Origin of the sequence: Blautia sp. Marseille-P3201T (assembly GCF_900120295.1) — a bacterium.
Classification (GTDB): Bacteria; Bacillota; Clostridia; order Lachnospirales; family Lachnospiraceae; genus Blautia.
In genome coordinates, this window is sequence record NZ_LT635467.1 from 57,672 (window position 1) to 115,342 (window position 57,671).

The 57,671-nt window shown below is 38.8% G+C and carries 53 protein-coding genes and 1 other annotated feature (1 of these 54 only partly in view); of the genes, 11 read left to right on the forward strand and 42 right to left on the reverse strand.

Translation table 11 applies throughout. The features are described 5' to 3' along the window. Window positions 1–157: 157 nt before the first annotated feature. The 8 genes from BQ7352_RS02685 to BQ7352_RS02725 all read right to left on the reverse strand — a co-directional run bounded on the left by BQ7352_RS02685 (window position 158) and on the right by BQ7352_RS02725 (window position 5,797). Window positions 158–532, reverse strand: coding sequence for a TnpV protein (locus tag BQ7352_RS02685; protein WP_072446744.1), 375 nt, complete (start codon window positions 530–532; stop codon window positions 158–160). A gap of 4 nt (window positions 533–536) precedes the next feature. Beyond that, a complete protein-coding gene (locus BQ7352_RS02690; RefSeq protein ID WP_072446746.1) occupies window positions 537–1,955 on the reverse strand; it encodes a plasmid recombination protein in 1,419 nt (472 codons plus the stop codon). 288 nt (window positions 1,956–2,243) lie between these two features. Then, complete coding sequence (locus BQ7352_RS02700) at window positions 2,244–2,468, reverse strand: DUF5348 domain-containing protein (protein WP_072446749.1); 225 nt, start codon at window positions 2,466–2,468, stop codon at window positions 2,244–2,246. Window positions 2,469–2,658: 190 nt separating this feature from the next. Next, on the reverse strand, window positions 2,659–2,898 hold the full coding sequence (locus BQ7352_RS02705) for a complexin-2 (RefSeq protein WP_072446882.1): 240 nt from the start codon (window positions 2,896–2,898) through the stop codon (window positions 2,659–2,661). A 68-nt stretch (window positions 2,899–2,966) separates the two neighbouring features. Next, window positions 2,967–4,052 (reverse strand): AAA family ATPase, encoded by a 1,086-nt coding sequence (locus BQ7352_RS02710; protein WP_072446754.1) that lies wholly within the window; start codon window positions 4,050–4,052, stop codon window positions 2,967–2,969. Between the two features lie 125 nt (window positions 4,053–4,177). Next, window positions 4,178–4,498: a plasmid mobilization protein gene (locus tag BQ7352_RS02715; RefSeq protein WP_072446756.1), complete on the reverse strand. Its 321-nt coding sequence runs from the start codon at window positions 4,496–4,498 to the stop codon at window positions 4,178–4,180. Further along, entirely contained in the window at window positions 4,488–5,600 is a 1,113-nt protein-coding gene (locus BQ7352_RS02720) for a site-specific integrase (protein WP_072446758.1), read from the reverse strand. Before BQ7352_RS02720 ends, BQ7352_RS02715 begins: the two co-directional genes overlap by 11 nt. 2 nt (window positions 5,601–5,602) lie before the next feature. Continuing rightward, window positions 5,603–5,797 carry a hypothetical protein gene (locus BQ7352_RS02725; RefSeq protein ID WP_005611072.1) on the reverse strand — a complete coding sequence of 65 codons (195 nt, stop codon included), beginning with the start codon at window positions 5,795–5,797 and terminating at the stop codon, window positions 5,603–5,605. Window positions 5,798–5,979: 182 nt separating this feature from the next. Here BQ7352_RS02725 and BQ7352_RS02730 point away from each other — a divergent pair, with 182 nt between their 5' ends. Further along, complete coding sequence (locus BQ7352_RS02730; RefSeq protein ID WP_072446761.1) at window positions 5,980–6,429, forward strand: helix-turn-helix domain-containing protein; 450 nt, start codon at window positions 5,980–5,982, stop codon at window positions 6,427–6,429. Between the two features lie 200 nt (window positions 6,430–6,629). On the opposite strand, the gene guaA is transcribed toward BQ7352_RS02730, so the two are convergent. The 5 genes from guaA to BQ7352_RS02755 all read right to left on the reverse strand — a co-directional run bounded on the left by guaA (window position 6,630) and on the right by BQ7352_RS02755 (window position 12,632). Further along, window positions 6,630–8,174, reverse strand: a complete 1,545-nt coding sequence (gene guaA / locus BQ7352_RS02735; RefSeq protein ID WP_072446763.1) for a glutamine-hydrolyzing GMP synthase — start codon at window positions 8,172–8,174, stop codon at window positions 6,630–6,632. A gap of 283 nt (window positions 8,175–8,457) precedes the next feature. Continuing rightward, on the reverse strand, window positions 8,458–10,044 hold the full coding sequence (locus BQ7352_RS02740) for an IS1096 element passenger TnpR family protein (protein WP_072446765.1): 1,587 nt from the start codon (window positions 10,042–10,044) through the stop codon (window positions 8,458–8,460). A 13-nt stretch (window positions 10,045–10,057) separates the two neighbouring features. After that, window positions 10,058–10,930 carry a cation diffusion facilitator family transporter gene (locus BQ7352_RS02745; protein WP_072446767.1) on the reverse strand — a complete coding sequence of 291 codons (873 nt, stop codon included), beginning with the start codon at window positions 10,928–10,930 and terminating at the stop codon, window positions 10,058–10,060. A gap of 140 nt (window positions 10,931–11,070) precedes the next feature. Beyond that, window positions 11,071–11,790 carry a hypothetical protein gene (locus BQ7352_RS02750; protein WP_072446770.1) on the reverse strand — a complete coding sequence of 240 codons (720 nt, stop codon included), beginning with the start codon at window positions 11,788–11,790 and terminating at the stop codon, window positions 11,071–11,073. A gap of 149 nt (window positions 11,791–11,939) precedes the next feature. Continuing rightward, the gene (locus BQ7352_RS02755) at window positions 11,940–12,632 is read right to left on the reverse strand and encodes a 5'-methylthioadenosine/adenosylhomocysteine nucleosidase (RefSeq protein WP_072446884.1); all 693 of its coding nucleotides are present in this window, start codon (window positions 12,630–12,632) and stop codon (window positions 11,940–11,942) included. A gap of 155 nt (window positions 12,633–12,787) precedes the next feature. Here BQ7352_RS02755 and BQ7352_RS02760 point away from each other — a divergent pair, with 155 nt between their 5' ends. After that, complete coding sequence (locus tag BQ7352_RS02760; RefSeq protein WP_004223878.1) at window positions 12,788–13,030, forward strand: TIGR03905 family TSCPD domain-containing protein; 243 nt, start codon at window positions 12,788–12,790, stop codon at window positions 13,028–13,030. A 65-nt stretch (window positions 13,031–13,095) separates the two neighbouring features. On the opposite strand, the gene BQ7352_RS02765 is transcribed toward BQ7352_RS02760, so the two are convergent. Next, window positions 13,096–13,827 (reverse strand): hypothetical protein, encoded by a 732-nt coding sequence (locus BQ7352_RS02765; protein ID WP_072446772.1) that lies wholly within the window; start codon window positions 13,825–13,827, stop codon window positions 13,096–13,098. Between the two features lies 1 nt (window position 13,828). Continuing rightward, entirely contained in the window at window positions 13,829–15,058 is a 1,230-nt protein-coding gene (locus BQ7352_RS02770) for an endonuclease Q family protein (RefSeq protein WP_072446774.1), read from the reverse strand. A 94-nt stretch (window positions 15,059–15,152) separates the two neighbouring features. Between BQ7352_RS02770 and BQ7352_RS02775 the strand changes: the two genes are divergently transcribed. Beyond that, window positions 15,153–16,514, forward strand: a complete 1,362-nt coding sequence (locus BQ7352_RS02775) for an MATE family efflux transporter (RefSeq protein WP_072446776.1) — start codon at window positions 15,153–15,155, stop codon at window positions 16,512–16,514. A 76-nt stretch (window positions 16,515–16,590) separates the two neighbouring features. On the opposite strand, the gene BQ7352_RS02780 is transcribed toward BQ7352_RS02775, so the two are convergent. The 6 genes from BQ7352_RS02780 to dapF form a co-directional block, all read right to left on the reverse strand. Continuing rightward, window positions 16,591–17,700, reverse strand: coding sequence for a peptidylprolyl isomerase (locus tag BQ7352_RS02780; protein ID WP_072446778.1), 1,110 nt, complete (start codon window positions 17,698–17,700; stop codon window positions 16,591–16,593). A 78-nt stretch (window positions 17,701–17,778) separates the two neighbouring features. Next, entirely contained in the window at window positions 17,779–21,327 is a 3,549-nt protein-coding gene (gene mfd / locus BQ7352_RS02785) for a transcription-repair coupling factor (protein ID WP_072446780.1), read from the reverse strand. A gap of 4 nt (window positions 21,328–21,331) precedes the next feature. Next, window positions 21,332–21,919, reverse strand: coding sequence for an aminoacyl-tRNA hydrolase (gene pth, locus BQ7352_RS02790; RefSeq protein WP_072446781.1), 588 nt, complete (start codon window positions 21,917–21,919; stop codon window positions 21,332–21,334). A gap of 10 nt (window positions 21,920–21,929) precedes the next feature. After that, window positions 21,930–22,880, reverse strand: a complete 951-nt coding sequence (locus BQ7352_RS02795; RefSeq protein WP_072446783.1) for a TIGR03943 family putative permease subunit — start codon at window positions 22,878–22,880, stop codon at window positions 21,930–21,932. 30 nt (window positions 22,881–22,910) lie between these two features. Further along, complete coding sequence (locus tag BQ7352_RS02800) at window positions 22,911–24,005, reverse strand: GTP-binding protein (protein WP_072446785.1); 1,095 nt, start codon at window positions 24,003–24,005, stop codon at window positions 22,911–22,913. A gap of 133 nt (window positions 24,006–24,138) precedes the next feature. Next, window positions 24,139–24,981 (reverse strand): diaminopimelate epimerase, encoded by an 843-nt coding sequence (gene dapF / locus BQ7352_RS02805; RefSeq protein WP_072446787.1) that lies wholly within the window; start codon window positions 24,979–24,981, stop codon window positions 24,139–24,141. 139 nt (window positions 24,982–25,120) lie between these two features. On the opposite strand from dapF, the gene BQ7352_RS02810 reads away from it, so the two are divergent. Together BQ7352_RS02810 and BQ7352_RS02815 are read left to right on the forward strand one after the other, a co-directional pair. Beyond that, window positions 25,121–25,993 carry an AraC family transcriptional regulator gene (locus BQ7352_RS02810; RefSeq protein ID WP_072446789.1) on the forward strand — a complete coding sequence of 291 codons (873 nt, stop codon included), beginning with the start codon at window positions 25,121–25,123 and terminating at the stop codon, window positions 25,991–25,993. A gap of 37 nt (window positions 25,994–26,030) precedes the next feature. Then, window positions 26,031–27,071 carry a threonine aldolase family protein gene (locus BQ7352_RS02815; RefSeq protein WP_072446791.1) on the forward strand — a complete coding sequence of 347 codons (1,041 nt, stop codon included), beginning with the start codon at window positions 26,031–26,033 and terminating at the stop codon, window positions 27,069–27,071. 97 nt (window positions 27,072–27,168) lie between these two features. Here BQ7352_RS02815 and BQ7352_RS02820 read toward each other — a convergent pair whose 3' ends face one another. The 5 genes from BQ7352_RS02820 to malQ all read right to left on the reverse strand — a co-directional run bounded on the left by BQ7352_RS02820 (window position 27,169) and on the right by malQ (window position 33,186). Next, a complete protein-coding gene (locus BQ7352_RS02820) occupies window positions 27,169–27,705 on the reverse strand; it encodes a chromate transporter (protein WP_072446793.1) in 537 nt (178 codons plus the stop codon). Then, window positions 27,702–28,253: a chromate transporter gene (locus BQ7352_RS02825; RefSeq protein WP_072446795.1), complete on the reverse strand. Its 552-nt coding sequence runs from the start codon at window positions 28,251–28,253 to the stop codon at window positions 27,702–27,704. Before BQ7352_RS02825 ends, BQ7352_RS02820 begins: the two co-directional genes overlap by 4 nt. A 110-nt stretch (window positions 28,254–28,363) precedes the next feature. After that, entirely contained in the window at window positions 28,364–30,628 is a 2,265-nt protein-coding gene (locus BQ7352_RS02830) for a glycogen/starch/alpha-glucan phosphorylase (RefSeq protein ID WP_072446797.1), read from the reverse strand. Between the two features lie 22 nt (window positions 30,629–30,650). Then, window positions 30,651–31,694: a LacI family DNA-binding transcriptional regulator gene (locus BQ7352_RS02835; protein WP_009247545.1), complete on the reverse strand. Its 1,044-nt coding sequence runs from the start codon at window positions 31,692–31,694 to the stop codon at window positions 30,651–30,653. 13 nt (window positions 31,695–31,707) lie between these two features. After that, window positions 31,708–33,186, reverse strand: coding sequence for a 4-alpha-glucanotransferase (gene malQ, locus BQ7352_RS02840; protein ID WP_072446799.1), 1,479 nt, complete (start codon window positions 33,184–33,186; stop codon window positions 31,708–31,710). A gap of 216 nt (window positions 33,187–33,402) precedes the next feature. Between malQ and BQ7352_RS02845 the strand changes: the two genes are divergently transcribed. The 3 genes from BQ7352_RS02845 to BQ7352_RS02855 are packed head-to-tail and all read left to right on the forward strand — an operon-like array spanning window position 33,403 to window position 34,869. Then, window positions 33,403–34,044: a hypothetical protein gene (locus BQ7352_RS02845; protein ID WP_242948505.1), complete on the forward strand. Its 642-nt coding sequence runs from the start codon at window positions 33,403–33,405 to the stop codon at window positions 34,042–34,044. Window positions 34,045–34,097: 53 nt separating this feature from the next. Beyond that, the gene (locus BQ7352_RS02850; RefSeq protein ID WP_072446803.1) at window positions 34,098–34,535 is read left to right on the forward strand and encodes a hypothetical protein; all 438 of its coding nucleotides are present in this window, start codon (window positions 34,098–34,100) and stop codon (window positions 34,533–34,535) included. Window positions 34,536–34,560: 25 nt separating this feature from the next. Beyond that, a complete protein-coding gene (locus BQ7352_RS02855) occupies window positions 34,561–34,869 on the forward strand; it encodes a hypothetical protein (RefSeq protein ID WP_072446805.1) in 309 nt (102 codons plus the stop codon). Between the two features lie 303 nt (window positions 34,870–35,172). Here the strand turns inward: BQ7352_RS02855 and BQ7352_RS02860 are convergent, their stop codons facing one another. The 6 genes from BQ7352_RS02860 to BQ7352_RS02885 all read right to left on the reverse strand — a co-directional run bounded on the left by BQ7352_RS02860 (window position 35,173) and on the right by BQ7352_RS02885 (window position 42,421). Next, window positions 35,173–35,601: an ABC transporter ATP-binding protein gene (locus BQ7352_RS02860; RefSeq protein ID WP_072446807.1), complete on the reverse strand. Its 429-nt coding sequence runs from the start codon at window positions 35,599–35,601 to the stop codon at window positions 35,173–35,175. After that, window positions 35,591–36,031 (reverse strand): DUF4869 domain-containing protein, encoded by a 441-nt coding sequence (locus BQ7352_RS02865; RefSeq protein WP_072446809.1) that lies wholly within the window; start codon window positions 36,029–36,031, stop codon window positions 35,591–35,593. Before BQ7352_RS02865 ends, BQ7352_RS02860 begins: the two co-directional genes overlap by 11 nt. Continuing rightward, window positions 36,028–36,741: a hypothetical protein gene (locus tag BQ7352_RS02870; RefSeq protein WP_072446811.1), complete on the reverse strand. Its 714-nt coding sequence runs from the start codon at window positions 36,739–36,741 to the stop codon at window positions 36,028–36,030. The genes BQ7352_RS02865 and BQ7352_RS02870 overlap by 4 nt, the downstream gene beginning before the upstream one ends. Before the next feature lie 147 nt (window positions 36,742–36,888). After that, window positions 36,889–37,593: a zinc metallopeptidase gene (locus BQ7352_RS02875; protein WP_072446813.1), complete on the reverse strand. Its 705-nt coding sequence runs from the start codon at window positions 37,591–37,593 to the stop codon at window positions 36,889–36,891. A 90-nt stretch (window positions 37,594–37,683) separates the two neighbouring features. Next, window positions 37,684–40,332, reverse strand: coding sequence for a YhgE/Pip domain-containing protein (locus BQ7352_RS02880; protein ID WP_072446815.1), 2,649 nt, complete (start codon window positions 40,330–40,332; stop codon window positions 37,684–37,686). Between the two features lie 13 nt (window positions 40,333–40,345). Continuing rightward, window positions 40,346–42,421, reverse strand: coding sequence for an efflux RND transporter permease subunit (locus BQ7352_RS02885; protein WP_072446817.1), 2,076 nt, complete (start codon window positions 42,419–42,421; stop codon window positions 40,346–40,348). A gap of 221 nt (window positions 42,422–42,642) precedes the next feature. On the opposite strand from BQ7352_RS02885, the gene BQ7352_RS02890 reads away from it, so the two are divergent. After that, a complete protein-coding gene (locus BQ7352_RS02890; protein ID WP_072446820.1) occupies window positions 42,643–43,245 on the forward strand; it encodes a TetR/AcrR family transcriptional regulator in 603 nt (200 codons plus the stop codon). On the opposite strand, the gene brnQ is transcribed toward BQ7352_RS02890, so the two are convergent. The 8 genes from brnQ to BQ7352_RS02930 form a co-directional block, all read right to left on the reverse strand. After that, complete coding sequence (gene brnQ, locus BQ7352_RS02895) at window positions 43,242–44,546, reverse strand: branched-chain amino acid transport system II carrier protein (protein WP_072446822.1); 1,305 nt, start codon at window positions 44,544–44,546, stop codon at window positions 43,242–43,244. The two genes, BQ7352_RS02890 and brnQ, sit on opposite strands and share 4 nt — an antisense overlap. Before the next feature lie 176 nt (window positions 44,547–44,722). Beyond that, window positions 44,723–44,955: a binding site (T-box leader), on the reverse strand. Between the two features lie 244 nt (window positions 44,956–45,199). Next, complete coding sequence (locus BQ7352_RS02900; RefSeq protein WP_072446824.1) at window positions 45,200–46,054, reverse strand: Rpn family recombination-promoting nuclease/putative transposase; 855 nt, start codon at window positions 46,052–46,054, stop codon at window positions 45,200–45,202. A 77-nt stretch (window positions 46,055–46,131) separates the two neighbouring features. Further along, window positions 46,132–46,800: an ABC transporter ATP-binding protein gene (locus tag BQ7352_RS02905; protein WP_004223955.1), complete on the reverse strand. Its 669-nt coding sequence runs from the start codon at window positions 46,798–46,800 to the stop codon at window positions 46,132–46,134. Window positions 46,801–46,819: 19 nt separating this feature from the next. Continuing rightward, window positions 46,820–49,369: an ABC transporter permease gene (locus BQ7352_RS02910; protein ID WP_072446826.1), complete on the reverse strand. Its 2,550-nt coding sequence runs from the start codon at window positions 49,367–49,369 to the stop codon at window positions 46,820–46,822. Window positions 49,370–49,422: 53 nt separating this feature from the next. Next, a complete protein-coding gene (locus tag BQ7352_RS02915; protein ID WP_072446828.1) occupies window positions 49,423–50,379 on the reverse strand; it encodes a sensor histidine kinase in 957 nt (318 codons plus the stop codon). After that, window positions 50,373–51,074 (reverse strand): response regulator transcription factor, encoded by a 702-nt coding sequence (locus tag BQ7352_RS02920; RefSeq protein WP_072446830.1) that lies wholly within the window; start codon window positions 51,072–51,074, stop codon window positions 50,373–50,375. The genes BQ7352_RS02915 and BQ7352_RS02920 overlap by 7 nt, the downstream gene beginning before the upstream one ends. A 39-nt stretch (window positions 51,075–51,113) precedes the next feature. Beyond that, window positions 51,114–53,744, reverse strand: a complete 2,631-nt coding sequence (locus BQ7352_RS02925; protein ID WP_242948506.1) for an FtsX-like permease family protein — start codon at window positions 53,742–53,744, stop codon at window positions 51,114–51,116. A gap of 249 nt (window positions 53,745–53,993) precedes the next feature. Then, entirely contained in the window at window positions 53,994–54,857 is an 864-nt protein-coding gene (locus BQ7352_RS02930; RefSeq protein WP_072446833.1) for an Rpn family recombination-promoting nuclease/putative transposase, read from the reverse strand. Between the two features lie 163 nt (window positions 54,858–55,020). Between BQ7352_RS02930 and BQ7352_RS02935 the strand changes: the two genes are divergently transcribed. Then, window positions 55,021–56,172, forward strand: a complete 1,152-nt coding sequence (locus BQ7352_RS02935; protein WP_072446888.1) for an IS91 family transposase — start codon at window positions 55,021–55,023, stop codon at window positions 56,170–56,172. 50 nt (window positions 56,173–56,222) lie between these two features. After that, window positions 56,223–56,399 (forward strand): hypothetical protein, encoded by a 177-nt coding sequence (locus tag BQ7352_RS14590; protein ID WP_200791354.1) that lies wholly within the window; start codon window positions 56,223–56,225, stop codon window positions 56,397–56,399. Between the two features lie 165 nt (window positions 56,400–56,564). Here the strand turns inward: BQ7352_RS14590 and BQ7352_RS02940 are convergent, their stop codons facing one another. Continuing rightward, a complete protein-coding gene (locus tag BQ7352_RS02940) occupies window positions 56,565–57,110 on the reverse strand; it encodes an FmdE family protein (RefSeq protein ID WP_072446835.1) in 546 nt (181 codons plus the stop codon). An 11-nt stretch (window positions 57,111–57,121) separates the two neighbouring features. Continuing rightward, window positions 57,122–57,671, reverse strand: the 3' portion of a protein-coding gene (locus BQ7352_RS02945) for a class I SAM-dependent methyltransferase (protein ID WP_072446838.1). 266 nt of this gene lie beyond the right edge of the window; the window shows 550 of its 816 coding nt (coding positions 267–816); the start codon falls outside the window, past its right edge; the stop codon is at window positions 57,122–57,124.

A 57,671-nucleotide genomic window follows, 5' to 3' on the forward strand; every position in this document is an offset into this window, starting at 1 on the left:
GTCAAGAATAATCATTTTTTCATTATCTGTCTATCAAAGATATTTTACTTAACGGAAAACACAATGTCAAAAGAGTTTTACACTACAAAACTCATGCCTTTTCAGCAATTTTTATTTTCATATTTGTAAAGGGCAGCCTTTCGACTGCCCTTTTTACTTACATATACACCAGTTCTTGCAACACAATTTCTTCCGCACATACCTTTATACTATTCATCAATCCAACCCATTTCATCTGATTCTGCATTTTCAATTGTTCTGTCACACCCTGTTTTTCTACCATCTGCTTCATTAGGCTTTCTACCTGTTCCCTAGCTTCCTGATCAACTCGATTTAAATATGCTATCAATTCCCCCGTCAGCAATAAATACTGGTATCGTGCCGGTCTATGTTCTTTCAGAAATTGTTTCCGCAGCATTCCATATTTACCATAGGTCGGTTCTTCCTCATTCACTGCCAGATCCGGCAGATAATAATCTCCATGCAGTGTGTAGCTTAATCCATTGCTTTCATCATAAATGTGCTTTTTCATCGTCTTATCTCTCCATTCCTCTATTTTTTGATTTATTTTTCTTACGCTGTTGATTCTCCATTTCACTTTTACGGGCACCCCAAGCCAATCTTTCGTGAATACTTCCTTTGGGCATTTGCTCCACTTGCCGTTTTTCTTCTAATGCTTTCTGCTCCTGTATATCTTGCTGTACCGCATCCTCTACAACATTTTTTCCAAGGACACGCACTACCCGGTCATATCTGTCGGAAACGCCCTGCAATTGTTGCTTTTCCTCAGATAACTGCTTTGTTTCTTCACGCATTGTATCTAATTTTCTCTGCATTCGGTTATATGCCTGTTTTGTTTCCTGATATTTGTGTTTCCATTTTTCTACTTCTTTGGTAAGTTCTTTGACCTGGGCTGCCATTGCAGCAATTTTATTTTTCATCTGGGTAAACAGTGGTTTTATCTTTTTATCCCGGTAAGTTGTTGCACGTTCTAATGTCCCAGCTTCCGGTAGAATTGCTTTCACTGTCCCATATTCCTTTATTTCCTTACTGACATTATCCATAACAGGCTGCAACCGTTCTCTGCGTTCTTCCAGGCTGTGCAGATCTTTCTCAGCTTTTTCCGCACGCTTCTCAGCCTCCTCTTTATCTTTAACTGCCTGCTCCTCATCATCTTTTAAAAGCTGGATATCAGCTCTTACTTCCGCAATCTGTGCAATCAGTCCTTCATTCTCAGCAGTGAGATATTCTTTTTCCTGCTCCAGTGTCTGTACTTCCTTTTTACGCTCTTTCTTCTTAAAATTATAAACATCAAGATGCTCCTCATGTGTCCCTTTCTGCTCCCATTCAATTCCATGCTGTCGTGCAACCTCTGCAAGCACTTCTTTTTCATGGTTGATCCACTGATTCAACTCTGTATCGTGTTTGTTCCCGCCTTGAAATCCCAGGCTTTTTAATGCCTGCTTCAGTGAAACCCGGGTATCCATTCCTTTCCCTTTCCAGCCAGTTACATAAGGAACAAAATCAATATGCAGATGCGGTGTAGCTTCATCCTGGTGCAGATAACAGCAAAATACATGAAGTGTTGGATTTCGTTGCTGAAAATTCTTTACATACTCATCCAGTACTTTTACCGCCAGATCTCCTTCTGTCGTTCCCACAGCCATATCTTCTCGATTTCCAATCTGGAAAATCACTTCATGGAACAGCTTTTCCTGCTTTCCCTGACGAATTTTTTCATAGTAATTTGTAATCTGCCGATCCTTTCTTTTTCCCACATTGTACCGTTCCACAGAATCATCAAACAACTCTTTATATACTTCCTTCAGATTTTCATTCTGGTAACAGATATTCAGGTGTACTCTGTCTGGGTCTACATTTTCAGCTACAAAATCCCGTCTGTTATGAGCCAGCGATCCAGCTCCAATCATGCCGCTGATCGTTCTTCTCATCATTATGCTCCTCACCTCTCCTTCTAAAAAGCGTGCTAGATATGGCACATAATTTGTATTTCCGCCAACTATGGCGATTATAAGAAATCTTCGCCGGATACGGCGGTTTTGTTACTTTTGTCAAAAGTAACGCAAAAGCACTTTCGACAGCCGTACCGCCTATCAAAAGTACCCTTGCGCCCTGCCGGGGGCAAGACGTCCAGAGGACGTCTGTTCTGCACCGACCGGAGCGGAGACCATTATTTCTCCCGCTAGTCGGATTGCTTCTGCGTTACTCACTTAACTAATCTATTACTGTATTCTCGCCCGTATATATTCCAGATCTCCGCAGTACGGTGTTCCTACCAGATACCATTCCCTTGCCGGATTCATCTCCATTCTGGTCTGCACCCACTGATCATCAATTAGTACTTCCAAGCATTCCCCACAATGAAATCCTGTATCAATCCATAAATCTGATGACAATAAACCATATCTATCGTTACTGCTGTTATATCCTAATCTTCCTTCTCTCATTGCTGTATGCTCCTTTCTATTGTCCTACTGTAAGGACGCCCTGATTCAGGGCTCCCTTTCGCAGCCTATAATTTACCGATAAATAATCGGGTAATCTATAACCTCTCGTCTGTATCTTACCGGCTTTCTCCTTGTCTGATATTTACAGGTGCGTGACACGCTCCTGTTATAAAGTGATCAGCAAGAATCTCTACCAACGAAAGTTTTCCGGTATTCCCTTCCTTTCCAGGTATTCCTGCCTGGACTTTTCTCTCTCTTCCTCTGTTGGGGCTGTTTTGTACTTGCTGTATAACTCCCGATCTACCATTGCATTCAATTTCTTTTCTAACCCTTTCCTTATGATTTCTTCGCCCTCATAATTCTCCATCAGGAAATATTGCAACAGTTGAAAGAATAACTCATATGGTATCTGCACATTTCTATTTTTCATCTGATCTCCTTTCAAGGTGGCAAGATGCCCTATTATTAAGATATGGTCATCTTGCCATCTTCCTTTTTCTACTCTGACAACATCCAATACCACTGATTTCCACGTTTTACGGAATCTATTCCCAGTTCCATTTTGGCATTTCTCAGTGTTTTCTTTTTAATTCCCAGTTTTTCTGCTTCTTCCTCAATTTTCTTTTGTGCCATACCTCCATCAGCCAGTATCTCAAGCAGAAATTCTTTTGCTTTCCGGGTTTTCTGTCCTTTTCCCTCTCCATTGAGCAATTCATCTGCACTAATATCATATTCACCAATCCATTCAAATCCGTTGTTTTTATCCAGACGGAACGCAATAGCTTTACCTTCCGGTGCCAGGGAACTCTTTGTATGGCACACAACTCTTACTTCCGGTTCGTCCTTAATTCGTCCGACAATCAAAACGCTTCTTGCAGCTGCCTGAAAATCAATAGAACCAAGTCCCCGGTAAGAAGATTTTCCGTTACTGTTCTTGTTCATGTGTCCAATCAGAATAATCGCACAATGATATTTTTCTGCCAAGACTGCTATACGTTTCATCAAAGGACGGATTTCATTAGCCCTGTGCATATCCACCTCTGATCCAAGGAAGCCCTGAATCGGGTCAAGCACAACCATTCTGGCTTTTGTCTGCACAATTGCTTCTTCCAACCGGACATCTGCCATCGTCAGCGGTTGCTCACTGTCATCGATAACCATGACCTTTGTGCAGTCTGCACCTGCAGCAAGTAATCTTGGTTTTATCGTATCTCCAAGACCATCTTCTGCAGTCTGGTAGATTACATTTACTGGTGCCTCCAAATGCTGTGTTGACGCATTGTTTTCAATATTTTCTGCATCTACCATATCGCTTTCACTATCAATATCTATCCTTTTATCTTTTGTTGAATCAGCTGGAAGAATAGTCTCTCCTCTGGTCAGTTTTGCAATAATTTGAAGCACCATTGTCGTTTTTCCTTCTCCCGGATCTCCCTGTATAATTGTTACTTTTCCATAGGGAATAAATGGATAAAGCAGCCATTCAATCTGCTCCACTTCCACCGTATCCATATTGATGAGTTTCAGTTCCGGTTCCAGCCTTTTCTGTACTGTTTTATTTGTTTCTGTTCTTTTGTTTTCCATCAAATCCTCCTTATTTTCCCGTTGAAAGAAAGAGTGGTTTTTGATAGAATACTCATAGAAGTTTTTTGGAAGAGTATTCTACCAAATCCCTGCCTTTAGGTGTTTGCCGACACTTAAAGGCTCTTTTATTCCGCTTTCATTCCAGCCATTGTTATTGTGATAAGCCGAATCACTTCCAATAAATCCTCCGGCACATCTTCTCCCTTTTTCAGACGTTTCAGCTCACCCAGTACCTTTTCAAGTTCCTTCTTCAAAGCTTTATACACCCTGGGATTTCCTATAACCACAACTTCTTTTTCCTGCAATCTTCGGATAATATATTCTTGTTTGGTTAATCCCGATAGCCGTACTGCCGTCTCTAGAAGTTCATCTTCTTCCGGTGACATCCGAAATGCTACAACTTTATTTCTCCAACGTCCCTGATGATCCAGACATTTAGCCGACATTTGCAAGTCCTCCTTCTACTTCATTTAATTCTTCATCCATATTTTCCGCATCCAGCTGCTCTGCCATGTCCTGCTGTACCGACGGAAACAGATGTGCATACCGGTAAGTAATCTTTTCTGCTGAATGTCCAACCCTTTTTCCGATTGCTAGTGCGGTATACCCCATATTGATCAACAGGGATACATGACTATGCCTGAGATCATGAACTCTGATTTTCTTTACCCCACTCGCTTTACAGCCTCTTTCCATCTCATGATTCAGATAATATTTTGTTACCGGAAAAATGCGGTCGTCAGGCTTTAAACTGTAATATAATTTCAGGCAGTCCTGCATTTCATCACACAGAAACTGTGGCATTATGACTGTCCGTACACTGTTCTTTGTCTTTGGCGTACTGATTACATCTTCTCCTTTCAAACGCTGATAGGACTTATTGATCCGAAGCGTTTTCTTTTTGAAATTAAAATCTGCTGGTGTTAAAGCAAGCAGCTCGCCCGAACGAATTCCACACCAGTAAAGCAGTTGAAAAGCATAGTAGGAAAGAGGTTTGTCCATCATTTCTTCTGCAAATCGCTTATACTCCTCTTTTGTCCAGAACAACATTTCCTTGCCTTCTTCTTCTCCCAGTGCCCCAGCTTTTCTTGCCGGATTAGTGCTAAGATCGTAATATTTCACTGCATGATTAAAAATAGTGCTTAATTGTCCATGTATCGTTTTCAGATACATTGGCGAAAGCGGTTTTCCTGTTTTCGTTTTCAGTTTTCTCATCTGGTTATGCCAGTCCATCACATCTTTAGCTGTAATTTCCGATACTTTACGTTTTCCAAGATACGGAAGAATCTTTTTCTGAATAATATTTTCTTTTGTAAGCCAGGTACTCTGCTTCAAAGAAGGTCTGACATCTTCTTCATACATAGTGCAAAAGCTTTCCATTGTCATATCCACGCTTGCTTTCTTCTGTAATTTGAATTGTAATTCCCAGTCCGCAGCTTCTTTTCTTGTAGAAAATCCTCGTTTGCATTTCTGTTTTCTTGCACCTGTCCAGTCCTGATAACGAATCATTACATACCAGGTGCCATTGTCATTCTTGTAAATTGCCATTCCTAATTCCTCCCATCATTCGATCTTGTTCCATAGAACTGCTCATAAAAATACTTCCGGTCAACTTTTCCTGCGATTGTTTGACATCCCATTGCCTGCAATTCCCTGTTTAGCCTTTTCATCAGCTTGTATGCATAGGACTCCGATACTTCCAGGACTTCCATGACCTCTTTCACATTCATAAACATTTTACTCATAGAAAATTTCTCCTTTCTTTTTACTATACTATTTTGTATAGGTTGAATTATACTATACTATTCTGTATGGGTCAAGTACTTTCAATACATTTACCCATACTTTTTTGTATGGATTTTCTTGTCTCTACCATTTGGATATGCTATACTCAACCTATCAAGAAAAAGACAGGAGATATAAACATATGGCAATAGGCGAAAGAATCCACCATTTCAGACTTCTGCGTGGTTTCACGCAGAAATATTTGGGTCAACAGCTGGGATTCAGTGATTCACAGGCTGATGTCCGCATTGCACAGTATGAAAAAGGGGCACGCAGTCCAAAAGAAAAATATCTGAACGCATTGGCTGATATTTTTGAAGTATCCCCTCATGCTCTTGCTGTCCCGGATATTGACAGTTACGTTGGACTGATGCATACCTTATTTACCTTAGAAGACCTTTACGGGCTTCACATTGATGAGATTGACGGAGAACTTTGTCTCCGGCTGGACAAGGCCAAGGGAACCACCTACCTTTCCATGTTCGATATGTTCCATGCGTGGCAGGAACAGGCAGAAAAACTCAAATCCGGCGAGATCACTCAGGAAGAATATGATCAGTGGCGTTACAACTATCCAAAAAACGCAAAATAAAAGCCGACGAAAAAAGGCCTTACCAAATTGATTTCACTCAATTCAGTAAGACCTTTTTTGTCGGTTTCACACATATTACTCGATAACCACAGGATACCTGATAAATAATGCCAAAATATCCAGTGTTATCATTTTGTTATCAAATAGAACTTTATCTGCCCGGAAACGCCCTGTTTATAAGGCTTTCCAGAAATTTTTAATTATTCAAACTCTATGGTCGCAGGTGGTTTCCCCGTACAATCGTACATCACTCTATTTACGTGTTTTACTTCATTTACAATTCTGCTTGTGGTCTTCCCAATAACTTCCCACGGAATTTCTGCGCTCTCTGCAGTCATGAAATCCGTAGTCGTTACCGCTCTTAATGCTACTGCGTAGTCATAAGTTCTCTCATCACCCATAACTCCCACAGAACGCATATTTGTAAGCCCTGCAAAATATTGTCCGATTTCCTTATCCAGTCCGGCTTTTTTAATTTCCTCACGCCAAATCGCATCTGCTTCCTGAACCATTTTTACCTTCTCAGCAGTTACTTCGCCAATGATACGAATACCAAGACCTGGTCCCGGGAATGGCTGTCTGAATACAAGATATTCCGGAATACCAAGCTCTAAACCTGCTTTACGCACTTCATCTTTAAATAAATCACGTAACGGTTCGATAATTTCCTTAAAATCAACGTAGTCCGGCAGTCCTCCTACGTTATGATGTGATTTAATAACCGTAGACTCACCGCCAACGCCGCTTTCTACCACGTCAGGATAAATCGTTCCCTGTACTAAGAAATCAACAGCTCCAATTTTCTTTGCCTCTTCTTCAAAGACACGGATAAACTCTTCACCAATAATTTTACGTTTCTGTTCCGGTTCTTCCACACCCTTTAATTTTGCGTAGAAACGTTCCTGTGCATTTACACGGATAAAGTTCAAATCGTACTGACCATTTGGTCCGAATACAGCTTCCACCTCATCTCCTTCATCTTTACGAAGAAGACCATGGTCTACAAATACGCAGGTAAGCTGATTTCCCACTGCTTTTGAAAGCATAACTGCTGCAACAGATGAGTCCACACCACCGGAAAGGGCGCAGAGAACTTTTCCATTTCCTACCTTCTTACGAATTGCCTGAATAGACTCCTCTACGAAAGAGTCCATCTTCCAGTCACCGGAGCACTGGCACACATTGTAAACAAAGTTAGAGAGCATCTGTTTACCTTCCTGTGTGTGTAATACTTCCGGATGGAACTGTGTCGCATATAAGTTCTTTTCTTTATTTTCAACAGCCGCTACCGGACAATCTGCCGTATGAGCGCTGATTTCAAATCCAGGAGCAATCTGGGAAATATAATCGTTATGACTCATCCAGCAAATAGTTTTCTCTGACACATTTTCAAATAGCTTGGAGTTCTGATTAACAGTCACTTCAATTTTACCATATTCTCTGACAGGCGCTTTTTCAACCTTTCCGCCCAGAAGGTGCATCATAAGCTGAGAGCCATAGCAAATTCCTAAAACAGGAATACCAAGCTCAAATATTTCCTTTGTATAAGTAGGAGAATCTTGCAGATAAACGCTGTTTGGTCCACCTGTAAAAATAATACCCTTCGGCTGCATTGCTTTAATTTTCTCAATATCTGTTTTATAAGAATAAATTTCACAGTAAACATTACATTCGCGCACACGTCTTGCAATTAACTGATTGTACTGTCCACCGAAATCAAGAACGATGACTACTTCGTTTTTCACGCTTTTTCCTCCTAACACTCTATCTCTGAAATATTTTATCAAGAATGCTTTCTATTATAAAATAGACTTTGATGATTTACAAGAAAAATTTCTCTAATATTTTTTATTTCGTAACAGTTCAGCCATGCACAAATCCACAAAAATGGATTGGCAAGCTTGCTTGCAACAAGACAATTTTGTTGGATTTGTATATGGCGCTCTGCCATAAGCGAGAATTTGCGCTGCATTGCAGCGTATAGGTGGTGAAACCACCAATTCGAGCTGATATGGCTGAACTGTTACTTTATTTCATAGGGCGCAATTTCCCGGGGAATAAAATAATCTTATCATCGGATGTCTGTGCAGATGTCTCAGTCTTTTTTGCATTCCCTCGTTTTGTAACGGTATTGGTTTCTTTCCATGCGTTCTCTATTTTATGGAACAGTCTGCTTCTCATACTATCATTCTTCATCATTTCCTCATATTCCCAAAAGGCGTTCTCTAACATATCTAAGATTTCTTCCATTGTTCCGCCTATTCGGATAATAAACTGAATAGTGCGGCACAAAAGCTCTGCGTCTTCTTTTCCCTCTTTTCCTTCTTTCATAAAGAAAGTTTTTAACTGCTCCATGTTCTTTCCAAAGGGCAAATATCCATTCTTGCCTAAACATTCTATTTCTTCCTTCGACGGAACATAAAAATCCGTTCCCTGCTGTTCCTTAAGAAGTTTGTTGTATTCATTCTTTTCTTTATACAGGGATAATACAAGCTGGCTGCCCTGTATTACAAAACATCTTTTGTTCTTTGGAACATCTTTTAGAAAAGCCATGGTGGAAAATTCATCCTTTTCCAGTCCTGTGTCTCTTTTATATAATTCCACTGCCTTTTCCACAGGACAAATCCCATAAAGCTCTGCTGCCACATTAAAATACATCAGAAGTGTCTCTACATCCTGACGTTCCTTCTTCCAGTCTTCTGTGCAGTTTTCCTGGTAAGCTTCTTTTACTTCTTTTGGCAGGCAAAACACACTATCGCCCCAGTCTGCATAGACTCCGACATAGCCGCCCTCCAACAAATATCCATATCTCATATCTTCAAAAGAGACTTTTCGTGTTGTGTTTTCACTTTCCAAAAATTGTATCTCATCTTCACTTAAAAATCTGAAATACCTGCGCATAACCTCTTTACTCAACAGCTCTCTTATTAAAAATTCCACCAATTCTGCTTTCTTATATTTTGAATAACCGGATAAGTGATGTACTTTTGCAATTTCAGCTAAATCTGATTTCGAATATTCCGTTAAAACTTCTTTCAAAGTTACATCGGAAGCCCCACATTCCAATCCTTTTAGTGCTTCATTAATCCCATCTAAATCATACTTTTGTGTAAGTTCATCTCCTACCCAATCCTTTATCTCACTGTATCGGTAATGCTTCGGATTACTTAGAATATCTTGCATCTCATAGTATCCATATATTCCTCCACAGTCCTCGTAAGGTGTCTCTCCCTTATATTTTAAAACTTTAGCATAAGAATATTCATAATCATCTATGATTTCTTCCACAGTAACCTTATGTTCCCAATCATCTCCGAAGTCATATACATAGGTAAAATTATTTTGTCTTTCTAAAAAGGTATCTATGACGGTTTCTTTCTCATCCAGACTCTCCTCGTCCATATTTTCAAAAAAATCCAGTTCATCGGACTTCATCTCAACAGAAATACCCAAACGTGAAAACTCAAAACAGTGCATGTGGCAGCCGATCCATCCCATGGTTATATTCAATATTTCTGCCAGTTCTTCAAAAGTAATACCGGAAGGCACCACAACTCTTCTCCAAATAGGCGGGTGTGAATTTTTAATTTGTATTTTTAACTGATATGCTTTCATTTGCATCCTCCTTTTACAATGGATTTACATGTACCATACAGTGTTTCACCAGCGGAAACTTCTCTTCCACCTTATCATGAACAACCTGCGCTATTTCATGCCCTTCTCGCAGGCTTATATCTCCATCTGCAGCAATCTCGATGTCCACATACATCTTTGCCCCAAATAATCTGGTCCGCAGTACATCCACTTTTAAAACTCCCGGCTGTTCTTTAATTAACTGACGCATTTTTTCTTCTGTTTCTTCATCACAAGATTTGTCTACCATTTTGTCAATGGCATCTTTAAAAATATCGTAAGCGGCTTTCACAATAAACACGCAGATAATTACACTGGCAATCGGGTCTAACACCGGAAATCCCAGACGTGCTCCCCCGATACCAATAAGCGCACCCACAGAAGACAGCGCATCAGAGCGATGGTGCCATGCATCTGCCATCAAAGCGCCGGAATTTATCTTCTTCGCAGCGTTTCTGGTATACCAGAACATGGACTCTTTCACCACAATAGACGCAACAGCCGCAATAAGCGCAATTATTCCCGGAATTTCATCTTTACCTGCTGTTCCCTCAATAATTTTATTAATACCATTAATGCCAATACCGATACCTGTGGCGAACAGCACAACCGCCAATAAAATAGCTGCCACACATTCCAGCCTGTCATGACCATACTGATGGTCGTCATCTGACTGCTTACTGGCAATATTAATTCCTAAAATTACAATAATTGTACTAAATACATCAGAAGCAGAATGAACCGCATCAGAAATCATTGCTCCGGAGTGTCCTACAATACCTGCTATCAGCTTGAAAATAGAAAGGATAACATTCCACACAATCGTGACTGCAGATACTCGCATTGCTGTCTTTTTTTCCTGTTCCATATTCTCATTCCCTCCAAATTTTTTATTCTTTCTATCTTAGCACTTTTTTCATCCTATGTCATGTATTTTTCATAAGCTTTAGAAAAACCTTCTCTGGCGAGTTCTCACCAAAGAAGGTTTTCTGCTGCTTTCTTATTTTCTTATTTCTTCTGACTTCCTGTCAAAAATTCTTTCACTACATCTTTCACAATAGCTTTTTCTTCCTTATCTAACAGATGTGCATAACGGCTGTCTGTGGCAGCTGTTTCTAAAATCCCCTGCTCAATCTGTTTTAAAACCTCATCTTTTTTCGGATTTCCAGCCGGCTTTGATGCTTTCTTTGGCGGATCTGCCTGTACAGGTTCTTTGCAGCGATTTTCCACATAATCCAGCAGATTTGTTTCAATCTCTTCCTCATGATATCCTGTTCCTGTCAATATTTTCAGCCCCAAAAGTACAATTCCCAATCCAATAGTCGTAAATACTGTTAAACTCATAGCCGGAAATTCTATATTGAACGGAAAAAGTCTTACAACTTTCTCACTGCCCTCTCCCAATAAAAAAAACTGGGCTCCGGCAAATAAAAATGAGAGGCATAAAGTAATCCAGGAAATGCCCTTTATCTGGTGCATACTCCATGGTCCTATCTTTCGTCCTCTCATGCGTTTCATTACATAAACTGCAGGGTTATGTATCTGTATATTATCTTTTAACAGCTTTTGATGTTCTGCGATAAAATTGGCTGTCCATTTCTCTTTTGCTTGTGCCGGGTTTTTAGACTCCTTTAAAACCCTTTTGTTACTCGTGTAAATTGCCAGCATACTTACAATACTGAAAAGCCCCATAAGGCATGTCCCATAATAAAAAATCAGGTACTCCATAGCTCCTCCTCATTTTCGGCGCATAGACATTTCATATCCTGCGTCTCTTTTTTTCTATGAACTCTATTATATAGCACCCAACCCCTTTTGGAAACAAAATTCGCTCGACAAATACACGCCTGAAATGACAGTTTATGCAGATGTCTTCTCTACAATCTTTCCATCATACTGCTTACAAGATTTACCGTATGGCGGATTGCCTGTCTTTCAAATGTAGGATAATCTACATGTGCACTGTCATCTGCCTTGTCGGAAATGGCGCGGATTACCAAATACGGAATTTTGTTTAAATATGCAGTCTGGCCAATAGCTGCTCCTTCCATTTCTGTACAGTACGCCTGTGTATTTTCAATAATTTTTTCCTTTGTTTCTCTGTCTGCCACAAACTGATCACCGCTGGCAACACGTCCTTCAAATACCTGAATATCAGGATTAACTTCTTCACACACTTCCTTTGCCAGTTTCCTCAATGCCTCATCTGCCGAAAATGCCAATGTTTCCATACGTGGTATCTGTCCCAGCGGATATCCAAATTCTCTGGCATCTACATCATGCTGCATAGTGTCCGTAGACAGCACAATATCACCAATATTAATCTCTGCCTTTAAAGAACCTGCTATCCCTGTATTAATCACAGCCTCAACCTGAAATTCATCTGCTAAAATCTGTGTGCAGATACCTGCATTTACTTTGCCAATGCCGGAGCGAACTACAACAGCTGTCTGTCCCTTCAGATTACCCTTTACAAATTTCATTCCTGCTTTTTCCACAATTACTGTATCTGTCATTTTTTCTTTTAACAGCTCTACTTCTTCTTCCATAGCGCCGATAATTCCAATCATATTCATAATGCTTTCACCTTTCCTGTAAAATAATGTTCTTTGCCTTTCACTTTAACATAATCTTTCCTTCGTTGCCAGTTGTTTCTTTGTCTTTACGTTTTTTTTCAGTCATGCTATAATTCACACTGAAGAAACAAACAAAGGAGGACTTTAAAATGGCTGTATATAAAACAAAAGGCGTATGTTCACGCTCTATTGAATTTGAAATTGAAGGTGATGTTGTAAAATCCGTGAAATTCAACGGTGGCTGCAACGGAAACACACAGGGAATTGCAAGCCTTGTGCAGGGAATGAAGGTGGATGATGTTATCCAGAGATTAAAAGGAACAGACTGCAACGGCAGAGGAACTTCCTGCCCTGACCAGTTGGCAAAAGCTTTAGAAGAAGCCAGAGCTTAATCATTTTCCTTAATAAAATTAAACATAAAAAATGGAGCGGTCGCTTTAAGCAACGCTCCATTTTTTTAATTTCCCCACGGTACTTCTTCTGCCGTAATTTCTCCCGTATATTTATTCACAAGATATCGCAATCCAAAATCCGTGATGTCACCCTCCGCTGTTTCATATATCTTATAAAAATTAAACATATAAGACTCCCCGTCGTCCGAAATTCTATCATAAACCACCTCTATGGTATACGGAACATTTTCTTGTTCTTCATAAGCACACGTACCGGTTTCCAAAACAGCATAGAAATTCCCTTTCGCATTATATTGAGGGCTGCTGGAGGAATAGGAGAGAGAAAGCACCTCATCATAGAGATATTGATACGCATCCTCGACTGTTTCATAAACTCCCCTTTGCTCCTGCGTCTCGCTTTCTTCCGTTTCCTCCGCTTTTTCTTCCCGTTCCTCGACAGGCTGATATGCCGGAGTTTCCCACATTAACACAGTCCTGACAAAATAATTTCCAAAAATTCCTACGGATACTACGGTAAATATTCCCAGCAAAATACATCCGCCTGTAATGCTCCTGTCAGGATACCGCATTTTATATCGCTTCAGATTTCCTATGCCAATGCACCAAATATAAACAGCGCCTATCAGTAATAACAGCATTTTACCCTTTTCAAAAAAGTCATAATAAAAATATCCGTATTCCTTTAAAATAATTCTGGCTGCTGTGTAAGATAATACACATATTACATACAAAACAAGAAAAATTTTAGACCATTTTCGTTTTTTCAAGCTCTTCACCTCAAGGTTCTATAACCTTTATCTTTCCGTATTCTCCGTCAAAGCCGGGAATACACTGTACCTCACCTTTTCGAATATAAGAAATTCCTTCTGCAATCTTTTCGCCAAGCTGTAACTGAATATCTTCTAAAGGGATTTCTCTTAAAATCTCAAATTCTGTACCAAGATTTAACAGAGCCTGCTGATATTTTTCAAAAACTTTTTTAGAAGCAGTGGAATATCCCATATCTTCTGCAATAATTTCCATCAATGGAACCAGCTTTTCAAAAGGCTTTGCTCCCTCTTTTACATATCCCTCTTCTTTATCAGCCAGTTCTTCTATTCTGTGCAGTACGCCTACGGTCAGCTTTTTCCCACATACAGGGCATATTCCTCCCTGTTCCTTTGTTTGTCCGGGTGTAAGGCAGACCTGACACTTTCTATGACCATCAAGATGATATTTTCCTTCTTCGGGATAAAACTCTATAGTTCCGAAAAGTCCCTCTCCCGTCTGAATTGCTCTTTCCAAACCATTATAAGACATCTCTATTTCCATTAAGTTCGCTTCCCGTCCCAGCTTTGAAGGAGAATGTGCATCAGAATTGGAAATAAGCTGCATATGCTCAATAGCAGGAACTCTCCAGTTCATTGCAGGATCAGAAGATAAGCCCGTCTCTACAGCATGAACGTAAGGTGTTAATTCCTCAAAACATTCTTTTGGAGATGAAAATGCAGAAAACTCTCCCATCATAGAAAAATGAGGTGTCCAGATATGTGCCGGTACATAAATTCCTTTTTCCGTGGTCTCAAGAAGCATTTCCAACAAGTCTTTGCACGGCAAACCTAAAATGGGACGTCCGTCAGAATGAAGATTTCCGATTTTTTCTAATTTTTCCGATAGTTTCTGTGCTTTCTCTAAACTAGGAAGTATAAGCAGACTGTGAACTCGTCTCGTCTTTCCATTCTTTTTATAAATAGAACTGATTTCGCCTGTAACTGCAAATCTGGGTGTTATGGTGTCCGGCACAAATCCGTCTGAAATTCGGTATTCTTTCTTCAAACGATAAAGACCGTCATCGGCAGGTTCTAATTTTTCTCTCATTTCCTCCTGCCAAACAGGGTGGGTAAAATCTCCTGTACCTAAAATCTGTATTCCCTTTTTCCGTGCCCACATTTCCAAATGCTCCAAATCGCAGTCCTTACTGGTTGCTCTGGAAAATTTAGAATGTATATGCAAATCTGATATGAACATATTTTTCTCCTCAATACTTGCTTTTCTCTTACACTAACTTTATACTTAATTATATGATTATTTATTATAGTATCAAAACGGAGGCATTACAACTATGGACAATCGTTCTTCAGCAACTCTTATGACAAGCGGTCCTATCTGGAAGAAAATCATTGCATTTGCCGTCCCCCTGTTTTTCGGTAATTTATTTCAACAGCTTTACAATACTGCCGACTCCTTAATCGTAGGAAATTATCTGGGAAGCAGCGCTCTGGCAGCCGTAAGCTCATCCGGAAATCTGATTTTCCTTATGGTGGGATTTTTCAATGGTATTGCCATTGGGGCAGGTGTTGTCGTTGCAAAATATTTCGGTGCAAAAAAATTTGATTTAGTTCAGAGAGCTATTCACACTATTGTGGCTCTCGGTATTGTGTCAGGAATTTTACTGACTATTGTGGGTGTGGCCGCAGCGCCTCAGATTTTGGTGATGATGGGAACTCCAGCTGAAGTTCTGCCAAACTCCGTCACCTATTTCCGCATTTATTTCTGCGGTTCTCTGGCTTTTGTTATGTATAATTTCCTTGTGGGTATTCTTCAGTCTGTGGGAGACAGCAAGCATCCTCTCATTTATTTAATTATATCTTCTATTATTAACATTGTGCTGGATTTAATTCTCGTAGCAGGATTTGGTATGGGTGTAGGCGCTGCTGCCTTTGCCACCGTAGTTTCTCAGTTTATCAGCGCTCTTTTGTGTCTGAGACAACTTTTAAAAAGTCCCGAAGAATACAAAATACATCCGTCCCGTATTCGCATGGACTGGCTGATGCTTCGCCAGATTATTTCCAATGGTCTGCCCGCAGGACTGCAAAACTCTATTATTTCACTGGCAAATGTAGTGGTTCAGTCCAATATTAACAAATTCGGACAAATGGCAATGGCAGGCTGCGGTTCGTATTCCAAAGTAGAAGGCTTTGCTTTCCTTCCTATTACCTGCTTTGCTATGGCGCTGACTACCTTTATCAGCCAAAATTTGGGTGCAAAGGAATACAAAAGGGCAAAAAAAGGAGCTGTATTCGGTGTTATCTGCTCCCTTTCCATAGCTGAACTGATTGGAGTTATTATTTACTTCTTTGCTCCTCAGTTTCTGGCTGCTTTTAATGACACTCCTCAGGTTATCGCCTACGGAACAGACCAGGCTCGTATTGACGCACTCTTTTACTTCCTCCTTGCCTTCTCACACTGTATGGCAGGAATTTTGCGAGGCGCAGGAAAGTCTACCGTTCCTATGTTTGTCATGCTGATATGCTGGTGTATTATCCGTGTAAGTTATATTACTGCGGCTGTACACTTTATCCCTGATATTCACGTTATCTTCTGGGCTTATCCGCTGACATGGACGCTGAGTTCTATTACTTTCCTTATCTACTTCTTAAAGTCGGATTGGATACATGGGTTGGAGAAACAAAGGATAAATTAAAAAGGAGTTGCACTCCAAGTATATATTCCGAATGTATTAACATTCCGGATAATTACTTAGAGTGACAACTCCTTTTTTATTCCTGTGTACCTTCTGTATTTTCAGTTCCTTCTTCCGGTGTTTCTTCTGTCTCCGGCTGTTTCAATGTATAAACATCATTATCAGACAAAGTCACCTTTTTCCATTCTTTCTCATTTACCGTAATTTCTGTTTTTTCTTTCCATTCGTCTAAAAGCTTCTGATATGCTTCCTGTTTTCTTTCGTTTACAATTCGTTCTTTCTCGGTATCTGTTGCTTCTCTGTCCAGAACCTGATCCATTCTGACTACATAATAAGCATTTTCGCCTTCTACAACGCTTTCGTAAACCTGTCCGTCCTGCAATGTTTTTGCAGCTTCCAGAAGTTTTTCATCTAATAAAGTGTCTTCTGCACCAAAAGTCGTGTCTAAAGCGCTTAAATTCTCATCCACTTCTTTTGCAAGAGTATCTACATCTGCCATAGCAGGGTCATCAGAAGCCAAAAGCTTATCTAAAATACTCTGTGCTTGTGCTTTTTTCTCATTTTTCTCCTCATCAGTAAGAGGTGTTGTTGTTCCGTCTTCATTTGTCTTGTCTGCTGTGCTTACCTTACAATAAGTAATAGCGCTCTGAGCAGCTTCTGTATCTTCTACATTTGTATCTACATCAGCTGTCATCGGGTCATACATCTTATTCTGATAAGTAAACAATGTCAAAAGCTGTTCAATATCGGACTGCTGTACAGAAAGCTTTTCAATCGTTTCTTTTGTGTTCGCTTCCATGAATTTTTTTGCAGCTTCCTCAATACCTTTCTTTTCTTCATCAGAAACAGAAACCTCGTAATCTGCCGCATGTTCTTTTAGCAGCATCATTGCCTTTAACTGTTCAAGCACACTGTCTTTTGTCTGCTCGCCGTAAGTTTTTCCATCTTCTGTTTTCTGTTCCCACATACCGGTTGTGCCGCCGCCCATCATGGACATGTAAGACATCATCTGTACCTGGTTCATACGAAGCACCAGATTTCCTGTTCCCACTGTTACTGTGTCTTCTTTTCCTGTTAAAAGTGGTTTTGTCCCATCTATTTTTTTACTGCCACAGCCTGCCAGCGCAGATAATCCCAACACACCTGCTGTCGTCAGACATAACAGCTTTTTCATTGTTCTGTTCATAAGTTCCTCCTGTAAATCCCTTTTGTAGGTATAAATACCTTGTTCTATTATAGACGTTTTTCCCTGTCTGAGCAAGAATTATTTCAATATAAGGTCTTGAAAATCCATTAAAATATCATGAAGAATGTTCAATACATCTAAAACTTCTTTTGGTCTTCTTCCCTTTAAAGAAACCATAAAATACGGCACTTCATCTAACTTCATCTTTAAATTATTCTTATACTTATCCAAAATCTGCGGAAATCCTGCCCCGTCAATTTTTGCTCTTTCAAACATGGTAATCTTCACATCCGTGCCATTTTGTTTGATTTCCTTGATATATGCCTTATGAGCCAGCGCTTTTAAGTTAGCAATAGCCAGAAGGTTCTGAACAGCTTTTGGAGGTTCGCCAAATCGGTCCATAAGCTCTTCCAGCATATCTTCATATTCTTCCTCTGACTCGATACCTGCAATTCTCTTATAAATATCCAATTTCTGATATTCATTTGGAATATATTTCGGCGGAATAAAGGCATTTACTTCCAAATCAATGGCTGTTTCAAAGTCTTCCTGCTGCTTCAGTCCTTTTTCCTCCCGCACAGCCTCATCCAGCATCTTACAGTACAAATCATAACCCACTGCCTGCATGTGCCCGTGCTGTTCTGCGCCTAACAGGTTTCCTGCCCCACGAATTTCCAAATCTCGCATGGCAATTTTAAATCCGCTTCCTAAATCCGTAAATTCACGAATAGCATGAAGTCGTTTTTCTGCCACTTCTTTTAACATTTTATTCTTCTTATACATCAAAAAGGCATAAGCTGTCCTGTTGGAACGTCCAACCCTTCCCCTTAACTGGTAAAGCTGGGAAAGTCCCATCTGGTCTGCATCATGAATAATCATGGTATTGGCATTGGAAATATCAAGACCTGTCTCAATAATAGTGGTAGAAACCAACACGTCAATCTCTCCGTTAATAAAGCTGTACATAATTTTTTCCAACTGATGCTCCTGCATCTGTCCATGAGCAAAAGCCACATTGGCTTCCGGTACTAATTTCGCCACACGATTGGTAATCTCGTCAATATCATTAACACGGTTATAAACGTAGTAAACCTGTCCGCCCCTTGCCAGCTCCCTGCTGATTGCCTCACGCACCATTTCTTCATTATATTCCATAACGTAAGTCTGAATAGGCACTCTGTCCATAGGCGCTTCTTCCAGCACGCTCATATCACGAATACCAATAAGACTCATGTGCAGTGTTCTTGGAATAGGCGTAGCAGTTAAAGTAAGAACATCAATATTTTCTTTCAGCTTCTTGATTTTTTCCTTGTGAGTAACGCCAAAACGCTGTTCCTCATCAATAATCAGAAGTCCCAAATCCTTAAACTTCACATCATCAGAAAGAACTCTGTGTGTTCCGATAAGAATATCTACCAGACCTTTCTGCGTATCTGCAATGGTCTTTTTCTGCTGTGCCGGTGTACGGAAACGGCATAACAAATCTACTCTGACAGGAAAATCCTTCATTCGCTGTACAAAAGTATTATAATGCTGCTGCGCCAAAATTGTAGTTGGCACAAGATAAACCACCTGTTTTCCTTCCTGCGCCGCTTTAAATGCAATACGAATGGCAATTTCTGTCTTTCCGTAACCTACGTCACCGCAAATCAGACGGTCCATGATTTTCTTGCTTTCCATATCCTGCTTGGCAGCCTGAATTGCCATAAGCTGGTCATCAGTTTCCTCAAAAGGAAACATTTCTTCAAATTCTCTTTGCCAAACCGTATCCGGCTCATACTGAAAGCCCTGTGTTGCCTGCCTTGCAGCATACAGACGGACTAAATCCTTGGCGATATTTTTTACCGCTCCACGAACCTTTGTCTTTGTCTTCTTCCACTCCTGTCCTCCCAGCTTATTCAGCTTCGGCGCTCTGGCATCTGCTCCTGCATATTTCTGAAGCATATCAAGCTGGTTCGGAAGAATATAGAGGGTGCTTCCCCCTGCATACTCGATTTTAATATAATCTTTGGCAACTTTATCTACGGTAATCTTCTCAATTCCCTTGTAAACTCCCAGTCCGTGATTTTCATGGACAACGTAATCTCCGATACTAAGCTCGTTAAAGCTCTGTATTCGCTTGCCGCTGTATTCGGATTTTTTTCGTTTTTTCTTCTTTTCCTGACCGAAAATATCCGATTCTGTAATCAGTACGAATTTAATCAGAGGATATTCAAATCCCTTCTTAGCGTGACCAAAAGCCGTCATAATCTCTCCCGGTTCAATGACTCTGTCCATATCCTCTGTATAAAAGCTGTTCAGCTCCTCATTTCGCAAGTCCTCTGCAAGACGTGCTGCACGGGTGCGAGAGCCTGATAGCAGCAGCACACGATATCCTTCTTTTTTAAAGCGTTTTAAATCCTTCACCAGAAGTTCAAAGCTGTTGTTATATGGACTGACAGATTTAGCCGTAATATAATACTGCTCCGTAATATCCCAGTCGCCCTTATGCTGCTCAATGGTACAAAGAGAAACACAATTTTTTCTGTTTATCTTCTGCTGTGTCTGTCTGGCGCTAATTAATAAATCTGTCTGTCCTGCCAGCAGATAACCTTTTTCCAGCCTGTGTTCCATGCTCTCCCGAAACTCTGTTTCCACAGCCTGTGCCTGCTCCAGCAAACGATTTGTTTCATCCAGCAGTATCAACGTATTTTCCGCATCAAAATAATCCGTAAAGGTTACCACATCTTTATAAAAATACCGCAAAAAATGCTCTGCTGCGGAAAAATCATGAAATTCTGTGAGATTTTCCAGTGCTTCTGTAACTGATTGCTTTAATCTGCCTGCTTCCTCTGTCAAAAAAGCGTCCCGAAACTTCTGTACTGCTGTATCTCTGTCCTTTTGGATTTTTTTAATTCCCTTTTTTAAAACCTCGTCACTTAACAGCATTTCTGCCGCCGGATAAATAGTAATTTCCTCTAAATTTTCAATAGAACGCTGACTTTCTGCATCAAAGCTTCGGATAGAGTCAATCTCATCACCCCAAAGCTCAATACGCACAGGATTGTCCTCTGTCAGTGGGAAAATATCAATAATTCCCCCGCGAAAAGAAAACTGTCCCGGCGCTTCTGCCTGTGCATTTTTCTCATATCCCATACCCAAAAGCTGCTTTTTCAGCTTATCCATGTCAAGAGGACTGTCATTTTGGAAATGCAGTACATATTTCTCTATGGTTTCAAGGGGAAGGAGATAATCCATACAGCCTCCCATGCTGGTAATAACCGTAATTCCCTTTTTCTCCAAAAGAGCTGCCAAAACTTTCATTCTCTCTTTTGTCAGAAGATTTCCATGTACATCTGCCTCAAAGAAAATTAAGTCCTTGGCAGGATAAAGCATAACTTCACGATTATACAGACGATAATCTTCATAGAGTTCTTTTGCCTTTAAATCATTTTCCGCAATAATCAGACAGTTAGCCTTTTCCTGTCCTGTCTTTTTTTTCATCGCTTCAAAAAGCCCATACATCATATGGGCTTTCTGAGATTCCACACAGCCTGAGAGCTGCAAAATACCTTTGTTTTTTGGAAGCTTTTGTGTAATTTCTTCAAATTCCTTCAGATTTTCCAGGGGCTGCATGAATACCTGCATGATTTTACTCCTCTTTTTTCTTTTTTCCAGAACCATTATAATGGTTCATTGCTGCATCAATTCCCTTTTCAATAATCATTTCTACCGCATCTGCCGCATCCTGAATAGCTGCATCTACCACTTCTCTCTCCTTGGAAGAAAATCGTCCCAGAACATAGTCAGCTAAATCCCATCCCTTTGGTTTTGCTCCTACGCCTACTTTAATGCGGTAAAAATTCTGTGTGCCCAGTTGAGCAATAATATTCTTAATCCCATTATGCCCTCCGGCGCTTCCCTTTTTTCGAATACGAATTTGTCCCGGCTCTAAATCAATGTCGTCATAAATAACAATCATCTCTGTTTCCGGATCCATTTTATAATAATTGATAAATTCTCTTACAGACTCTCCACTTAAATTCATATAAGTCAAAGGCTTTTCCACAATTACCTTTTCTCCGCCAATCATTCCTTTTCCGTATAAGGCTTTATGGGCAATTCCACCTTGAGGAATTCCATGACGGTCTATCAGTTCATCCACAACATCAAATCCCATGTTATGTCTTGTCTTGTCGTACTGTTTACCCGGATTTCCAAGTCCCGCTATTAATAACATATCCCTCTCCTTAGTTAAAATATACCAATTCCTGCTTTAAAGGTTCTACAGGTTCTAAAGAAATGGCTGTGAGCACCGGTCCCTCTTTATGGTAAGAAGAAACATACTCATAATCTACCTCTGCCACTACCTTTACCCACTTACCGGTACGCAGACTCTTTGCCTCAGGACTTTTACAGATATACCCGATAAAGCTGGTATCATCTGCACAGCAGGTCATTGCCATTCTTCCCGGCACAAAGACATTTTTCGGAAATTCTCTGGATTTTAATACCATTCCCGTAAAGGAAACTTTCTTTCCTTTGTAAGTTTCCGGATGATCCATAGCATCAATAAACCAGATACCATAATCCTCATCCATAATTTCAATCACATCCGCATTTACATCAAAAGGCATTTCCTCTGCAAAAATATCTTCGATTTCTCCTTCTTCATCCTCAAAGATAATCTCTGCACCCTGATTTACTACTTTCACACTTCTTCTGAAGGATGCCAGAGGCATATCCATGGAACAGCGGTTGAACAATACCATATCTGCATTTCTTACCATTTCCACAAACAGAGATTTCATATTGTTCATATACACTTGAAAGGTGCTGGCATCTACGGTAACAATGTGCTGCACAATGCCCCAGTCTTTTGGAAGCTGCATCTCTTCAAATTTGCTGACCTGCCACATTCCGTTATATTCTATAATCACTCGTTCCGGACTGTAAAAAGCATCATAAGCCACCAGTCTTTCCGGTGTTAATTCATCTAAGCTGTTTAATACCTCCACGGAAGTTCTGCTCTTTTTCAGCATCTTTTCATCAAATTCCACTTCGCCTTCTTCGCAGAGAATTAAAAGGGTATTGCCCTCTATCTGAAAATAATCCTGAGCAATGGTAAAATCTAAAAATGTAGATTTTCCGCTTTCTAAAAATCCTGCCATAAAATAAATTGGCACTCTGATTTCGTCCATTTCTGTTTTCTCCCTTTTATTCGTAAAGTCTTAAATACCAAATAATTCTGACAGCTTGTCTTCCTGAATTTTAGAGCCAATAACACAAATACGTCCTGTATAATCTGCAGAACCCTCTCTGATATCCGCTTCTCCCGGCACCATATCAAAGTAAATCCACTGTCCGTCTTTTCCTTCTACCATACCTTTTGCTCTCAAAATCATACCGTAGCTTTCATCATTGGAAAGTGTATCTAAAATATTCTTGATTTCATCCTGTGTATATGTTTTTACAGTTTCCTTACCCCAGCTTGTAAACACTTCATCTGCATGGTGATGATGGTGATGCTCATGGTCATGGTGGTGGTCATGTCCGCAGCTGCACTCTTCATGGTCGTGATGATGATGTTCGTGCTCATGGTGGTCGTGATGGTCATGTCCGCAGCCACATTCTTCATGGTCGTGATGATGATGTTCATGCTCATGATGATGTCCGCCGCATACCGGACAAGTTTCTTCTTCCATAAGTTCTTTTTCCAAAGAGCGGTTATTTTCCATAATATCCAAAATTTTCTCTCCTGCCAGTTTCTCTACCGGAGTTGTAATCACTGCTGCTTTTTTATTTAAAGAGCGAATGATTTCCACTGCTGCCACAATCTTTTCTTCTGTAGCCTTTTCTGTATCTGTACGGCTTAAAATAATCGTTCCTGCATACTCAATCTGATTACTGAAAAATTCACCAAAATTTTTCATATACATTTTGCATTTTGTAACATCTACAATAGTTGTAAAGCTGTTTAATTTTATGTCAACTGCATCCTCTACTTTCTGAACAGCTTTGATTACATCAGAAAGTTTTCCTACTCCTGACGGCTCAATAATAATTCTGTCAGGATGATATTTTTCAATGACTTCTTTTAATGCTTCGCCGAAATCCCCTACTAAGGAACAACAAATACAGCCGGAATTCATTTCACGGATTTCAATTCCGGCTTCTTTTAAAAATCCTCCGTCAATACCGATTTCACCGAATTCATTTTCAATAAGAACCACCTGTTCGCCTTTATATGCCTCTGTAAGAAGTTTTTTGATTAAAGTTGTTTTTCCTGCACCAAGAAATCCTGAAAAAATATCAATTTTTGTCATTACACACATCTCCTCTTTCAATAAACTCATATTTACATTTCAAAAGGGGACGAAAGTCCTTCTTCCGCCCCTGTCCCTGCTGGTAAGTATAACACATTTCTCATAAAAAGAGCAAATGTTTTAAACCATATTCCTATATCTGTCTGAAAAAATCTTCAAATAACTCAATTCTGCAAATTCCCTTTACGCTTCCAATCATTTTTACATTGAAATTTTCATCAATCTGAGTCCACAGCTTTCCTCCGGGAGTATGAACCATAACGTCAGAGTCAATAAGTCCCAATCTGTATGCTGCCCCTGCCGCTGCACAGCTGCAAGTTCCTGATGACAGAGTATAGCCTACCCCTCGTTCATAAATTTCAATCTGAATATTATTTTTATCCAGTACTTTTACAATTTGCGTATTGATACGCTCTGGAAAGTAATCTGCCACTTCTGAATATTTTCCGATTGCACAGACCTTTGCCCTTGAAATCTCATCTGTAATAATCACACAGTGAGGATTTCCCACAGACACACAAGTACACGCATATTCTTCCCCGCCAAAATTAAAATACTCGTGAAGTGCCTCTCTTTTTGGTCCGGTAAGTCCTATTTTTTCACTGTCAAAGGAGAGCTGCCCCATTGTCATCTGAATTCTGGTTCCTTCTCTGTTAAGAAAACGCAGTTCCACCTCTCCCCCTTTTGTGTAGAGTGAAAAACTTTCGCTCTGTACCTCTTTTATCGTCTTTAAATAATGAGCGAAAATACGAATAGCATTTCCACCCTGCTCTGCCTCTGAACCGTCTGCATTGTAAACCTTCACGTACATTTTCCCGTCTTTTTTATAAGGGCCCTCTACAATTCCATCTGCTCCAATACCATAATTACGATTACAAAGCTTGACAATCTTCTCCTTGTCCAACTTCTCCTGATTTTTATTGCAGTCATAAATAAGATAATCGTTTCCCAAACTGTGATATTTATAAAATTCCATGTTCTATTCCTTCTTCCGAAAAAAAGTTCTTCTCTAAATATAGTATGCTTGATATTATTAGTGTACCAAACACTTTTGTGTTATAATATCCTTATAGTGTTAAAAACATTGCAAATAATGCTATTTATAAAGGAGAACTATGGATACTTATCAAAAAACAGGCTATTTAACCGAAAATTTCCGCTATTTCCATCTATGCACAAATTCCCAACAAGAATTTCATTATCATTATCATGAATTTTATAAAATTCTGTTTTTTCTCAAAGGAGATGTAACTTATCACATCGAAGGGCGTACTTTTCAGCTTGTTCCCGGAGATATTGTTCTCATTCCTGCCGAGGAAATTCACCGACCGCAATTAAATACTGATACCTGCTATGAAAGAGAAATTCTCTACCTTTCTTTTGATTTTTTGAATTCTTTTCAAAAACCGGAAGAAGATCTCTCTCTTTGTTTTTCCAATGCACGAAAGCGTCAATCTTACGTTATCCGCATTCCGTCTTTTTACCAGAAACATATGGTAGATCTTTTTCTACGGCTGGAAGAAGAAATTTCTGAGAATACTCTGTATGCAGGAAAACTCTATCAGGAAAATCTTGTTACTGAACTCTTGATTTTATTAAATCGAGCCGTCTTAAACCAACAAAGTATTTACCCTGACAATACCTGTCAAAATGAAAAAATACTTCTGATTTTAGACTATATCAACAACCATCTTTCCGATGACTTAACCATCGACAATTTATCTGAACGTTTTTTTATCAGCCGATATCACCTTATGCACTTATTTAAAACTTCCACCGGTTATACCGTAGGAAACTATATTACCATTAAACGGCTCTTTTTTGCCAAAGCGCTGATACAATCCGGAACGCCTGTAACAGAAGCCTGCTATTTAAGCGGTTTTCAGAATTATTCTACTTTTTCCAGAGCCTACAAAAAACATTTCCATACCAATGCGAAAAATCGTGAATTTTCAAATGGGCATAGCGGCAATTCTGTGGTAGAATAGAAGCACATAATGTTTACACAGAAAGAGAGGATTTCACATGTACAGTTTTCAGAATGATTACAGCGAAGGTATGCAGCCTGCTATTCTTCGTGCTTTAGAAACTATAAACTATCATCAAAATCATTCCTACGGGCAGGATATCCACTCCGATGCTGCCAGAGATTATATTCAGGAAGCATTAGAGGACTTTAGTGTTGATATTCATTTCATCGCAGGAGGAACTCTGACAAACCTGACTTTTATTTCTCATATTTTAAAACCTTTTGAGGCAGTAATCAGTGCAGAAACCGGTCATATCAACACCCACGAAACAGGCGCTATTGAAGCTACCGGACATAAGGTATGCCCAATCCTTACCAAAGATGGAAAACTGACTCCTGATTTAATCCGCCCTGTTCTTGATATGCACGAAAATGAACATTGGGTAGATCCTCGTCTTGTTTACGTTTCCAATCCTACGGAAGTGGGAACCGTTTATACAAAAGAAGAATTAGAAGCTTTATACGCATTCTGCAAGCGTCACGACCTGTACTTCTATATAGACGGCGCCCGTCTTGCCGCCGCACTGGCAGCAAAAGAGGAAACGCACCTTACTTTCCCTGATTTGCCAAAGCTGTGTGATGCTTTTTATATCGGCGGAACAAAAGTCGGCGCTATGTTTGGGGAAGCTTTAGTTCTTGTAAATGAAAACTTCAAAGAACGTTTCCGTTTCAACATGAAACAAAAAGGCGCTATTCTGGCAAAAGGCTGGTTTTTGGGTGTTCAATTTGAAGAATTATTTAAAAATAACCTTTATATTGAAGCCGGCGCTCACAGCATTGCCATGATGAAACCCATAAAAGAAGCCTTTGAAAAAGCCGGTATTCCGCTTTTATGCGAAGCGCCTACAAATCAGATTTTCCCTATTTTCCCCAATGCACTTGCAGAGGAAATCAACAAGAAATATCTGACTACCTTCCAGTGTAAGCCGGATGAAGACCATACTTGTCTTCGCTTTTGTACTTCATGGGCTACCAATGAAAATGCAGTAAAAGATTTTGTAGAAGATTTTGAAGAAATGTGTGGACGACTCTTATAAAAACATAAAAAAGAGAATGTGAAACTTACAAGTAAAGCTGCTATATTAAGTAATATTAAAATTTTCTGCTTAATATAACAGCTTTTTCTATTATCCTTTACAACTGAAAAATAATTCCTGCGACTGCCGCAGCAGCAATATATACCACGGGATGCTTTTTCCATTTACGAATAGCAAAATATAGCGCAACCGCTAAAATCCCACGCTCCACACATACCATTGTACTGCCACCAGTGAAAGTTTCAGTAGCCACTCCTACACCGGCTGCAATAATCAAACCTGTGGACGCCGGTCTTAAACCGTAAAATATCTTCTGTACCAGTTTAGAGTCTTTAAATTTCTCTAACACCCTGCTGATAATCAAAATTACAATAATGGACGGCAATACCAATCCCAATGTTGCAATCACTGCACCTAAAACGCCTTTTACAGAAAATCCTACATAGGTGGACATATTCACGCCCATAGCGCCCGGCGTAGACTCAGAAATTGCAATCATATTTCCGATATCTGCCGCAGTAAACCAACCGGTCTTTTCAGAAATTGCATATAAAAACGGGATAGTAGCCATACCTCCACCTACTGCAAAGAGTCCGGTTTTGGCAAATTCATAAAATAATCTCAAATAAATCATTTCTTTTCCCCCTGCATCTTCTGAATATTCTTAATAGAAATTCCGGCGGCTGCTGCCAGCACTACCAAGATAACCGGAGATAAAGAAGTGAACACGCTTAATAATGTAATCACAATACAAATTGCAACACACCACTTATCAATTACAGATTTCTTACCTAATTTGATAACCGCATCTAAAATCAATGCACATACGCAGGCACGAATTCCATTAAAAGCATGCGCTACATAAGAAATATGTGCAAAGTTCTGAAGAAATGCCGCAATAATTGTAATAATTACAAGAGACGGAAATACAAAACCAAAAGTTGCAGCAAAACCTCCGGGAACTCCTTTTCTCTTATATCCGATAAAAGTAGAAGTATTCACTGCAATAATACCGGGTGTACATTGCCCTATTGCGTAGTAGTCCATAACTTCTGCCTCGGTTGCCCACTGCCTCTTTTCAACAATTTCCCTTTGAATAATCGGGAGCATGGCATAACCGCCTCCAAAAGTCACAGCACCCATTTTTGCAAAAATCCAAAAAAGCTCTGCCAGTTCCTTCAAATTTCTTTCCTCCTAGCTTCAAAATTTAACACATATAAAATTAACACAATTTTTTTGCCTTGTATAGCCTAAGAATAAAAATGAATATTCCGGCAAAGCTTTTCAATCTTTTATTTCAATTTCCAAATATCTTTATTATACTGTTCAATCGTTCTGTCAGATGAGAAAAATCCTGCTTTTGCAATATTTACAAGTACCTTTTTATTCCATTCCTCCTGATTTTCATAATCCTGATATACCTTTTCTTTGGTTTCAATATATTCTTTAGTATCGAGAAGTGTCATAAACCAGTCTTTGCCTACCAGTTCTTTATGAAGTCGTTTCAGATTTTTTTCATCACCGATAGCAAGCATTTCTTTGCCCACAATAAAATCTACCAACTTATGAATAAGTTCATCCTCTTCATAAATATCTTTTGAGCAATATCCCTTTTCTTCATATAAATCAATAACCTGCTGTGGTTTCTTCCCGAAAATATAAATGTTTTCATCACCTACCAAGTCTCGGATTTCTACATTTGCGCCATCCTCTGTACCTAAGGTTAATGCACCATTAAGCATAAACTTCATATTCCCTGTGCCGGAAGCCTCCTTCGATGCCAGAGAAATCTGTTCTGAAATATCTGCTGCCGGAATAATCTTTGCAGCTTTAGAAACATTATAGTTTTCAATCATCAAAACTCTAAAGTACGGACGTACTTCCTCATCGTTTTCAATCAACTCCTGCAAACACAAAATTAAATGAATAATATCTTTTGCAATAACATAAGCCGGTGCTGCTTTTGCACCAAAAATCATGGTAATCGGTGTCTTTGGTTTATTTCCTGCTTTAATATCCAAATACTTATAAATGGCATATAAAGCATTCATCTGCTGACGTTTATACTCATGAAGTCTCTTGACCTGAACGTCCATAATAGAATTTTCATTGATTTCAATGTCCTGTGTTTCCTGAAGGAATTTCTTAAATTCCAACTTCTTTTCTCGTTTAATCTCTGCCAGCTTATGGAAAACTGCCTGATTATCTGTAAAATCCATAAGCTTTTCCAGTTGACTTGCATCCTGTTTAAACCCACTTCCGATTAATTCTTCAATATATGCACTTAACTGCCTATTGCAGTGCAGAAGCCAACGGCGAAATGTAATTCCGTTTGTTTTATTATTGAATTTCTCAGGATAAATATCATAAAAATTTTTCAATTCCTGATTTTTCAAAATATCCGTATGCAGCGCAGCAACACCGTTTACAGAAAAACCATAGTGAATATCCATGTGAGCCATGTGCACCCTGTCTTCATCATCAATAATATATACAGATTTGTCTTTATACTTTCTGCGAACTCGCTTATCCAGTTCCTTTATAATCGGAATAAGCTGAGGAACTACTTCCTCTAAATATTCTATCGGCCATTTTTCAAGAGCTTCTGCTAAAATCGTATGGTTCGTATATGCACAGGTTTTCGTAACTGTTTCCACTGCTTCATCCATAGAAAATCCTTTTTTTAGAAGCAAGCGAATAATCTCAGGAATAACCATAGACGGATGTGTATCATTAATCTGAATTACGACATGCTCCCACAGCTTATGCAAATCATAGCCTTTGTCTTCACATTCTTTTAAAATAAACTGTGCGCCACTGCTTACCATAAAATACTGCTGATAAATACGCAGTTTACGTCCTGCTTCGTCAGAGTCATCCGGATAAAGGAAAAGCGTAATATTCTTTTTGATTTCTTCTTTATCAAAATCAATACTGTCTTCTCCTACTATGGTTTCATCTACGGTCTCTGCGTCAAATAAGTGTAAACGACTGCATCCTGACTGGTATCCCGGTACATCAATATCGTACAACACTGCGTTCAAAGAAAAATCTTTAAAATCAACTTTAAAACATTCCGGCTGCTTTGTAAGCCAGCTTTCTTTGGTAATCCATGGATTTTTAAGTTCTTTTTGTTTTAATTTTTCAAATTTCTGTTGAAATAATCCAAAATGATAGTTTAATCCAATTCCATCTCCCGGAAGTCCCAATGTGGCAATAGAGTCCAAGAAACAAGCAGCTAATCTTCCCAAGCCTCCGTTTCCTAAAGAAGGTTCACATTCCAACTCTTCTATTTCGCAAAGCTCATGTCCATGTTTTCTTAAAACCTGCTCTGCTTCTTCATATAATCCTAAGTTTATTAAATTATTAGATAAGAGCTTTCCTATTAAAAATTCTGCGGAAATATAATACAGCTTTTTTTCTCCTTCGTTTCTCGGAAGTTTTCCATTTGCTTCCTTCGTTAGCAGAAGTAATGCTTCAAAAATTTCTTCCTTGCTGCAATTATCCAGATTTTTGTTAAATTTCTCTTTTAATAATATTTGCAATTTTTCTTCCACGTCATTTCTCCTCTATTTCTGCTTATTTTACACTCTCATGGCAAGAGCTGAAAGCTGTTGACTCTCTTTCTAAAAGTTCTCCCTCAAAAACCAACTGTCTGGGAACTTCCTTTCCTTTTATCATATCAAACAGCAGCTCTGCCGTTGCTTTCGCAATTTTCTCCACAGGCTGACGTATGGTTGTAATACTCGGAATATAAAATTCTCCTGCCTCCATACCGTCAAACCCTGCCACGGAACATTCATCAGGAACAGAAATTCCGGCTTCTTTTAAAGCTCTGCATGCGCCAATCGCCAAAGTATCCGAGGTAGCATATAAAGCTGTAAAATCGGTCTTTTTTAAAAGTTCCTTTGTCAGCTTATATCCTGTCTGAAAAGAATATCGGTCTTTTTTCGCATCCATATAACCAATCAATTCTTCCTGAACAGGTATTTTTTTATCCTTTAATGCCTGTGCATATCCCATAAGACGAAGCTTTCCAATACTCTCGTCCTCTTTAGGTGCTGTCAAAATCGCAATCCTTTCATGCCCTAATTGAAGGAGATATTCTGTCATTTTATAGCTCTCTTTAAAATCATCTACGGATACGGCAGCATACTGCTCACAATTTTCTCCTGCTGTTCGAATGGTACTGAGCACATAAGGTACTTCAAGCTGCTCCATCTTTTCTTTTGGGTGCGAAAAACTTCCCCCCAGAAAAATTAATCCCTGAAGCTTTTTTTCCTTAATAATATGCAGCGCAATGTCCAGCTCATCCTCCTGCTCCTCTACATGCTGTAAAATACAGCTATAATTCTTCTTTTGGCACTCTCTTTCCAAACCGCTTACAATATCACTGAAAAAAGTATTCCCAATTCCCTTTACCAGTACAGCAATGGCTTTTGACTGTATTCTTTTTAAATTTCTGGCGCTGTTGTTCGGTACGTAATTAAATTCTTCAATAGTTTTCATAATCAACTCTTTTGTCTTAGGATTGATATCCGGATGATTGTTCATTGCTCTTGATACTGTACTTACGCCAACACCGCATTTTTTTGCAATATCCTTAATCGTCATGTTTCCCATCTTTATGCCCTTCTCAGGAAATCCTTCCATAAAGTTTTGTCATATCATACATTTTTTCTAATATATCTTCCTGTAACTGTCCCCGTTTTAATCTCCATTTCCAATTATATCCCAAAGTAGAAGGCTTATTAATTCTGGCCTCTGTTCCAAGCCCCAAATAATCCTGAACAGGAATAACCGCTAAATCCGCTACCGATGCCATTGCAAGACGAATAAAATCCCAAGGAAGTTCTTCGGCAACAGACTTTTCATTATTCATATATCTTTGAGCAAAAGCTCTGTCCTCTGGCGCCATTTCTTCCAGCCATCCCAAAATGGTATCGTTATCATGTGTTCCTGTATAAACAACACAATTTTTATTATAATTATGTGGAAGATAATCACTTTCTTCCCTTGAGTCAAAAGCAAACTGAAGTACTTTCATTCCCGGATAGCCGGTATCCTGCAATAGCTTTAGTACACTGTCAGTTAAGTACCCTAAATCTTCTGCAATAATGTTTACATCACCAAGTGCCTGCTTTACTGCACGGAATAAGTCAATCCCCGGTCCCTTCTGCCATGTACCGAACTCGGCAGTCTCATTTCCGTAAGGAATTGCATAATATTCATCAAAACCTCTGAAATGGTCTACACGTACCACGTCATAAAGTTTAAAGCAATATTTTAAACGCTGTATCCACCACGCAAACCCCGTAGAAGCATGATATTCCCAATTATACAAAGGATTTCCCCACAGTTGTCCCGTTGCTGAAAAAGCATCCGGCGGACAGCCGGCAACTGCTGTGGGTTCTGAATTTTCATCAAATTGGAAAAGCTCAGGATTTGCCCACGCATCTGCACTGTCAAAAGCAACATAAATGGGAATATCTCCAATAATAGAAATCCCTCTCTCATTAGCAAATGCTTTCAGCTTCTGCCACTGCTTTGCAAACTCATACTGCTGAAAACGAATAAACTGCACTTCATCTGCCAATTCCTGCTTTTTCTGTTCTAACGCCTTTGCATCTCTGCATTTTAAACGCTCTTCCCACTTATTCCAGCTAATACCGTCAAGGCTGTTTTTAATTGCCATATAAAGGCTGTAATCTTCAAGCCAAAATTCATTTTCCTTTACAAAATCATAAAAATCCTCATCTGCCTCAAAACGTGCAAAAGCTTTTCTTAAAATAGAAAAACGCTGGTAGTAAATTTTTTCATAATCAATATAAGAAGGATTGTCTCCAAAATCACACGCATCACATTCCTCTTTTGTCAAAAGACCATCCTCTATCAATGTTTCTAAATCTATATAATAAGGATTTCCTGCATAAGTAGAAAAAGATTGATATGGTGAGTCCCCATATCCCGTAGGACCTAACGGCAAAATCTGCCAATATTTTTGTCCTCCTGCCTTTAACTGTTCCACAAATTCATAAGCTTCCTTTGAAAAACTGCCAATTCCATAAGCTGAAGGCAGTGATGAAATCGGAAGCAGCACTCCGCTCGCTCTCATTTTTCTTTCTCCTTATATTCCTGTTCTTTCTCATGCGTTTCCGGTAACGATATCGGTAACGTTTCCAATACTTTGTAAAAATACAATAGCATATTTTTCCCTAAAATGCAAGAAGAAACAAATTTTATTATGATAATATGATAAACTGTGATATAATAAAAAAAAGAAAACTTTTAAATAATGTTGAAAAGCCTTATAGAGCAAGGAGGTATCGCAATGAAAAAAGCAACAAAAATTTTAATAGCTGCAACTCTTTCCCTAGCTGCCCTTTCTTCTATTATCTATACAGAAAAAAACGCAAAACTTAATACCACAGACGTTATAGACATTCGTAGCACTGAAACCTCAAATGTAATCTTCAGTGAGCCAATGAGTTTCTCAGAAATGGTAACACATTACGCTGAAGCAACCGAGATATCCTACGATGAAGCTCTCAAATTATTTCCTGAAGAAAGCGCTGACAGCGGTGCATCTTCCACATGCCATCGAATATTAAATATCCCCCTTGATGTGACTGCTACTTATAAGCCTCAGCTGGAATTATACTGTGAAACAAGTGAGTCGGGACATTATTGGGGATTATCCAATATATACCTTGTAAATATGGAAAAAAATCACGATAGTTCTTCAAAACAGTTTTCAGGCGATGTGGATATGTGGTTTAGAAATGGATATGAGCTTGAATATATCGTGAATGGAGATTTTTACAACAATGGTACAATGACCATGTCTGATAATACGGATTTAGATTTTACAGAAGACAATTATGTGCATATTTCATTTACGACATCTTCTTCTATTATGCCGGTTCACTACCAATATTGCTATGACCACCAAACACTGACTTTTCAAAATTAGTAGATTAAAATCTATTTTTTGAAAAAGCTGCATCGTAAAAAGGAATATCTGATATGAAAAAGTTTACAGCATTTATACTTATTGAAATGTTTATTTTTATTCTAGGTGGATGTAAATCCGCTACATCACAATCTATAAACACAAAAACCTCTTCAGATATAGATGCTGCAAGTATTTATTCTTTTCCTGAGCCGACAATACAAGTTCAAGTCACACATTTTCTTAATGACACTGAAACTGAATTTATAATAGGCTCTGATATTTATGACCCCAAAGATACTTCTGTATCGCCCATTTTAAATTGGTTTTATGAGTTAGAGTTAAAAGCTTGTGAAAAGCCGGACAACATAACCGAAAATGAATACTACGATTTCGTGGTAGATGGAAAGTTCGGCAGCTTTCGATATGAGGTTCAAGATGAACAAGCATTTATTATTGTTCGTAAGCAATGGTATGAAGTGAAAAACCCATCAACACCTCCAGTTGAATAGGAGGCATTGTCAGTAAGGAGGAAGTATGACGAAAAGATTTTCTGTACCCGCTTTATTCAACCATAAAATTTCTGTCTATTTTGTTCGCATAACAGCATGGATAACTTTTTTTGTAACCGCTTATATACTTTTATCAACTTCAAACTTATGGTATGACTGCCCTGCTCTAAGTTTAACCTGTGTCCTTTCCACGTGTTTTGTAGATTTTAAAATAGACTATACCAATATGTCCCCTTTGAAAAATTCTATCCTTTTTATGCTCAAATGGACGGTTCTTATTTTAGGTGCTTTCCTAATATATAAAACAGCCTCTCACTTTCCATTTAAGCTGTAACTCTACGGAAAGATGGTCTTTTTTATTTCTGGAAATGTATAGTTTTTTACATTTCCAGAAATTTTAAAATTTCTCGCTTTAACAGTTCTGAACACGGCACTGCCGAGAGGAGGAAAAGAAACATAAAAATAAAATCTATTATTGAAAGTGTTCCTATGGGCAGTGAAAACTGAGATATAATGGTAGAATATGCAAACCAATAAGCCTTATAATACAGAAATAAATTCTTTCACTTTAACTCCCCTCTCTCAATTCCATATACATATTATACATAAAATCGCTGTTTACAAAATGACCCTTTTCTTACATATATGGCTTTATCCTAAACACTGTCTGCTCTCCGATTTTTTTACTCTCCAGCTCAAATAAATTCTCTTTCGTCGCAAATAAATTTTTAGGATTTCTTCCTATAATTAAATACTGATTTTTATCATCTAAAGAAATATACTTTCTTATATCGTCATCTAATAAAATGTCTGCATTATCAATAACAATCAGTTTCCCTTTGGTACGGACAATTATCTCTTTTATATTTTTCTGATAATCATAATTATCCATACACAAAATTTTAGAATTGAGCGCCATGCACTCTCTGATAAATGAGAAGGTTGCTGTCTTTCCTATTCCGGAGTCCCCCATTAAAATCGTTATGTTGTTTGTAAATGTAAAGTCTACTACAAACGAGGTGTGCACTGTTGAAAAATGCTTCATCACAATCGGTTTACTTTTCATTTTCCCACCACTCCTTTAACTCCTCATAATCTTCAATCACTTTACATTCGCTTGTCTGAACCTTTACATGTTCCATATTAAAAGGAATTATTGCATAATCACTATACACATATCCTTGCTCAAAACTATACAATATTTCTAAGGCATTATTTCCACATTCTTTTAAGCAAAACACCTTGTCCGGAAAATACAACACATTCAATACTGTTTTACACCCTGTGGAAAGTTGATCTGTATTCAATGTAATATCTTCAAATCGTGAGCGAATTTTATATTTACTAAGAAGCTCCGAGCAATCTATCATTTTAATATACTTTGCTGCCCTCTCATCTAATTTAGCTGCCGTGTTTTGATTAAAAAATATGTCATTCAGTTCTATATATTCTTTATCCTGAGGTATATCCTTCTTGTTCTTAAAAATCGTTATCATGCCACTACCTCCAATCCAACTTTAGGAAACTGTGTTTTCAATGAACTTCCTGCATAAATCCGTTTCATTTTCTCAAGCACAGATAGTTTGCTATTGTCTAGTCCACAGATGTCATCTTCCTGTCGCTTCTCCCATTCGCAACAAGACCTTATCCAACATTCTCCAAGAACCCCTTTTGACACTTCAAACCCGGTATTTCTCGTCAAATCAAACAGAAGCCTTGCTGTTAATTGCTCAATATTATGTTCTTCAATATTTTTATCATATTTCACGATTTCTTGAATTTCCTTATAATCAAGATTATCATTCTGTAAAGCTTGCACAAGTTTATGTCTTGCCTCAATCATTCCAGCTCTTTTTTCCAAAAATTCATCTTCCGAAGCATAAATCCACTCAATTAGTTCTTTAAATTCTAAAAGAATATACTCAAAACAAATTATATCCAACAGAAAAACATTTTTCTTCTCATCTGCATATTTTTTTAAATATTTCTGTTCCATCACAATCTGCAAATTATCAAAAGAATTATCAAAAACAATAATGTACTTATTCTCTGCATCCTGTAATGCTTTAACTGCCTTCACTAATTCACTATTGTTCTTTTTGCTTTCAACGATTACATGCGGACAAAGTTGTTCCATAAAACTTGTCCAAAATGTATAACTTGCTTTTCCTTTTCTGTCTTCTATCCATAAATACGTTTTAGCCATGACTATCTCACCTGCTTTCTGCACTCTATTTTAACTGATTTCCACCTATAACACAAGGAAATGAGCAAAAAGAAAAAGCCGCATTTCTGCGACCTTTCTTAATCATTCTATGCAAGTTATTTAAAAAATCCTGCTATAAAATCCCCATCAATCTCTCTCATTTCTTCTGTTTACAATAGTCAACAGTCTTAAAAGCTGCGTCAGTGACACAGCAAGGGCTGCCACATAAGTAAGCGCCGCCGCGGTCAGTACCTTTCTGGAACCTGCAATTTCCGCATCTGTTAAAATATTACAACTTTCAATAGCACGAAGCGCCCGTCTGCTGGCATCAAATTCTGTAGGCAATGTCAAAAGCTGAAACAGTGTTGACAATCCAAAACATGCCACTCCTAAATAAGCAAGATTTCCCATTGCTGAACCCGTTCCCGCAAATAAGAGTCCTATTAAAATCAGGGGCATGGCAAGTTTAGAGCCCAGGTTGGTAATGGGTATAATGGCATTTCTAAGCTTAATAGGTACATACCCCTGTGCATGTTGAATAGCATGACCTGCCTCATGTGCTGCTACTCCGATTGCAGCTGTAGATGTCTGTGAATACACCCCATCAGACAGCCGGATAACACTGCTCCTTGGATCATAATGGTCTGTGAGATTTCCTGCTACTCTTTCAATCCTTACATTATACAAGCCATGTGCATCCAATACGGCTCTGGCTGCATCTCTCCCTGTCATATTCCGCATGGAATACTGTGAGGAATACCTTCTGAAAGTACTGTTCACTTTGGAACTTGCCCACATGGCAAAAAGCACTGCGGGTAAAACATACATAATATATGTGTAATCAATATACATTTTTCCATCTCCTATAAAGTCAATACTAACAGTATATTCCTCACACCTATTCTTATACAAGAAACAAAGAATAAATTAATTCTAAAGTTTTTATTCTTTTTCAATTCCTGCTGTTTCAATAATGAATTTTACTTTTCCATTCATATCCTGACTTGCGCCGTCAAATGCTGTATAGGATTTATCTGCATCTTCCACTGCTTTCAAACGGTCTAAAACAGTTTGCAAATCTCCGTTTAAGGCATCACTTAATTTCTGAATACCTTCTTTATCAAATTCTGCCATTCCATCTGCTAATTTTACTGAGCCGTCCTGAATCTGTGTTACACCGGATTTTAGTTCTTTTCCTCCTGATGCAAGCTTAGAAGTTCCGTCTTTTAAGGAAGAAGCTCCTGATGCAAGCTGTGAAATACCATTACTTAATACACCTGCTCCCTGACTTAAAGTATTACCGCCTTTTAAAAGTTCCTGACTGCCTGATGCAAGCTGTGCTGCTCCTGCATTTAACTGTTCATTATTCTGATTTAATTCCTGTGAACCGCTCTGAAGCTGTGCTGTTCCCTCTGACAGACTGGCTGCTCCGTTCGTAAGCTGTTCGATACCTGCACTTAACTGTGTTGCTCCCTCTGACAGTGCTTCCAGTCCTCCCTGCATTTTCTGAGAACCTGTTGCAACTTGAGAAGCCCCTGTATTTAAAGCACTATTTTGTTTACATAATTCTCCACTTCCTGCTTTTAATGCAGCAACTGCTTCTTTCAAAGTAGATGCCATTGTGGAAAATCCGCCTAAAGGTTTTACAGCTTCTCCAAAGGTTGTGACACCTTTTGTCAATTCCTCTGCTCCTGCTGCCGCCGTCTGAGCCCCTGTCTTTAACTGTCCAATCTGCTCCTGCACTGCTCCCAAATCCGTACCTGCAATCTCCTGCTGTACTGCTGCCATCTGTGCCTGAATCTTCTTCAACTGTCCCACTGCTTCCGTGTTTCCTGTATTTGCAGGAACTTCAATATTTGCAGAAGTCTGAACACCTACGGAAATATTACCCAGATTTGCCAGAACTGCCTGTTGCTGCTCCTCTGTCAGCCCTGCAGCTGAAAGAGCTGCTGCTACATTAGAACGCTGCTGTGCGTTTGCCTGTGCATTAACTGCCGCATTTTCTTTGGCAATGGCTGCTTTTGCCTGTTCTGTAGCTGCTGCTGAACCGGTATCGCTTAAACTGCCAATATAATTTTCAATAATTCCTGCGGCACTGCCTGCGCCCTGAGATACGCCGCCGGCTGCCTGTGCCAGAGCGCCTACACTGGCTTCCATATTTCCTGCGGCCGCCTCAGCCTGTTTCGCACCTTCCTGTAACTGTCCTGCTCCGGTAATTAAAGCTTTTGAACCTTCTGTAATTCCTTTTATAGCTTCCGGAAGCTGTTCTGTCTGTCCCAGTGCTCCCTGTAACTGGTTATTCAACTGTTCCAGACCTTTATCCAATTTATCCACACCTGCTGTATATGCACTAACACCATCTTTTAATGCCTGTGCACCATCTTTCAAATCTTTACTTCCTGTACTTAAATTTCCAATTCCCTGAACCAGTGCTTCTTTCTTCTCATTCAGAGTATCAATGCCACCTTTTAAAGTAGATGCTCCTTCTGCTGTTTTAGCAATACCTTCTCCTAATTTCGCAGAGCCTGCTGTATAAGAACCTACACCTGTCTGTAACTGAGATGCGCCATTTTCCAGAGCTTCCATACCCTGTGTCAGACGAGAAATTCCGCTTAATAACTCACCTTTACTGCTGTTCATCTTATCAATACCGTTTTTTAACTGTCCGGCACCGTTATCAGCGCTATTTAATCCATTTACAAAAGTATCTGCAGAAGAATTCAATTTTGAAATACCGTCTTGTAATTCTTTGCTTCCTTTCACTAATGCTGTAGAAGACTCTGTAAGCTTATTCATATTTTCTTTTAATTCATCTGCACTGTCTATCTCTCCCAGATTTAATTCATCTAAAAGTCCGGTAGTAGCTACCGTTGCGGTCATAGACAATTCAAAATCTTTCACATCTGCTGTAATTTCTACAAAATCAGGAATTTCTAAGTCCTTTAATTCCTCTGTTTCAGAAAGCTGCAAACTGTCAGAAAGTCCCGGGAAACCAACTCCCACTACAATATTGTTATTTCCATCAGACAACACCTTACCATTTTCAATTTCAATATTAGAAAATACATCCGTAGGTAAAATCATAGCTGTCATCATCATAAAAGGTGTATAAATATTTTCTTCCTTGCCGTTTACCTCTGCTGTCTGTTGTTGTTTATTTTCATAATTAATACGAATTTTTACTTTTCCGCTTTTTCCTGCAAGTTCAGATGGCTGAATTTCTTTTCCATCTAAATAATAAGTAATATTTACACCTACCGGAAGTTCCTTGGTTGTTTCTCCCTGATAGTAAATATCTTTTCCATCAGCATCCCATGTAAGACTGCTGTCACTGCCCTGTTTAAATTCTTCGTCACCTTTTACGTTTTGAATATTACTCAGTTCACTTTTATCATTAAGTTGAGTCTCTCCATCTGTATTTTTTAACCAGTTACTTACAATCACATTTTCAGATTTTCCGTTTTCATCTGCATTTACATATACAGTCTGCTCTTTTTCCGGCACTGCTGCCAGCACAGAAGTTGTGGGGAGCATCACAGACATCATTACTGCCATTCCTGTCAGCATAGCTTGCACATTTTTTTTCTTCATATCAAAAAACCTCCTATTTCTGTTTTCTCAATCTAAAGTTTTTACTTGTTTTACATATAATTCCATCGAAAATCCAGTACATTGCCGGCAGGAATAAAAGAACGGATACCATACTGATTAATGCACCTCTTGCCATAAGCAGACACAGAGAGCTGATCATATCAATCTGGGAATAAAGTCCAACTCCAAAAGTAGCTGCGAAGAAACTGAATGCAGATACCATAACCGGTCTGATACTGCTTCCCAGTGCAATACTAATGGATGTTTTTTTATCATGTCCGAAACATCGTTCCTGCTCATATCTGCTGGTCATCAAAATAGCATAATCAACCGTTGCTCCTAACTGAATTGTCCCAATTACAATCGATGCTATAAAAGGCAACTCTGTTCCTGTCAGGTACGGAATACCCATGTTAATAAAAATTGCACCTTCAATTACCAAAACCAAAATAATCGGCAATGAAATAGACTTAAATACAAACAAAATAATCAAAAATACTGCCAAAATTGAAACTGCACTTACAACCTTAAAGTCATGGTCTGTAATCTCAATTAAATCCTTAGTACATGGTGCTTCACCTACCAGCATTCCTGCCGGGTCATACTTTTTCAGAATTTTATTTAATTCATCAATCTGCTTATTTACTTCATCTGATGCTGTCTGATACTGATTTGTAATTAACATCAATTCGTAATTATCACTTTTCAAAATTTCTTTTATATCATCAGGGATCATACTTTCAGGGAAAGATGGACCGATAATAGTTTCCAGTCCCAGTACTTCTTTTACACCTTTTACCTTTTCCATTTCTTCAATCATTTTATAGGTGTCTTTTTCTGAAATTTTATTATCCAGCAAAACCATGTGAGCTGCACCCATGTCATAGTCTTTCTGAAGCTTTTCGTTTGCCTGAATGGACTCTAATTCTCTTGGTAAGCTGGCATCCAGATTGTAATACACCTTAGTATTTGCCTGAAAATATGCAAATGGAATAAATAATGCTACGCATAAAAATGCAAACGCTTTATGATGTTTTACTAAAAATTCCGGTATCTTCGGAAAATCAGGTATCAACTGACGGTGTTTTGTCTTTTCCAGTGCTTTATCAAAAATCATAATCATGGACGGCAATACTGTTACACAACAAATCACACCGAAAATAACACCTTTTGCCATAACAACCCCTAAATCCATACCCAATGTAAAACTCATGAAACACAGGGCTATAAATCCTGCGATAGTAGTAATCGAACTTCCGACTACGGATTTGATAGTTGCCGCAATGGCTTGTGCCATGGCCTCCTTATGGTTATTGCCAAATCGTTCTCTTTGTTCCTGATAACTGTGCCATAGAAAAATGGAATAGTCCATAGTAACACCCAGCTGCAGCACTGCACTTAATGCCTTAGTAATATAGGAAATCTCACCTTGAAATACGTTGGTTCCCATGTTATACGCAATGGCAATTCCAATACTTGCCAGGAATAAAAACGGGATTAAATAAGACTCCATGGTAAGCGCCAGGACAATACAGGACAATACAACAGCAATCAATACATAAACTGCAACCTCTGACTCAGCTAAATTTTTCGTATCCGTAACAATCGCTGACATACCACTGACAAAACACTGTTTTCCTGCCAGTTTTCGAATATCTCCAATGGCATCCATGGTTTCGTCCGCAGATGTTGTCGTATCAAAAATGATAAACATCATGGTAGAGTCATCTGCAAACAAGACCTTTTTAATCTTCTCTGGAAGCATTTCTACAGGAATACTGATATCTGACAAACTGTCATACCAGACAACTTTTGAAACATGGTCTACTTTTTCGATTTTCTTCTTTAACGCGGCTACATCTTTGTTTTCCATGCCTTCGCATACAAACATGGAATATGCACCTGTGCCAAATTCATCTACCAGAATGTTCTGTCCCTTCATGGTTTCAATATCATCCGGTAAATAGTAAAGCACATCATAGTTGACTCTCGTATTCAGATAACCGATTGCTGATGGAATTAACAGCAGAAGGCTTAAAATAAAAATCGGAATACGAAACTTTACAATTTTTCTTCCCAACTTTAGCATGATCGTTCCTCCCTTTGTGACTATTGGTCATTTATTGTTATACTCCAAAAATGACTAATAGTCAATATCTCTTTCACATAATTTATGACTAAAAGTCATTTTATTTTTTATGCAAAATGTGGAATTTTTATTACAACTGTTTTTTCATTTGACTTTTATGGTATTTCATTTCTATAATTGAGCAAGAACTTTAAGCTTTTTGGAAAAAGAGGGTTGGAGAAATGAGTAAAATTGATAATAACAAGCAACAAAAAAGGGACTCCCTTTTAGAGTCCGCTTTCTCTTTATTTATTAACAATGGTTTTAACAAAACTTCTATCTCTGATATTGTAAATCAGGCAGGCGTGGCAAAAGGCACTTTTTATCTTTATTTCAAGGATAAATATGACATTCGCAATCATTTAATCAGTCACAAGGCAAGTCAGGTGTTTCAGATTGCTTATAATGAGCTGTTGAAACACGAAAGTATCACAGATTTTGAAGAACAGGTACTTTTTATTATTGACAATATTTTAGACCAGCTGGCGGCAAATCATAATCTTGTAAAATTATTGTCCAAGCATTTAAGCTGGGGATTTTTTAAGAATTCTCTGTTTTTTGCCCCGGGTAAGGATATACCTCCTATTTATACCATCTATGAAAATTTACTGGAAAAATCTACTCATACCTATCGTACACCGGAAGTTATGATGTATATGATTTTAGAACTGGTAAGCGGCATCAGCTATAATCCTATTATTTTTAATCAGCCTGTTTCATTAGAGGAAATCAAAAATCCCCTCTATGAGTCCATAAAGGGGATCTTCAAACAATTTAGAATTTAACGTTTCTTAACTATGTACAAAACACTGGTGAGTGCTACTGCTGCGATTGCGACAGCAACCCAGCCAAGTCCCATGGAATACAGCGGCAGAGCATGACACCAGTCACTTAAAAATCCCAACGGAACTTTCAGGTCATCTAATACATAAATTACACTGATGCATCCTACTGCTGTAATTGTGCCTGGATAGATGTACGGATTATTCTTCATCCATCTCTCACAAATTCCCAAAACAATTAACATAATAGAAATCGGATAAATGGCATTTAAAATTGGAATAGATATTCCTAAAATCGTATTTAATCCCTGATTGCATACAAGGAAGGAAAAACCGGAAATCAAAAATACCCATTGTGTATAGGAAATCTTCTTTGTAAGTGTAGAAAAATACTGGGAAATAGAAGTAATCAATCCTACACAGGTTGTCAAACATGCCAGAGTAAAAATCGCTGCCAGAAGCACTGCTCCCGGACCTCCAAATAACTGTTCTACAATGCAGCGCAGTGTCCAGGCACCATTTTCCTGAATAGGAAATACACCAGAACTTCCCATTCCCATGTAAGAAAGCATTAAATACACAAGTGATAAAATAGTTCCTGCAAAAATACCTGCACGAACAGTATAACTCATAACGCTCTTTTTGCTCTCAATTCCAAGGCTTGTAATTGTGGTGGCAACTACTAACCCAAAGTTTAATGCGGCAATGGTATCCATCGTCTGATAACCTTCCAAAAAACCTTTTGCCAGAGGATTACCGGCATAAGCTTCCTGTGCTGCTGCTATATTTACTTCCCCGCGGAATACATAATTTATAAACACAAAAACTAAAAGCAATAATAAGGTTGGTGTTAAAAATTTTCCAATTCGCTCTACCAATTTATTCGGTTTCATGGCAAGCCACCCTGCCAGAATAAAAAACACAAAGGAGAAACCAACCATACATATCGTAACGGAAGCTTCTTTTGGAAGATAAGGGGCCACCGCCATCTCAAAAGGTACAGAAGCTGCACGTGGAATTCCAAGTCCCGGTCCTATGGACAGATAAATCAAAATAGTAAAAATCATGGAAAATCTGGCTCCTACTTTCTGAGAAAGCTTATCCAAACCATCAAAGCGTGCAACAACAATAACGCCCAATACAGGCAGCGCTACTGCAGTAATCAAAAATCCCAGAACAGCAAGAGGCATCTTCTCTCCTGCATTCTGTCCCAAAAAAGGTGGAAAAATCAGATTTCCTGCACCAAAAAACAGAGAAAACAACATAAAACTTACCAGTAACATCTTTTTCTTTCCTAGCTTCATTACAAATCCTCCTTAGTATTTAAAAACTGAAACATTTTTTATTTTATAGGACGCAATTTCCGCGCGCGAGCGGTTCACAAAGTGATAATTTCATTTCCGCGAGCTGCGCATCCTTGCGGAGCATTTTTTTATTTCATAGGACGCAATTTCCTATGAAATAAAAAAAGCTGCCCTCTCAAAAGGACAACTCTCGTCGTGGTACCACCTTAATTCCCTGCAAATATGCAGGCTCATGCACACATCAATTTAATGCGTATCACCTATAACGTGGCTCTACTCCGGCGTACCTACTTATTTCAGTTTACTTCTCCGGGATGATTTCACCTTTTGGCTTTCTTGACAGCTTCCACCAGCCGCTGCCTCTCTGTAAATTCCACCAAGGGCTACTTATTCCCATCAACGAATTTTACTCTTTTTCTTAAAATCTATAATAAGCACTTCTTTTACGTTCGTCAAGTATTTTGACAAAATATTTCTCCTGCTTTTTAAAGATGAAAAATAGAATTCCTCTGCTTTTTTGAAATTTTGCCTGAAATGGCGTTGAAATGTTTCTATCTGGGGTTGTCACATTAAGCAGAAATACGGAATACTTCTACACTCTCGATATCGCTTAATGCAACAACCTCATTTTTCAATTAGATATGATTTAGATATTACATTTTAGAAATGAATTCATCCAATGATTGTACTTTCAATGCTGTCTCCATCCAACTTCTAATGACTTCTATATCCTGCTGTTGATGTAAAGTTTTCAGGAGATTGTCTGGCAGTTCTCCAAATCTGTTTAATGCCATCTGGAGCATTTCTCGTGCTCCTTCTAATTCTCCGGCTTTTCTCCCTTCTCTGCGTTCATCTTGCATCAATAATTCCAAAAGCATAAATCTCTCCTCCATTTCTCTGCTCCCCTTGATATGGGTGACTGATTTCTGCACTTGTCTTACATAATCATCCTGAAAGTCCGTCTGACTTTCTTTTAAGTCTGCATGCACAAATTTCAGAAAAGAAACTAATTCCTCCGGCACATCTTCTGCGTTTTCTCCACAGGTGTTTAGAAACATAATACAACGTCCGTCTTTTAAAGACGCTTTTTGTGTTTCCTCACAGCTTTTTCGAAAAGTATACCGATATTTTCCTTCCCCAAAAGGGTCAAAATCACAGAGAAAAATCACGTAGCTGTCGGGAAGCTCTGCATATTCACACCCCTTTGCCAAAAGCTCCATATCCATCTGGCTTTGGTAATAACGGCTTCTGCGTCCCAAAGCAGGCTGCTTTAGTACCTGCATCTCTATATTATAACGGGTATTCTTTTCATCCTTTGCATAAACGTCTAATCGCACACCTTTATACTCCGGATGATAGACAATATTTTTCTCTGTGCTGATTTCCACATGGTCTACTTTAATAGAAAGCGCACGCTCCAAGAAACCTTTGCAGTTTTCCTCCTCTGACATCACTGCCGCAAACATAAAGTTATTTTTGATTGTAAGATTTTTTAATAATGTATTCATACTTTTCCTCCACTTTGCAGAGGAATTCTATAACATCCATTATAACAGATGGCGAAGAAATTTATCAATAGCTCAAATTATAAAATTATTTTTCCATCCTCAATATGCACGATTACATCTGCCTGTCTTGCAATTTCCAAATCATGTGTCACTACAATTAAAGTCTGTCCAAACTGCTCCGAACACTGCTGCAATAAATCCAGCGTATCTTCCCCTGTCTTTTTATCCAAATTTCCCGTAGGTTCATCTGCAAAAATAATCTGCGGTCTCGCCAACAGACAGCGGGCAATGGCTGCTCTTTGTTGTTCTCCACCGGAAAGCTCACATGGATATTTCTTCAATTTATCCTCAAGTCTTAAAAGTCCTGTCACTTCCTCCAAAAATTGCTTATCTACTTTTCTCTGGTCTAACTTCAAAGGCATACAGATATTATTTAATACATTAAATTCGTCCAATAAGTTAAACTGCTGAAACACAAAGCCCATATACCTTCTGCGAAATACCGCCATTTTCTCATCTGAATACTGATAAAGATTTTCTCCGTTTATAAATACTTCACCCTTTGTGGGACGGTCAAGTCCGCTTAATGTGTGCAAAAGTGTAGATTTTCCTGAACCGCTTTTTCCTATAATGGCATAGAACATTCCCTTCTCCACCTCCAGACTTACACCTCGAAGTGCAGGTACATCACCGGAAGATGTCTTATATGTTTTATAAATATTTTTTGCAGATAAAATAGTTCCCATAAAAAATTCCCCCTTTTCCTTATTGTTTTAACTTTTCCATCAATGTTGTTTTTGTCAAAATTCGATTGCACCAATAGAACAGGATTAAGAAAAAAATCAAAATCGCAACTATGAATAAAATAAATACTTCAAGACTGACTCCGCACATTTCTAAATAATAATAGGTGCTCTGTATTCCCTCTTTCAACGTATAATTATCTCCAAAATTTTCTATGACATATCTCACTTTCAGCCATTCTCTGATTACAAAATAGACGCCGTAAAAGAAAAATGCTAAGAATAGAGAAGAAACACCTGTAAGCGCTCCCTTTTTCAAAATTTCAATGTACATTTGTTTGTTTGACATACCGATTGCCTGCAAAATTCCATACTTTCTACATTCGTATCTGGCTGCAAGTGTAATCAAATTCCATAAAAGTAAGAACAGCGTAAGTCCAATACATCCTCCGCAGACACAGATAAGAAGCAAATTCTGCAAATGTGAAAGAACCTGTGCAGACACTTCTTCTCGATTATTATCCAAGGTTGTACCATAAGCTTTTGCAGTCTGAGCAACCAGATAATCTGTTGAAAGATATTTTGCATTTACAGATGTATAAATCTCTGCACTACTGTCGCCGTATATATCGCCTCCTGTATAATGACTGCTGACCTCCGCATTTTTACTTTCATCAAGCACCTTCTGCATGAAATTATCTGACACTAAAATATTATAATGAGCCCCGTAGCTTCCGATATATCCTTTCCCTGCCCCTTCCCGAAGTTTCCGCTTCATAGGCTGTACGGCAAGCTTCAAAGAATGTTCTGACGCAAGACTTGGATTTTGAAAATCCTCTGAATTTCTGTCATAGAACCTCAGATTTATGGTATCTTCTTTGTCTAAACCGGTATCTTCATACACCGTACCGTCAAAAGTAATTTTTCCGTCATCTTCTGTAACAAAAGTAACCAATGCTGTTTTTCCTTCTTCAAAAGCTTTCTCATCAAATCCGGAAATGGCTGTATCAAAATAGTCCTTCCAATACTCTTTTCGAATACCAATTACACGAACACCAATTCCCTTAGGAAAACACATATACTCCGTTGTACCGTCTGCATTCTGCTGTTCCATAAAAATAGGCTGATTTTTGTTCTTATTTTCTTTACAAGCTGATGCTAAAGGCACTTTTTCCATATTGTCAAAGCTCAACTCTCCTACCATTTCCCCATAGGGCAAAACTTTGGTTATTCCCGGCAGTTCTTCCAACACTTTTACTTCTTCTTCACTGATTGTTTTTTCTGCCGCATCTATCCTGTAAGAGTTCTCCTTTTCTGCCCATCTCTTTTCAAAAAACTCCGGTATACTCTCCATCATTACAAATAACATTACTGTGGAAAACATTCCTGCCAGCAAAGTAAGAGAAGCTTTTTTTATACTTCTGTAACGCTTTCCCATCTTTCCGGACATGGTAATTTTTCCTGTTAACGGCTGCTTCATAGCTAGATAAAGCACCAGCAAACGACAGAAAAAGATAGATCCAAGCCATAAAAGTGTTACAACCAAAAATCCGAAAATCGGAATAGAAATTCGGAAATCCGTAAAACTTACATTGATAAATACCTTAAAAATCCCCCACAAGCCTGCGCTTCCAATTATCGTTCCTAAGCAAATGCAGGGTACAACCATACACATTGTTTCATAAAATAAAAGTCCAATCAGTTGCTTTTTTGTGCCTCCGATACTGCGAAACAAGGCAATGGAACGAAGCTGCTCCTGCATCTGCACAAAATAAACGCAAGCAACTGCCAATACCGTAGTAAGCAAAATCAATACCAGATAGAGGTAATAATCTGCTTTCTCTGACAAGGAATTATATGCAAATGTATTGCCTACAATCTTTAAATTTTTATTCTCCGTCTTCCCGAATGCAGTCTGAATACTGCCTGTCAAAGCCTCCTGCTCTTTATCAGAAGTGACAAAGTAATGATAATCAGGAAATGGCTGTAATTTCTCCCCATCCTCTTTTACAATAAAAGCGGCAGGAAGGCTGACGTTTTCCTCGCAATTCCATAAATGAGAATATTGTTTCAGTACACCGCAAAGAGTAAACTCTGCTTCCACCCATGTTTCTAAATCTTTTTGAAAACTGATTACAATCTTTTGATTAAGCTCGTAATCGTAGCCTAACGCACTCAACAGACTGGCTTCCATAGCGATTTCTCCTGATTTTTCAGGAAAATGTCCTTCCAAAAGCTCCAGATTTCCCATCTCGATGAGAGCTTTATCCGGTGTTCCAATGGTATCTGAACCTCCGATATTACCATAGGATAGCAATGTTCCTACTTGCTTTGAAAGAGGATTTTCTTCTAAAATTTCTTTGTCCTCTTCCGTGCTATTATAAACTGCGGTTTTCCATGAGCCATAGGTATCCAGCCTATATTGTGCATTTGTTTCATTCAGACTGTCTGTAATTCCCAGCGTGATTACCGTAAACGCAAAGGAACAAAGAAGAATAATTCCCAACAGAAGGCTATTCCTCTTTGTTCCTCTTATCCGTTGTATTGCCAGCGAAAATAACTCATTTTTCATACTTCGATGCCCCTCTCTGCTACCTTCTATACTAAGATTATAACAAGAAAAGCTTACAGTTTTCTCTCATTTCCCCTTACGATTTTGTAAGGTTCTGTGCCATAAAGCATTGGAAGACTTACAAGAAAACAAGCGCCCTTCCCCTGAATATTCTTCACGGAAATACTTCCGTGATGGGATTTTATAATATCCTGTGCCATATTAAGCCCTATACCATATCCTGCTTTTCTGGAAGTTCCACGGCAAAAACGCTGGAATAAGATTGGCATTTCTTCCGGTGAAATTCCCTCTCCTTCATCACATATAGAAACCTTAATATCCCCTTCTTTTTCTTCCAAATTCACCCAAACTATTGTGCCCTTTTTGGTATGCTCGGCAGCATTTTTTAAAAGATTTTCAAAAGCCTGCATAAGCCAGAAACCATCTCCAAAATACTTTTTAGGAAGCTCCCCTTTCATCTCAAAGCTTACTTTTCTCTTATGTGCAATCACTTCCAGTCGCTCAATACAAGCGCTTATCAGCTTTTCTAAATCCAGCTCCTCATAATCCATAAGTACCTTACCGGCAGCCAGTTGGCTGGATTTTAAAACCCTTTCAATTTCCTCTGTAAGGCGGGTAACACATTTCTGCCCCTCTTTTAAAGCTGCTTTTTCCTCCTCTGTTTTGGTATGAAAATCAGCCAAATCAAGACGTATCTGTAAGGCTGTAACCGATGTTTTCATCTGATGTGCCATATTTTCGATAAAACTGTTTGTATAGATTTCCTTTTGCTTTTTGTGATATCTTTCATGAAGAAGCTGTTCCTCCAGCTCCCGAACCTGATTGAGCAGATTAAAACAAACCCCTTCCTCCAGAGACTTCTTATTGACTTGCTCCGGATAAAGAAGAAAATGGCTGATATCTGCTTCTGCCTGCCTGATATTGTCTTCCATTTTTCTGCTTTTTCTAAATAACAAAATTGCGGCAATGGTACTAATACACGCTATAATAAAACAAACTATTGTCAACATGGTTTTTGACACCTCTTTACCGGCACTGCCCAGCGATAGCCTACTCCACGTATGGTCGTAATGTAAGGAGCTTCCTCAAAAGTTCCCAGCTTATCCCGTAAACGGCTGACATTTACATTCAATGTATTTTCCTCCACAAACTGAAAATCATTATCCCACACATGGTAAAGCAAGTCCTTTCTGGTAATGGTATTCGGCCAGCTTTTCAATAACAACACGGCAATCTTCAATTCCACGGAAGTAAGGGGAAGCGCTTCTTTTCCTTTTATCATCTGGTGTGTAAAATGATTATAATACAACTCTCCGCTTTGATAATATTCCCCCTTATTTAAGGAAGAACGGCGAAGAATTGCCTGCATACGCACCAGCAATTCCTGCATACGGAAAGGCTTTGTAACATAGTCATCTCCCCCAACCTGAAATCCCCGTATAAGCTCTAATTCGCTGCTGCAGCCTGTGAGAAAAAGAATAGGAACATCCGAAAACTCTCTGATTTTTTTACATAAATCATATCCACTATCCTCACCGAGACAAACGTCCAAAATTACAAGAGCAATATTTTCTCTGTTTAAAATCTCTATGGTATCTGCACTGTTATCTGATACAGACACTTGATAACCATAGCTTTTCAAAATATCTGACAAACCGTTTGCAACATTTTCATCGTCTTCTGTAATCAAAATATGAAACTTCATTTTAGACCTCTGTAAATCAAAATTCTTGTAAGCATTATATCAAAAAAGCTTTGCGTTTTTCAACCTGCGCTTCGGTAAATATAACATTAAAAATACTGCTAAAAATGCTGCTGCGCTAATCCAAAACGCCTCAAATCCTCCTATTCCGAAAATTTTCATGCTTTCGATTTGCTGCTGTAAAATTTGAGAAAAACTGCGCACTTCCTGAAATTCCTGCTGCAAATACCTCTGCTGTTTCCACACATTTTCAAAAATCCAGACTCCATATACACCCCAACCGCAAAAAACAGAAAAAACTGCTGTTTTCAAAGAATTTCTTCTTAGTCTATTTTGAAGCTGTCTTTTTGACATTCCCAGTGCTTTTAAAACTCCTATTTTACGTTTCTGATTTTCATAATCAAAAGCCAGAATATTACAAACTGTAAGAAGTAAAATCAATATAATGCACACTCCTCCAAAAAACAGCAAGAAAAATTCACGTTCTGCTTCCTGTACAGACGCCGTTATCATTTCACGCTCATTGCGTAAATTCATTTCATACTGCTCACATAAATCTGCCACAATAAAATCCGTAGATAAATATCCTGCACTTTCTGATGTATAAATATCTAAAGAATTATAACCTAATTCCGTACCGGTTTTATTAAATCCCAGCTCGTAACCCTCTTTTGCATTTTCCAAGGTTTCCTTTAGGCTCTCATAAGAACATAACACCATATACGGTTTTCCTGTAAATAACAACGGATCATAAGCTGACTTCTCCCTATTTACTTTTATAACAGCTCCTACTTTTGCTGTCATATTTCCGACTATTGATACATCACTCGCCTTTCTTTCTATTCTTTCCCCTACTGGAAAACCATAAAAATTCAGCTCAATCTCATCACCTGCTTTTATTCCTGCTTCTGTATAAGACTTCCCTCCATACACAAGATTACCATCTACATCTGTGGAAAATATAATAATAACTTGTTTCCCTTGACGAAAAGCTTCTTTGTTTACTTGTTCTGCGTGCGGTAAAGTTTCCATTCGTTCCTCTGGTATCCCATAGATAGATACCCCTAATCCGTTTGGATAATCAATAATTTTTTTATTTCCTGCGCCATCTATCATATTTAGTAATACCGGCTGTGTATCTTCAGAATTTTCTCTGACTGCCTGAAAAAAATCATTTTCTTCCATATCTTCAAAACGCAATTCGCAATTCTCTACCAACTGTGCATCTATCTTACTGACTCCCGGTATCGCTTTTATATTAGAAAGTTCTTCCTTTGGAATACAGGCAAATGGATTTTCCAGCGCATTGATACTATAAGAACGTGACTTTTCGTTTATTTCCCTTTTATAAAATATTGGAAAGGCTTCCATACAAACAAAAATCACAATGCCTGCCATAGCCACCGATAATCCTGCCAATAACACACCTTTCATCCTGTTTACCTTCTGCTTTTTTACCTGCTGGATTTCAAATCTTCCTGTAAGAGGCTGTTTTAATGCCATTTGTAATACCAAAATCCTCATACCTGCAAGAGCGATAATCCACAAAGTAAAAAATAACACAAGAGAAACAACCGGTATATCTAAAACAAAGACTGCATTTTTCTGTCTCAATAAGACTTTTACCAAACACCATGTTCCCAATGCCCCTGTAATGCTCCCCAATACTGCTGCCGGAAATCCAAGCAGAGCTGTCTCGAAAAAAATCAAAATTCGTAATTGCTTCTTTGTAATTCCAATGCTTCGAAAGAGAGCAATCTGATATACTTGCCTGCGCACCTGCAACATATAAAGACACACAATCGCAGCAAGTGACACTATAAAAATTGCCCAATGAAACAGTTGCTTTTTCTCCATCTGCTGTACATCAGGGTATGCGTATGTGTTTATAAGAACTTCCTGTTGAATTTCTGCGTCTTCCTGTTTCAATCCCTCATTAATCTCACAAATTTTAGAAGTATCATGGTTCTTCATTGTGAAAAAGCAGTTCTTTTCAGGCGGTAATGGCACCATTTCCTCCTGCTGGATTTTTGCCTCCAAAAAAAGCTCCTGTGCGCCCTTTTCTGTGAGAATTGCACTGTTTAAGGTCGCTTTTCTCCCTGCTTCCCAAAGGTTTGTATATTCTTTCAAAACCCCGCAAAGAGTATAAGTTTTTGTCACTTGAATAGAAGGAAAAGCATCTTCCTCCTGCGTCTGTTCATCTAAATATTGAGCAGGTACAGAAATCGTCAAATCTATCTTTTGTCCCAGCTCATAATCATAGCCCAGAACACTAAGAACATCTGCTTCTACTGCAACTTCATCACCGGATTTTGGAAGTCTTCCGCTATTTAACTCTAGTCTTCCCAGTTTCCAAAGGTGGTCATCCACTGTTCCTATTCCACTGTTTCCCGCAATTTTTCCATAGCATTGCGCCATTCCGCTTTCTTGAATAAAAGGTGTCTCCCCTAAAAAATCCAGCTCCCTCTCGTTTGCATTTAAAACTGCACCTTCCCATATACCATAAGTATCATATCTACATTCTTCATTTGTTTTATCCATACTTTCTGTAAGAGAAAGAGAAATCATGGCACAGGTAAAGCTCAGAAATAATACAAAGAAAATCAAAAAACTGCTTCTTTTTCTCCCCCTTATTTCATCAATAGCCATAGAAAATAAATAGTCATTTTTCAAAAAAACACCCCCTCTATTGAATATTGAAGCTTTTATATTTCTTTCAATTATACCGCTTATAGCTTACAACTGCATCTCAATATTCTTACAATAATGTAATAATAGAATTCCTCTGCTTTTTTTGAAATTTTGCCTGAAATGGCGTTGAAATGTTTCCATCCGAGGTTGTCGCATTAAGTAAAAATGCACTTAATACAACAGCCTCATTTTTCAGTTAGATATTTAGATACTGGTTTATTATTCACTGTACTACATTTTAGAAATGAAATCGTCTAATGACTGTGCCTTTAACGCTGTCTCCATCCAGCCTTTAATTACTTCTACATCTTCCTGTTCATATAATGTTTCCAAAAGGCTGTCAGGTAATTGTCCGAATTTGGACAAAACCATCTGAAGCATCTCTATTGCAGCTTTTAATCCTTCTTTTCTACCTTCCTTACGCCCTTCTCTGCGTTCATCTTGCATCAATAATTCCAAAAGCATAAATCTCTCCTCCATTTCTCTGCTCCCCTTGATATGGGTGACTGATTTCTGCACTTGTCTTACATAATCATCCTGAAAGTCCGTCTGACTTTCTTTTAAGTCTGCATGCACAAATTTCAGAAAAGAAACCAATTCTTCCGGCACATCTTCTGCGTTTTCTCCACAGGTGTTTAGAAACATAATACAACGTCCGTCTTTTAAAGACGCTTTTTGTGTTTCCTCACAGCTTTTTCGAAAAGTATACCGATATTTCCCTTCGCCAAAAGGGTCAAAATCACAGAGAAAAATCACATAGCTGTCGGGAAGCTCTGCATATTCACACCCTTTTGCCAAAAGCTCCATATCCATCTGGCTTTGGTAATAACGGCTTCTGCGTCCCAATGCAGGCTGCTTTAGTACCTGCATCTCTATATTATAGCGGGTATTCTTTTCATCCTTTGCATAAACGTCTAATCGCACACCTTTGTACTCCGGATGGTAGACGATATTTTTCTCTGTGCTGATTTCCACATGGTCTATTTTAATAGAAAGCGCACGTTCTAAAAAGCCTTTGCAGTTCTCCTCCTCTGACATCACTGCTGCAAACATAAAATTATTTTTGATTGTAAGATTTTTCAATAATGTGTTCATACTTTTTCCTCCACTTTGCAGAGGAATTCTATAACATCCATTATAACAGATGGCGAAGAAATTTATCAATAAAAAAGTGTCTTCGACACTTCAACTCCCCTGCCCCTCAATCTTTGAGGGGTTGGGGCTTTCTTTTTCCTTCCCTATCTGTCATAATACTCTCATGAATATACTTCAAAAAATTTTTACCGACTATTATGAAGAAATTAAATATACCCTCCATCCCAGAAAAACGGAAATGGAAAACATTGATAAAATGATCCACTGCGGTGATCCTTCCTTCGGCGGTGCCATGTATGCCTGCACCCACTGCGGTAACCTAAAATTCGTTCCTTTCCGCTGTCACAGCCGCTTTTGCCCTACCTGCGGCATCAAATATTCCATGGAGCGCTCTACCAGCATGGCTTTCAAACTCATACAGTCCAGCCATCGCCACTGTGTTTTTACCATTGACAAAAACCTTCGGGATTTCTTTCTCAAAGACCGCACACTCCTTGACTGCCTTTTTCATTCCGTCAACAGTGTCGTCTCCCGTATGTTTTTCAAAATCAATCAATCCAAAAATTTTACCCCCGGCTTTCTCATGGTTTTGCATACCTTTGGCAGGGATCTCAAATGGAACCCTCACATTCACTGCCTTATTTCCGAAGGCGGTCTTAGTGATGATGGACTCTGGAAACCCGTAAAGCATTTTAACTACACCTTTCTTCGGAATGCTTTCCGCACCGCTCTCCTCAATGAGATGGAAACTCTCCTCGGTTCTTCTTTTAAAAAAGTAAAAGCCAAATGTTATGATGAACACAAGCAGGGCTTCTATGTTTATGCCAGACCAAACCTCTGTGACCCTAAAGCAGTCATCCGCTATATTGGCCGGTATCTTGGCCGACCTGTCATCGCCGTCTCCAGAATTGACTCCTATGATGGCGAAATGGTGACTTTTCATTATAACCGCCATGAGGATGATCAATATATACAGGAAACTATTCCTGCCATGGATTTCATAAAAAGGCTGATCCGCCATATCCCCGAAAAGCACTTTAAAATGATCCGTTATGGCGGCTTATATGCCAGACACAGAAAAACAGATGCAAAACTCTACCGGGCTATCCCCAAAAGCAGGCACCGCATTTACCGAAGCTTCAACCTGTGGCGCAATGCCATTCTTTCTTCCTTCGGCTATGATCCTTTGGAATGTCCCGGCTGCAGGCACAAAATGGAGTTCCTGGAACTTTATTATAATCACCAACGCGTATCCCTCGAAGAACTTTATGAGAAAGCAATGTCCAAATTTCTCGGAAAGCGTTCTTCTGCATGATTTCTTTTTTTACATTCTATGCTATAATCCTCTAAAAGGAGGATGGTTGCATGAAAACAGGTATCGAGGAATTACGCAAAAAATACATTGACAATCCACCAGAAGGAATGACTCCTAAGGACATTCGCAATATGAGCGAGGAGGAGCTTCTGGATATGGATTACTTTTTAAACGAAGATGATTTATTTGCCGATGAGGCTGGTGTAGAAGGTTTTTATATCTTCTAACGAGCGTCATCTTGTTCCTATGCCCACCTTTGTGTGGGCTATTTTCATTCATTGTTCCAACAAAAGTCGGAATTTCCTATTATATGAAAAAAGATTACGCAACAGCGCAATTTCCGCGCGCGAGTGGTTCACAAAGTGATAATTTCATTTCCGCGAGCTGCGCATCTACACATCAAAACGATTATATTTTTCATAGCAATCCAGACAAAACAGTTTGCCTCCCTGTAAACGAAGCATAGGCTCTGCTGTAATCTCCCCACAGCAGCTGCATGGCTCTGATTTAAAAATTCTGGCTGCTTCCGGCAGTTCAATTACAGTCTCTTTTACATCAAATAACTCTGCCGGTTCATGGCTCTGGAAATAAGCAAAAGAGTCTGCTCTACTCATACCTTCCGGTGTTGGTTTTAATACTAAACGCACAGATTTCCCATTTTTTCTATTATAAAAAGAGAATGCCTGTTTCCCTCTTATGTGGAATAAAAGGTTTCCTTTTCCCACGCTGCATCCCAAAATCACCTGAATGGCATCAATCCCGCAGGCATCGTTTTCCACAATACAAACCAGCTCCTCATCTCCGGAAAGACAGCCTTTTTCGTCTGCTTCCAATCCTAATAATTCAATGGCATATAACGCAGCCTGAAATCCAATGGTAAGCCCACCGCACTCATGTCCATGAAAAGCAACACATTTCTTCCATAATTCATCTCTCATTTTCTTCACCTTTACACACACCAGCTCATTGTCACAATGGTGGTATTTGTCCTTTCTGTAATTCTTCCGTTCTCGCTTATATCTGACAAATATGCCTGCATTTTGCCTCTCTGTTCCCACGTGACTTCTCCCTGCAAATTTGCCCTGTCAATACACCATGCCAGCATATCTTCCACACTTTGACTGATTTCCCATACCTCATCACGATAAGAAATATAGGGAGAATACCCTTTCAGCCACAAATAAGAAAATATCATAGCAATAGAGGAGTCTGTTTCCTTTTTATTTTTTTCTATTCCTGCTGCCTGAAATGCCCCATCAAGCACCCTATCACTTCTCCTCGAGGGCTTTACCAAAAAGCACTTGTTTCTGGAACAATTACACATTTTTTCTAATGTATAATAATCCGCAACAGCAGGTGTCATGTGAGCAAACACTAGGTCAAAATTTTTCAAAAATCCCATTTTTTCAATATCAAGACTTGCCCAATCAGCATGAAAAAATGATACATTTTTCAGATGTTTTTGCTCTGCCAGCTCCTTTGCCGCCATAATCATTTCT

Excerpts from the sequence above, each read along its gene's own strand:
- BQ7352_RS02775 (WP_072446776.1), top strand. The coding sequence starts at position 15,153 with ATGGACAATCGTTCTTCAGCAACTCTTATGACAAGCGGTCCTATCTGG.
- BQ7352_RS02875 (WP_072446813.1), bottom strand. The coding sequence starts at position 37,593 with ATGTATATTGATTACACATATATTATGTATGTTTTACCCGCAGTGCTT.
- BQ7352_RS02755 (WP_072446884.1), bottom strand. The coding sequence starts at position 12,632 with ATGATTGGAATTATCGGCGCTATGGAAGAAGAAGTAGAGCTGTTAAAA.
- BQ7352_RS02690 (WP_072446746.1), bottom strand. The coding sequence starts at position 1,955 with ATGATGAGAAGAACGATCAGCGGCATGATTGGAGCTGGATCGCTGGCT.
- BQ7352_RS02740 (WP_072446765.1), bottom strand. The coding sequence starts at position 10,044 with ATGAAAGCATATCAGTTAAAAATACAAATTAAAAATTCACACCCGCCT.
- BQ7352_RS02800 (WP_072446785.1), bottom strand. The coding sequence starts at position 24,005 with ATGACAAAAATTGATATTTTTTCAGGATTTCTTGGTGCAGGAAAAACA.
- BQ7352_RS02845 (WP_242948505.1), top strand. The coding sequence starts at position 33,403 with ATGAAAAAAGCAACAAAAATTTTAATAGCTGCAACTCTTTCCCTAGCT.
- BQ7352_RS02885 (WP_072446817.1), bottom strand. The coding sequence starts at position 42,421 with ATGCTAAAGTTGGGAAGAAAAATTGTAAAGTTTCGTATTCCGATTTTT.
- brnQ (WP_072446822.1), bottom strand. The coding sequence starts at position 44,546 with ATGAAGCTAGGAAAGAAAAAGATGTTACTGGTAAGTTTTATGTTGTTT.
- BQ7352_RS02915 (WP_072446828.1), bottom strand. The coding sequence starts at position 50,379 with ATGTTGACAATAGTTTGTTTTATTATAGCGTGTATTAGTACCATTGCC.
- BQ7352_RS02850 (WP_072446803.1), top strand. The coding sequence starts at position 34,098 with ATGAAAAAGTTTACAGCATTTATACTTATTGAAATGTTTATTTTTATT.
- dapF (WP_072446787.1), bottom strand. The coding sequence starts at position 24,981 with ATGGAATTTTATAAATATCACAGTTTGGGAAACGATTATCTTATTTAT.
- BQ7352_RS02750 (WP_072446770.1), bottom strand. The coding sequence starts at position 11,790 with ATGGAGTACCTGATTTTTTATTATGGGACATGCCTTATGGGGCTTTTC.
- BQ7352_RS02770 (WP_072446774.1), bottom strand. The coding sequence starts at position 15,058 with ATGTTCATATCAGATTTGCATATACATTCTAAATTTTCCAGAGCAACC.
- BQ7352_RS14590 (WP_200791354.1), top strand. The coding sequence starts at position 56,223 with ATGAAAACAGGTATCGAGGAATTACGCAAAAAATACATTGACAATCCA.
- BQ7352_RS02855 (WP_072446805.1), top strand. The coding sequence starts at position 34,561 with ATGACGAAAAGATTTTCTGTACCCGCTTTATTCAACCATAAAATTTCT.
- BQ7352_RS02910 (WP_072446826.1), bottom strand. The coding sequence starts at position 49,369 with ATGAAAAATGAGTTATTTTCGCTGGCAATACAACGGATAAGAGGAACA.
- BQ7352_RS02835 (WP_009247545.1), bottom strand. The coding sequence starts at position 31,694 with ATGGGAAACATGACGATTAAGGATATTGCAAAAAAATGCGGTGTTGGC.
- BQ7352_RS02860 (WP_072446807.1), bottom strand. The coding sequence starts at position 35,601 with ATGAAAAGTAAACCGATTGTGATGAAGCATTTTTCAACAGTGCACACC.
- pth (WP_072446781.1), bottom strand. The coding sequence starts at position 21,919 with ATGTTATTAATAGCGGGACTTGGAAATCCGGGTAAACAGTACGACAAG.
- BQ7352_RS02865 (WP_072446809.1), bottom strand. The coding sequence starts at position 36,031 with ATGATAACGATTTTTAAGAACAAGAAGGATATACCTCAGGATAAAGAA.
- BQ7352_RS02920 (WP_072446830.1), bottom strand. The coding sequence starts at position 51,074 with ATGAAGTTTCATATTTTGATTACAGAAGACGATGAAAATGTTGCAAAC.
- BQ7352_RS02700 (WP_072446749.1), bottom strand. The coding sequence starts at position 2,468 with ATGAGAGAAGGAAGATTAGGATATAACAGCAGTAACGATAGATATGGT.
- BQ7352_RS02940 (WP_072446835.1), bottom strand. The coding sequence starts at position 57,110 with ATGAGAGATGAATTATGGAAGAAATGTGTTGCTTTTCATGGACATGAG.
- BQ7352_RS02745 (WP_072446767.1), bottom strand. The coding sequence starts at position 10,930 with ATGGAACAGGAAAAAAAGACAGCAATGCGAGTATCTGCAGTCACGATT.
- BQ7352_RS02810 (WP_072446789.1), top strand. The coding sequence starts at position 25,121 with ATGGATACTTATCAAAAAACAGGCTATTTAACCGAAAATTTCCGCTAT.
- BQ7352_RS02900 (WP_072446824.1), bottom strand. The coding sequence starts at position 46,054 with ATGAATACATTATTAAAAAATCTTACAATCAAAAATAACTTTATGTTT.
- BQ7352_RS02760 (WP_004223878.1), top strand. The coding sequence starts at position 12,788 with ATGGCTGTATATAAAACAAAAGGCGTATGTTCACGCTCTATTGAATTT.
- BQ7352_RS02710 (WP_072446754.1), bottom strand. The coding sequence starts at position 4,052 with ATGGAAAACAAAAGAACAGAAACAAATAAAACAGTACAGAAAAGGCTG.
- BQ7352_RS02715 (WP_072446756.1), bottom strand. The coding sequence starts at position 4,498 with ATGTCGGCTAAATGTCTGGATCATCAGGGACGTTGGAGAAATAAAGTT.
- BQ7352_RS02815 (WP_072446791.1), top strand. The coding sequence starts at position 26,031 with ATGTACAGTTTTCAGAATGATTACAGCGAAGGTATGCAGCCTGCTATT.
- BQ7352_RS02880 (WP_072446815.1), bottom strand. The coding sequence starts at position 40,332 with ATGAAGAAAAAAAATGTGCAAGCTATGCTGACAGGAATGGCAGTAATG.
- BQ7352_RS02730 (WP_072446761.1), top strand. The coding sequence starts at position 5,980 with ATGGCAATAGGCGAAAGAATCCACCATTTCAGACTTCTGCGTGGTTTC.
- BQ7352_RS02870 (WP_072446811.1), bottom strand. The coding sequence starts at position 36,741 with ATGGCTAAAACGTATTTATGGATAGAAGACAGAAAAGGAAAAGCAAGT.
- BQ7352_RS02905 (WP_004223955.1), bottom strand. The coding sequence starts at position 46,800 with ATGGGAACTATTTTATCTGCAAAAAATATTTATAAAACATATAAGACA.
- BQ7352_RS02780 (WP_072446778.1), bottom strand. The coding sequence starts at position 17,700 with ATGAACAGAACAATGAAAAAGCTGTTATGTCTGACGACAGCAGGTGTG.
- BQ7352_RS02930 (WP_072446833.1), bottom strand. The coding sequence starts at position 54,857 with ATGAACACATTATTGAAAAATCTTACAATCAAAAATAATTTTATGTTT.
- BQ7352_RS02890 (WP_072446820.1), top strand. The coding sequence starts at position 42,643 with ATGAGTAAAATTGATAATAACAAGCAACAAAAAAGGGACTCCCTTTTA.
- BQ7352_RS02725 (WP_005611072.1), bottom strand. The coding sequence starts at position 5,797 with ATGAGTAAAATGTTTATGAATGTGAAAGAGGTCATGGAAGTCCTGGAA.
- mfd (WP_072446780.1), bottom strand. The coding sequence starts at position 21,327 with ATGCAGGTATTCATGCAGCCCCTGGAAAATCTGAAGGAATTTGAAGAA.
- BQ7352_RS02685 (WP_072446744.1), bottom strand. The coding sequence starts at position 532 with ATGAAAAAGCACATTTATGATGAAAGCAATGGATTAAGCTACACACTG.
- BQ7352_RS02705 (WP_072446882.1), bottom strand. The coding sequence starts at position 2,898 with ATGAAAAATAGAAATGTGCAGATACCATATGAGTTATTCTTTCAACTG.
- BQ7352_RS02820 (WP_072446793.1), bottom strand. The coding sequence starts at position 27,705 with ATGATTTATTTGAGATTATTTTATGAATTTGCCAAAACCGGACTCTTT.
- BQ7352_RS02795 (WP_072446783.1), bottom strand. The coding sequence starts at position 22,880 with ATGGACGAAATCAGAGTGCCAATTTATTTTATGGCAGGATTTTTAGAA.
- BQ7352_RS02720 (WP_072446758.1), bottom strand. The coding sequence starts at position 5,600 with ATGGCAATTTACAAGAATGACAATGGCACCTGGTATGTAATGATTCGT.
- BQ7352_RS02935 (WP_072446888.1), top strand. The coding sequence starts at position 55,021 with ATGAATATACTTCAAAAAATTTTTACCGACTATTATGAAGAAATTAAA.
- malQ (WP_072446799.1), bottom strand. The coding sequence starts at position 33,186 with ATGAGAGCGAGCGGAGTGCTGCTTCCGATTTCATCACTGCCTTCAGCT.